Source organism: Myroides guanonis (assembly GCF_900114085.1).
Taxonomy (GTDB): domain Bacteria; phylum Bacteroidota; class Bacteroidia; order Flavobacteriales; family Flavobacteriaceae; genus Flavobacterium; species Flavobacterium guanonis.
The window spans coordinates 359,220-416,890 of the sequence record NZ_FORU01000001.1 but is presented as its reverse complement, the minus strand read 5'-3'; the positions used below and the strand labels follow the sequence as shown (position 1 = coordinate 416,890).

49 protein-coding genes (1 of these 49 only partly in view) are annotated in these 57,671 nt (G+C 31.5%); 22 read left to right on the top strand and 27 right to left on the bottom strand.

Annotation, left to right across the window (positions count from 1 at the left end; all coding sequences use genetic code 11):
- Positions 1–44 precede the first annotated feature (44 nt).
- The 3 genes from BM024_RS01825 to BM024_RS01815 form a co-directional block, all read right to left on the bottom strand.
- Positions 45–3,056, bottom strand: coding sequence for a sensor histidine kinase (locus BM024_RS01825; protein ID WP_090677735.1), 3,012 nt, complete (start codon positions 3,054–3,056; stop codon positions 45–47).
- Positions 3,053–3,772: a LytR/AlgR family response regulator transcription factor gene (locus BM024_RS01820; RefSeq protein ID WP_090677734.1), complete on the bottom strand. Its 720-nt coding sequence runs from the start codon at positions 3,770–3,772 to the stop codon at positions 3,053–3,055. The genes BM024_RS01825 and BM024_RS01820 overlap by 4 nt, the downstream gene beginning before the upstream one ends.
- 966 nt (positions 3,773–4,738) lie before the next feature.
- The gene (locus tag BM024_RS01815) at positions 4,739–5,098 is read right to left on the bottom strand and encodes an SdpI family protein (RefSeq protein ID WP_090677733.1); all 360 of its coding nucleotides are present in this window, start codon (positions 5,096–5,098) and stop codon (positions 4,739–4,741) included.
- A gap of 699 nt (positions 5,099–5,797) precedes the next feature.
- On the opposite strand from BM024_RS01815, the gene BM024_RS01810 reads away from it, so the two are divergent.
- Positions 5,798–6,046, top strand: coding sequence for a type II toxin-antitoxin system ParD family antitoxin (locus BM024_RS01810; RefSeq protein ID WP_090677732.1), 249 nt, complete (start codon positions 5,798–5,800; stop codon positions 6,044–6,046).
- Complete coding sequence (locus tag BM024_RS01805) at positions 6,046–6,345, top strand: type II toxin-antitoxin system RelE/ParE family toxin (protein WP_090677731.1); 300 nt, start codon at positions 6,046–6,048, stop codon at positions 6,343–6,345. The genes BM024_RS01810 and BM024_RS01805 overlap by 1 nt, the downstream gene beginning before the upstream one ends.
- A gap of 289 nt (positions 6,346–6,634) precedes the next feature.
- On the opposite strand, the gene BM024_RS01800 is transcribed toward BM024_RS01805, so the two are convergent.
- The 7 genes from BM024_RS01800 to BM024_RS01770 all read right to left on the bottom strand — a co-directional run bounded on the left by BM024_RS01800 (position 6,635) and on the right by BM024_RS01770 (position 16,027).
- Complete coding sequence (locus BM024_RS01800) at positions 6,635–6,940, bottom strand: PD-(D/E)XK nuclease family transposase (RefSeq protein ID WP_090677730.1); 306 nt, start codon at positions 6,938–6,940, stop codon at positions 6,635–6,637.
- A gap of 431 nt (positions 6,941–7,371) precedes the next feature.
- Positions 7,372–7,824: a HEAT repeat domain-containing protein gene (locus BM024_RS01795; RefSeq protein ID WP_090677729.1), complete on the bottom strand. Its 453-nt coding sequence runs from the start codon at positions 7,822–7,824 to the stop codon at positions 7,372–7,374.
- Positions 7,825–8,076: 252 nt separating this feature from the next.
- Complete coding sequence (locus tag BM024_RS01790) at positions 8,077–10,506, bottom strand: outer membrane beta-barrel family protein (protein ID WP_245753843.1); 2,430 nt, start codon at positions 10,504–10,506, stop codon at positions 8,077–8,079.
- A 246-nt stretch (positions 10,507–10,752) separates the two neighbouring features.
- Positions 10,753–11,529: a GLPGLI family protein gene (locus BM024_RS01785; protein WP_177190140.1), complete on the bottom strand. Its 777-nt coding sequence runs from the start codon at positions 11,527–11,529 to the stop codon at positions 10,753–10,755.
- 1,198 nt (positions 11,530–12,727) lie between these two features.
- Positions 12,728–13,375: a DedA family protein gene (locus BM024_RS01780; RefSeq protein WP_090677726.1), complete on the bottom strand. Its 648-nt coding sequence runs from the start codon at positions 13,373–13,375 to the stop codon at positions 12,728–12,730.
- 482 nt (positions 13,376–13,857) lie between these two features.
- On the bottom strand, positions 13,858–15,351 hold the full coding sequence (locus BM024_RS01775; RefSeq protein WP_143077698.1) for a coiled-coil domain-containing protein: 1,494 nt from the start codon (positions 15,349–15,351) through the stop codon (positions 13,858–13,860).
- 22 nt (positions 15,352–15,373) lie between these two features.
- On the bottom strand, positions 15,374–16,027 hold the full coding sequence (locus BM024_RS01770) for a hypothetical protein (RefSeq protein ID WP_090677724.1): 654 nt from the start codon (positions 16,025–16,027) through the stop codon (positions 15,374–15,376).
- Positions 16,028–16,556: 529 nt separating this feature from the next.
- Between BM024_RS01770 and BM024_RS13880 the strand changes: the two genes are divergently transcribed.
- The 3 genes from BM024_RS13880 (at position 16,557) to BM024_RS01755 (ending at position 18,602) form a co-directional block, all read left to right on the top strand.
- Entirely contained in the window at positions 16,557–16,805 is a 249-nt protein-coding gene (locus BM024_RS13880) for a COG4705 family protein (protein WP_394333261.1), read from the top strand.
- A 143-nt stretch (positions 16,806–16,948) separates the two neighbouring features.
- Complete coding sequence (locus BM024_RS01760) at positions 16,949–17,461, top strand: DinB family protein (protein WP_090677723.1); 513 nt, start codon at positions 16,949–16,951, stop codon at positions 17,459–17,461.
- Between the two features lie 184 nt (positions 17,462–17,645).
- A complete protein-coding gene (locus BM024_RS01755; protein WP_090677722.1) occupies positions 17,646–18,602 on the top strand; it encodes a hypothetical protein in 957 nt (318 codons plus the stop codon).
- 196 nt (positions 18,603–18,798) lie between these two features.
- Here the strand turns inward: BM024_RS01755 and BM024_RS01750 are convergent, their stop codons facing one another.
- From BM024_RS01750 to BM024_RS01740, 3 genes are all read right to left on the bottom strand, one after another.
- Positions 18,799–19,560 carry a hypothetical protein gene (locus tag BM024_RS01750; RefSeq protein ID WP_090677721.1) on the bottom strand — a complete coding sequence of 254 codons (762 nt, stop codon included), beginning with the start codon at positions 19,558–19,560 and terminating at the stop codon, positions 18,799–18,801.
- 148 nt (positions 19,561–19,708) lie between these two features.
- On the bottom strand, positions 19,709–20,107 hold the full coding sequence (locus tag BM024_RS01745) for a VOC family protein (RefSeq protein ID WP_090677783.1): 399 nt from the start codon (positions 20,105–20,107) through the stop codon (positions 19,709–19,711).
- Positions 20,108–20,262: 155 nt separating this feature from the next.
- Positions 20,263–21,078, bottom strand: coding sequence for an AraC family transcriptional regulator (locus BM024_RS01740; protein WP_090677720.1), 816 nt, complete (start codon positions 21,076–21,078; stop codon positions 20,263–20,265).
- Positions 21,079–21,444: 366 nt separating this feature from the next.
- On the opposite strand from BM024_RS01740, the gene BM024_RS01735 reads away from it, so the two are divergent.
- Complete coding sequence (locus BM024_RS01735; RefSeq protein WP_090677719.1) at positions 21,445–22,017, top strand: thioredoxin family protein; 573 nt, start codon at positions 21,445–21,447, stop codon at positions 22,015–22,017.
- 215 nt (positions 22,018–22,232) lie between these two features.
- On the opposite strand, the gene BM024_RS01730 is transcribed toward BM024_RS01735, so the two are convergent.
- Together BM024_RS01730 and BM024_RS01725 are read right to left on the bottom strand one after the other, a co-directional pair.
- Positions 22,233–23,318, bottom strand: a complete 1,086-nt coding sequence (locus BM024_RS01730) for an alpha/beta fold hydrolase (protein WP_090677718.1) — start codon at positions 23,316–23,318, stop codon at positions 22,233–22,235.
- A gap of 183 nt (positions 23,319–23,501) precedes the next feature.
- The gene (locus tag BM024_RS01725) at positions 23,502–24,326 is read right to left on the bottom strand and encodes a DUF5694 domain-containing protein (protein WP_090677717.1); all 825 of its coding nucleotides are present in this window, start codon (positions 24,324–24,326) and stop codon (positions 23,502–23,504) included.
- A 139-nt stretch (positions 24,327–24,465) separates the two neighbouring features.
- Here BM024_RS01725 and BM024_RS01720 point away from each other — a divergent pair, with 139 nt between their 5' ends.
- Positions 24,466–25,506: a sensor histidine kinase gene (locus BM024_RS01720; protein ID WP_090677716.1), complete on the top strand. Its 1,041-nt coding sequence runs from the start codon at positions 24,466–24,468 to the stop codon at positions 25,504–25,506.
- Entirely contained in the window at positions 25,503–26,201 is a 699-nt protein-coding gene (locus tag BM024_RS01715; protein ID WP_090677715.1) for a LytR/AlgR family response regulator transcription factor, read from the top strand. The genes BM024_RS01720 and BM024_RS01715 overlap by 4 nt, the downstream gene beginning before the upstream one ends.
- 451 nt (positions 26,202–26,652) lie before the next feature.
- Here the strand turns inward: BM024_RS01715 and BM024_RS01705 are convergent, their stop codons facing one another.
- Positions 26,653–27,417, bottom strand: coding sequence for a DUF4184 family protein (locus BM024_RS01705; protein WP_090677714.1), 765 nt, complete (start codon positions 27,415–27,417; stop codon positions 26,653–26,655).
- Positions 27,418–27,853: 436 nt separating this feature from the next.
- The gene (locus tag BM024_RS01700; RefSeq protein WP_090677713.1) at positions 27,854–28,330 is read right to left on the bottom strand and encodes a hypothetical protein; all 477 of its coding nucleotides are present in this window, start codon (positions 28,328–28,330) and stop codon (positions 27,854–27,856) included.
- Between the two features lie 168 nt (positions 28,331–28,498).
- On the opposite strand from BM024_RS01700, the gene BM024_RS01695 reads away from it, so the two are divergent.
- The 4 genes from BM024_RS01695 to BM024_RS01680 all read left to right on the top strand — a co-directional run bounded on the left by BM024_RS01695 (position 28,499) and on the right by BM024_RS01680 (position 32,367).
- A complete protein-coding gene (locus BM024_RS01695; RefSeq protein WP_090677712.1) occupies positions 28,499–30,454 on the top strand; it encodes a tetratricopeptide repeat-containing sensor histidine kinase in 1,956 nt (651 codons plus the stop codon).
- Positions 30,447–31,076: a response regulator transcription factor gene (locus BM024_RS01690; RefSeq protein WP_090677711.1), complete on the top strand. Its 630-nt coding sequence runs from the start codon at positions 30,447–30,449 to the stop codon at positions 31,074–31,076. The genes BM024_RS01695 and BM024_RS01690 overlap by 8 nt, the downstream gene beginning before the upstream one ends.
- A 46-nt stretch (positions 31,077–31,122) precedes the next feature.
- Positions 31,123–31,641 (top strand): HEAT repeat domain-containing protein, encoded by a 519-nt coding sequence (locus BM024_RS01685; protein ID WP_090677710.1) that lies wholly within the window; start codon positions 31,123–31,125, stop codon positions 31,639–31,641.
- A gap of 144 nt (positions 31,642–31,785) precedes the next feature.
- Complete coding sequence (locus BM024_RS01680; RefSeq protein WP_090677709.1) at positions 31,786–32,367, top strand: LOG family protein; 582 nt, start codon at positions 31,786–31,788, stop codon at positions 32,365–32,367.
- 66 nt (positions 32,368–32,433) lie between these two features.
- On the opposite strand, the gene BM024_RS01675 is transcribed toward BM024_RS01680, so the two are convergent.
- Positions 32,434–34,554 carry a catalase gene (locus tag BM024_RS01675; protein WP_090677782.1) on the bottom strand — a complete coding sequence of 707 codons (2,121 nt, stop codon included), beginning with the start codon at positions 34,552–34,554 and terminating at the stop codon, positions 32,434–32,436.
- A gap of 317 nt (positions 34,555–34,871) precedes the next feature.
- Between BM024_RS01675 and BM024_RS01670 the strand changes: the two genes are divergently transcribed.
- Positions 34,872–35,549 carry a superoxide dismutase gene (locus tag BM024_RS01670; RefSeq protein ID WP_090677708.1) on the top strand — a complete coding sequence of 226 codons (678 nt, stop codon included), beginning with the start codon at positions 34,872–34,874 and terminating at the stop codon, positions 35,547–35,549.
- A gap of 99 nt (positions 35,550–35,648) precedes the next feature.
- On the opposite strand, the gene BM024_RS01665 is transcribed toward BM024_RS01670, so the two are convergent.
- The 3 genes from BM024_RS01665 to BM024_RS01655 form a co-directional block, all read right to left on the bottom strand.
- Positions 35,649–36,170 carry a hypothetical protein gene (locus BM024_RS01665; RefSeq protein ID WP_090677707.1) on the bottom strand — a complete coding sequence of 174 codons (522 nt, stop codon included), beginning with the start codon at positions 36,168–36,170 and terminating at the stop codon, positions 35,649–35,651.
- A gap of 115 nt (positions 36,171–36,285) precedes the next feature.
- Complete coding sequence (locus BM024_RS01660; RefSeq protein ID WP_090677706.1) at positions 36,286–37,089, bottom strand: DNA alkylation repair protein; 804 nt, start codon at positions 37,087–37,089, stop codon at positions 36,286–36,288.
- Between the two features lie 44 nt (positions 37,090–37,133).
- A complete protein-coding gene (locus tag BM024_RS01655; RefSeq protein WP_090677705.1) occupies positions 37,134–38,393 on the bottom strand; it encodes a hypothetical protein in 1,260 nt (419 codons plus the stop codon).
- Positions 38,394–38,911: 518 nt separating this feature from the next.
- Between BM024_RS01655 and BM024_RS01650 the strand changes: the two genes are divergently transcribed.
- The 3 genes from BM024_RS01650 (at position 38,912) to BM024_RS01640 (ending at position 44,329) form a co-directional block, all read left to right on the top strand.
- A complete protein-coding gene (locus tag BM024_RS01650; protein ID WP_090677704.1) occupies positions 38,912–42,007 on the top strand; it encodes a SusC/RagA family TonB-linked outer membrane protein in 3,096 nt (1,031 codons plus the stop codon).
- A 5-nt stretch (positions 42,008–42,012) separates the two neighbouring features.
- Positions 42,013–43,518 carry a RagB/SusD family nutrient uptake outer membrane protein gene (locus tag BM024_RS01645; RefSeq protein WP_090677703.1) on the top strand — a complete coding sequence of 502 codons (1,506 nt, stop codon included), beginning with the start codon at positions 42,013–42,015 and terminating at the stop codon, positions 43,516–43,518.
- A gap of 163 nt (positions 43,519–43,681) precedes the next feature.
- Positions 43,682–44,329, top strand: coding sequence for a helix-turn-helix transcriptional regulator (locus tag BM024_RS01640; RefSeq protein WP_090677702.1), 648 nt, complete (start codon positions 43,682–43,684; stop codon positions 44,327–44,329).
- 2 nt (positions 44,330–44,331) lie between these two features.
- On the opposite strand, the gene cysK is transcribed toward BM024_RS01640, so the two are convergent.
- Positions 44,332–45,240, bottom strand: a complete 909-nt coding sequence (cysK, locus tag BM024_RS01635) for a cysteine synthase A (protein ID WP_090677701.1) — start codon at positions 45,238–45,240, stop codon at positions 44,332–44,334.
- Positions 45,241–45,719: 479 nt separating this feature from the next.
- Between cysK and BM024_RS01630 the strand changes: the two genes are divergently transcribed.
- Positions 45,720–46,520, top strand: coding sequence for a DUF3667 domain-containing protein (locus BM024_RS01630; protein WP_090677700.1), 801 nt, complete (start codon positions 45,720–45,722; stop codon positions 46,518–46,520).
- A 245-nt stretch (positions 46,521–46,765) separates the two neighbouring features.
- Entirely contained in the window at positions 46,766–47,611 is an 846-nt protein-coding gene (locus BM024_RS01625; RefSeq protein WP_177190139.1) for an EamA family transporter, read from the top strand.
- A 44-nt stretch (positions 47,612–47,655) separates the two neighbouring features.
- Here BM024_RS01625 and BM024_RS01620 read toward each other — a convergent pair whose 3' ends face one another.
- The gene (locus BM024_RS01620) at positions 47,656–48,288 is read right to left on the bottom strand and encodes a chloramphenicol acetyltransferase (RefSeq protein ID WP_090677780.1); all 633 of its coding nucleotides are present in this window, start codon (positions 48,286–48,288) and stop codon (positions 47,656–47,658) included.
- Between the two features lie 239 nt (positions 48,289–48,527).
- A complete protein-coding gene (dnaK, locus tag BM024_RS01615; protein WP_090677699.1) occupies positions 48,528–50,423 on the bottom strand; it encodes a molecular chaperone DnaK in 1,896 nt (631 codons plus the stop codon).
- Between the two features lie 276 nt (positions 50,424–50,699).
- Between dnaK and BM024_RS01610 the strand changes: the two genes are divergently transcribed.
- From BM024_RS01610 to BM024_RS01595, 4 genes are all read left to right on the top strand, one after another.
- On the top strand, positions 50,700–52,121 hold the full coding sequence (locus BM024_RS01610; RefSeq protein WP_090677698.1) for an L-serine ammonia-lyase: 1,422 nt from the start codon (positions 50,700–50,702) through the stop codon (positions 52,119–52,121).
- Between the two features lie 8 nt (positions 52,122–52,129).
- Positions 52,130–53,317 carry an SH3 domain-containing protein gene (locus BM024_RS01605; RefSeq protein WP_143077697.1) on the top strand — a complete coding sequence of 396 codons (1,188 nt, stop codon included), beginning with the start codon at positions 52,130–52,132 and terminating at the stop codon, positions 53,315–53,317.
- Positions 53,318–53,375: 58 nt separating this feature from the next.
- Positions 53,376–54,194 carry a 3-methyl-2-oxobutanoate hydroxymethyltransferase gene (gene panB / locus BM024_RS01600; protein WP_090677696.1) on the top strand — a complete coding sequence of 273 codons (819 nt, stop codon included), beginning with the start codon at positions 53,376–53,378 and terminating at the stop codon, positions 54,192–54,194.
- Between the two features lie 107 nt (positions 54,195–54,301).
- Positions 54,302–54,991, top strand: a complete 690-nt coding sequence (locus tag BM024_RS01595) for an RluA family pseudouridine synthase (RefSeq protein WP_090677695.1) — start codon at positions 54,302–54,304, stop codon at positions 54,989–54,991.
- A gap of 96 nt (positions 54,992–55,087) precedes the next feature.
- Here the strand turns inward: BM024_RS01595 and guaB are convergent, their stop codons facing one another.
- The 3 genes from guaB to fabG form a co-directional block, all read right to left on the bottom strand.
- Positions 55,088–56,560: an IMP dehydrogenase gene (gene guaB / locus BM024_RS01590; RefSeq protein WP_090677694.1), complete on the bottom strand. Its 1,473-nt coding sequence runs from the start codon at positions 56,558–56,560 to the stop codon at positions 55,088–55,090.
- Between the two features lie 58 nt (positions 56,561–56,618).
- The gene (locus tag BM024_RS01585) at positions 56,619–57,482 is read right to left on the bottom strand and encodes a hydroxymethylglutaryl-CoA lyase (protein WP_090677693.1); all 864 of its coding nucleotides are present in this window, start codon (positions 57,480–57,482) and stop codon (positions 56,619–56,621) included.
- A gap of 182 nt (positions 57,483–57,664) precedes the next feature.
- Positions 57,665–57,671 carry the final stretch of a 3-oxoacyl-[acyl-carrier-protein] reductase gene (fabG, locus tag BM024_RS01580; protein ID WP_090677692.1) on the bottom strand. It continues 740 nt past the right edge of the window, so only the last 7 of its 747 coding nucleotides appear in the window; its start codon lies beyond the right edge, outside the window — the gene reads right to left on this strand; its stop codon occupies positions 57,665–57,667.

The window sequence follows — 57,671 nt, the reverse complement described above, 5'->3', positions numbered from 1 at the left end:
AGTAAAAGGTGCGACTGCCAAAAGCAGTCACTCGAAAAAAAGCTTTACGAAATTGTGGTGCTTAAGTAAATATGTACAGATGTACCCACATTAGAACTGTTGACTTCTATTTCTCTATTCAAATTATTCTGAATTATAGAAATGCGTTCTTTCACCAAATCTATTCCCTTTGGTTTATGCCAATTCACGCGTTCTTTGGTGTTGTCTATTCCAACACCATTATCTCGAATCACCACCTCAATACAATCGGAAAGTTGATAGATTTGAATTTGAATTTTGGGTTGTGTGATTCTTGGAGGAAAAGCATATAGTATACTGTTCTCTACAAAGGGTTGTAGCAGCATTGGGGTAATGCTTGTAAAATCTAGACAGATTTCATCTTTGTTTTCTATAATGAACAAAATATCACGGTCTGAACGAAGTTTTTCAATAGCTACATAACGTTCCAAATAGGTTAATTCTTCTTGAAGACTAACTGCTTTTTTTGAGCTAAACTCTAATGTAAAACGAATGAATTTCGCAAATCGGTCTAAGTGGTTTAAAGCCTCTTTCTTGTGATCTCCCATGATGTGGTATTGCAAGCTGGTGAGTATATTAAAAATAAAATGAGAATCCATCTGGCTTTGCAAAGCTTGGAGGCGCATTTCAGCATAACGACGGTCAAAAATCAATTGCTTTCTTTCCTCCTTCATCTTTAACTGCTCAAATTCTCTATCGCGTTGTTGTCTAATCTTTAAAAGATGAATACGTCGTTTGAAAATAGTAAAAATGATAAAAAACAACATAATTACCATCCCTATTATAAAAGGTATGCTCATATAGAAAGGTGGTTTGACAATGAGCGTAGCCATTAAATAAGTGTTGTTTTGAGAAGCGTATAAATCAACTATTTTCAACTCCACTGAATAATTCCCTGGTTGTAAATACTGAAGATCTAGGCGTCCTGTTTCTGGTAAATTTATCCAAGCTTCATCAGATTTTAATCGATAATAATATTCTAATTTATTTGGATACTTAACACGTAAAACATCGAAATACAATTGTAGATTATTCTCGCTGTAGCTCAGTTCTATTGGCAATGTTGGTTTTGAAAAGACTTTAAGTACTTCTTCTGTTTCCCAAGGTATAGTATTTACTTTGAAGCCATAAACAAAAGGTTTTAACTTCATTTCCTTCTTTTCAAAAATGCTTAAATCTATTTTAAAAAACCCTTCCAAAGCACTTAAATACAACTCATTTGAATGAAATGAACCATCGTGAATCACTGAGTAATCCAACCCCTGTTCTTGATTTATAAAATAGTATTCTTGTTCTCCAAAAACGTTCACTCCCCAATTAGTAGCGACATAGAGTTTGCCTTCATATATCTTGAAAAAATCTATACTTGTACCCTTTATTTTTTTGTGTGGAATAGCTAAGTCTACATTTGCTTTTGATTCACTAAAAGTCAGTCGATAGATATCATTAAAATCAGTGGCCACCAAAACTGTACTTGAATTGGCAATCACCACTTTTTGAAGTTTAGCTTCGTTGAAATCACCTGAACTTAAAAATGATTTAAAGTTCCCATTCTTGTATTGATAAAGCCCATCTAAAGCACTTGCAAAATATACCGATTCTGCATCTTGATCTATAGACACAACATCTCGAGGAATGTCAACGCTAGAGGTTTCCGAAAAATAACGATATTTCATGCGTTCAATATCATCATAAATACGAACACCGCCATAAGGGTTTGTTTCTATCAGTTTCCCTTGAAAGAACGTAAATTGGTATGTATGGATTGGAAAATAGGATTCTAATTCCCCTTCTGATTCCATTTTAAAGATTCCAACATTCGAAGCTAACCAGATTTTATTCTTTTCTACAACTGCTTTATAGAAAACAATTTTTGATGCTTCTGTGGTATATTCTATTTCATAAAAATGATTAGATCTGGTTGGAATATCTTTAAACAGACTTTGTTTTTTAACTTGGAATTTTTTGAAAGTTTCTAGAGGTACACTAGTTATCAGTTCCTCTCCTTTTAAAATACTCAACCCCTTTTCACTAACTATAAAATTCTTTCCATGTAGTACGAATGAAGTATAGACCTTTCCAAAATTTCTATACTTCTTTATTTTGGAATTCCATTCAACTTGTAACAGTCCGTTACTTTTTGTTCCCAAGTACAATAAATCTCTATCATCATCATAAACTAGAGAGCTTAAATCATTAAAACTAATTTGTACTTCTTTTGAAACTACTAATTTGTTTTCATTCCCTTTTAACGAATATAACCCACCCTCATTACTATATAATCCAGAACTTACAGAAAGTATTTCATCTCTTGCAATAGTTCCTTCCCAAACATATGGAATTAGATAACTACCTAAAACACTATCTTTTAACACATCGAATTGTAATAATTTCTCTTCTGTACCTAAATAAAGTGCGTCTTGAGTTTTAAATGCAGATAAAATACGTTTAACATCGGATACTTGTACTAACTCTGAGATCGTTACTTCATAAACACCATTGTTTATAGTAGTTGCATATACCTTATCTTGATATTCAAAGAAATCGGTTACCTCAAAAGGATAGTCAGCAGACTTTTTAAATTTAGGATTCTTAATCGTTTTGTCCAATAAAGAAATTATTGAAACTCCATTATTCGTAGCTACATATACACAGTCCTTAAATATCTTAATCTTTCGCGCCCGATTAGACACTAAGCCATTCGATATGGTAAATAATTTGGATTCTTTTTTGTTTCTATACAAAACACCCTGCCCATAACTAGCTATCCATAAATTTGTGTCAGCATCTTCTGTGATAGAAGTTATATTATTAAACTTATAGCGTATGGAAATACTGTCTTGCCTAAATTCATTTGAAATTTGAACAGCTAACCCAGCTTTTGATCCAATCCATAGTCTCCCTTTTGTATCTACGTGAAGTGCGGAAACATCATTTGACAATAATCCGTTTTTAGTAGTAAAACTTCTAGTGGCCCTTTCTTGCGCATTAAGATGGATGCATACTAATAAAACAAAAAGTAATGAGACTATTCTCATAGAAAATACTCCTTAATTGTGTCTAAGTATGTTTCTCCAATAGGTATTTCAGATATAAATCCATCTAACTGATTATTACATACTCCTTTGAATAATAAGCTCTTACCTGTATAATGAGAGATATATTTTAGATTAACCCCATAGGATCGATGAACGCGAATAATATGATTATCTTGTCCTTCAAGAATCTCTTTTAAAGTTTTAGCTAGTATGTATTTACGGTCTTTTAAATAGATTTCACAATAGTTACTTGACGCTTTAAACAAAAGTACCTCTTCTAAGTTTAATAATGTTCGTTTACCATTATCTGCGATAAATTTCAAATATTGTGTTTTATTCCTGCTTTGTTCTTCTTTATAACGATTGAAAACAGTGTTTAAATCATCTAATCCTATTGGTTTAAGTAAATAACCTAAACATCCGAATTTATTGATACTCTCGATAGCATATTCCGCATAAGCTGTTGTAAACACAACTTTAGTATGCCTTAAATCTACTTGATTAAACAATTCAAATCCAACTTCATCTGGCATTCTTATATCTAAAAAAACAATATCTGGTAGTTGTTTTTGTATAAGATCCACCCCCTGCTTTACAGAATTGGTTATATGAACTTCTATTCCCTTATTTGGAAAAAGTATTTTCGTAATCAAACCTTTTAGTGCTTCCGCTACTTTCGGTTCATCATCTATTATAACCAATACTAAATTATGCATTGTCAGCAGGTTTAATTATCATTTCTCTATTCTATTATTTTATAATCTTATAAACTTTTGAACTCCGGCTAATTCTACATATCATCAACTTGACTTAAATGTTTGAATACAAAGATTATATTCTGATTAAGTTCATTACCACTATTTTCTATAATTACGCTTCAAGCTAAACCTTTGTTTTTATTTCCCAGAAGTACATTCTCAGTTCGTATTATATATAAAACTAAACCAACAACACATTAAACAAAAAAAACAACTAAATCATAAAAAACACCTAACAATCAAATATTTGAAATTTAAAAAAAATACTGCTATTAAGTTTTATATCCTAAAGAACAAACCTGATATTAACAATAAAAATCAGTTCTTTACTATGCTCTTTTTGTGAATTTTGAACCAAACTTAAATAAAGAAAATATCCTAAACTAATTCAAACATGATAAATAAATATGTCCCGAAAGGAGTTTGGATCCAGGTCTTCATTTTCCCATACTCTCTCTAGGATTCCATATTATTTCAAATAATTATGTCACTTTTCAATAGGAGACTGTAACTTGGAAATTGTAAGTCTTGACAGATTGTGGAGTAGTGAGAATTGAAGGAGATTATCTCACTTTTGGTTAGGAGACTGAAAAGAGTGAACAGTGATGAGCAATTTAGGAGACAGATGTTAGGTGACGGAAAATAGTGAATAGTGATGCGATACGAGCATAGTGAACTGACGAAGTAAAAACGTGATGTGAAAGACGTGAAACGACACGAGTATAGCGAACTGACGAAGTAAAAGCGTGAACAGTAATCTGGAGACCTGTGACTGAAATTGTCTGAACTTTGATTTTTATGATTTAGGGATTTCCTTGACTTTAAACGAAGACCTCTGATAAATTGAGATAATGAGGGTTGTGTTTTGGTAGTTAGCTAGATAATAAACCCATTTTAAAAGAGAATGTCCACACTTAAAACATATCAATTAGTAAAAGCTTTTTTTAATGCTTTTTCAATTTTATAAACAGTATAAAAATAAGGAAATAGCGTTATAATGACTATTAAGAATAAAATATAAGGTGTAAAATAATTTCCATCAGGAAGAAAATAAACTAATACTAAACTAATAAGTATCAATATGCCTGAACGGATTAATTCCAAAGCTGCCTTCTTTTGAGAATAATTCCATTGCTCTATATTTTTCATCGCTTTTTTAGAACGATACCCGTAAAAGTAATTAATTTCCTTTGGCGGATATTTCTTTAAAAATAAGCCTATAGCTATAAAAATAACTGAAATTAAAATAATACTTACACAAAATAAAATTTGATTATTGTTCATGCTTTCTAAGGTTAAATAACAAATATTACTAACGAGAATCAAAAGGATAATTAGGGCATCTTATATATAAAATAACTATAACCGATACCTTTACAAAAAAGATTTCAAGGATTCATTTAATTTACTATACTCCTTCCCCACTCTTAACTAGTTGAGCAATATAAAGAAATTTTGAATACTAGATTTAAAAGTGATTATTTTGATCTTTTCGGACAATTACAGTACTATAAATCAAATACTTCAATTTTTTAAAAACAGCTTTGTTCAAGAACTCTTCGGGCTTTCCTAGTGTTTACAGTGAACGAGCCAGAAAACTAAATATGGAGACTGGAATTAGGAGACAGAGATTTGGAGACAAATTGTCTGAACTGTGATTCCTTTGATTTACGAAATTTATAAAGAACAAATCTAAAGGCTATCGCGGATTTACTTCGTCTCTTGTCTGAACTGTGATATAGAGATTTTCTTGATTTGGGGAGACTAAAATTTTAAAACTTAGACGAGATCTGATTACTTTATTAGCTTTAGAAAATTGGTTTTAAGGGAAGCTTACAATAGGATTTCTCGAAATCCCTGTATCTCAATTTCGAAAAAACAATTTCATGTGTGACTAGTATTGAGTCATTCGTCATAAATTTAACAATTTTGAAACTATACGAGATACCAACATTTGGTACCTTTGATATAAAGATAAAGATTATGGCTAAAAACACATCTATATTACTTGGTGACTATTTCGACAAGTTCATAAATGAGCAAGTTCAATCTGGAAAATTTTCATCTGCTAGTGAAGTAGTGAGAGCTGCTTTGAGAATATTTGAATACGAAGAAACTAAAAAATCAGAACTCATAAAAGAACTTAAAAAAGGTGAAGAATCTGGATTTGTGAAAAATTTCGATAGGGAAGAATTATTGAAATCAATTCACCAAAAATATGTTTCTGAATAATGACTTACAAAATCAGTAACAAAGCTCTATTCGATATTGAAAACATTTGGCTTTATACTTTTGAGACTTGGTCTATGGAGCAAGCCGATAGATATTACAACTTAATTCTTGACGAAATTGAATATTTAAGTCAAAACCCGACTTCTGGAAAAGATTACAGTCATATCAGAAAAGCTTATTACCACTCAAAAGTAAAATCTCATTACATTTTCTACAGAATAAACTCGAAAGAAAATTTAATAGAAATTATTAGAGTTCTGCACGAACAAATGGACATTGAAAACAGATTAAACGACTAATTAGCTAAACATAACATACTGCTCCTCAGCTAGCACAAGCGTCACGCTAGTGCCTTCTTTATTGGCAACTATAGCAATAATACTTAAAAAACTTAGCTATCTAGATATAGAGGGACCTATTTCAGAGCAAATGTTTCAGTTATATGGCGTTTTTGTAAAGGATATGGTCAACTATCCTATCTTCATTGGCAAAAAACAAATTGGTTTTAAAAGATCAAAATCTTCGCATCCCTTATTTAAAGGAAAACTAGAAGGATTTGTACATATCTGCACAAGAGAAAATAGCCATTTAGGTATAGAATACAGTGCGGTCCTTAAAAAAGTCTTGACTGATTTGCTGCATCTCAATGATAAAATGTTCACCATCCTCTCCTGTACAATATAAATCAAATACTGCTTTGCGATCGTGTTCTAACTCTCCGTCTTGCTCTACAGATTGGTAATGCAAATCTTTTATCACTTTTTGTCCTTCAAACAAACCGTTGAAGAAGTTTATCAAGTTTAATTTGTACTCTTCTCTTCCGAAATAATACTTGAATCCCCAATCCGTACTAAAGCTTACATATTTACCTAGATTGTTTTTAGTTTTACTCATAACTACACTTTAAACTATTAAAAATAAGCATTTTAAACACATTTAATTAATATAAATCACAACAAAATGAATAGAAATAATTATGTCACAAAAAGGCTTTAAGACAGACCTTTAATTTCCCCATACCTGTTATGGATCTGCATATTGTTACATATGATTATATCACTTTTGGTTAGGGATCGGAGCGTTAAAAGAATATCTAGTGGACATTTTTAGTGAACGAGCCAAGCGGCCGTAAAGAAGACTGAGATTAGGAGAAAGGAGTCTGAAAAGAGCGAAACCTAAACACTCCCCTTTCTACTCCTACTTAATCAATTGAAACACAAATAGCCAAATTTAAGGGAATCAATTTTTTTAATCTAACTTGATTATTAACAATAAGTTTAAAATGCCTAAAGAAGTAGTAATTGAATATAAAACCAGTTTCGCCTTTATGATAGTTTCTTTAATACTTTCTGTGCCTCCTTTTTTACTAGTGCTTTTGGATGGTTTATAAGTGTTAAAATCTTCTCTATTGATTTCTTTGATTTCATTCGGCATAAGGCCTCTAAAGCTTGTACTACTACTTCATCATCATCAAGTAGTTTAATTAAAACATCTTCTGCTTTTCCTGATGTTGTTTTTCCTAAAGCTGCTACAAACATCTGCCTTGACATTCCATTTTCTTTATCTTGTATGATGTGCAAAATCTGTTCTACATCATCTTCGGTAATAGTGATATAAATTGTGTTTCCGATTGCCCAACGCAACAACATTTTGTCCTTTGATATTTTGCTGTATTCATCGAGTAAAACCAGGCTTGCTTTTCCAATGGCCTCCTTTACAGCTAATGCCCTGATGACACCTTCTTTGATACCTATATGTTCTATTCCTCCCTGTAGCAAATCAAGTAAAATTGGAATTGCAGCTGGATAAGGCTTGTTTGTGTTTACTAAATCATAAATATCATCAACATGAATCCCAGCCTTTGCTAATTCTGCTTTTATTTTATTCGATTCTAATTCTATAACTATTTAGATGGTATTACTTACAGTTAATTTATCCTTTTGGGCCTGTTACCGTATTGCCTACTATCGTAGATTTACTTCGTTTGTTCAGATGTAATCTATGAGAGTTAGTGATACTCTTCTAAAAAATCAAAAACCAAATTCAACAGATAACAAAAGATATCTAGGAACTAAACGGTATGATGTTTCAGATATACTAACATCTGAAATATTATAATTGATTATATTCTTTGTGTTTAAGAGATTGTTACCAGTTAAGGAAAAAGTTAATCTATCTTTTTGACTTGTATAGTTTACTCCAAAATCAAGAAAACTGTAAGTATCTTTTCCTCTATCAGAACCTCCATAATAATAAACTTCAGATTTAATATTAAAATTTAACTTCTTCGACATTATAAAATTTAAGTTTAAAAATGATGTATTCTCACTATAAGAATGCAAAACCTCAGTCTTATATTGATTGAATGTCCATTTCGTACCTACGTTGTAATTGAAAACACCTTTAAAGATAGATCTTAATTCAAAACCATAACCAATATTTAAACTCTTCACTTTTCTTAATTCCGAATCATTCAATATATTTTTATAATCTGATTGTGTTCCGTCAAATAAGAACTTTACATTCGTTTTAATAGATTTTATATAGTAATCTGCATTTCCTGATATTAACCATAACTCCTTATCTTTTAATACAATCGTATTTGATTCTGTATAATTCTGCGTTAACCAAGTTTGGGTACTGAAAAAATCATGATTCTTATTGTACAACAAAAATAAAGTTGCAAAGAAACGATCATTCCAATTTCCAAGATTATAAGAAAAAGAGACCGTTGATTCATTTAATTGTTGAAGTTCACCAGTTCCTTTCATCGCAGTTCTAAAATCTGTTCGGATATACTTATCATAAACATGTTGTAAATCACTATTCGTTACACCATAAGAATAAGAAGCCTGAATTTTATTTCGTGCGTTCAATTCTCGTTGTATGGTTAACTTAGGTATAAATAAAAATGGAGACTGTTCTTTATCTGTTTCAAAATTTTCTAACTTGTTTGACAACTGGTGAAATTCTATGTTAGGAATAATATTGAAATACCCTAGCCTAAATAGATAGTTTGATTTTAAATATAAGTCGTTTGTCGTATAGACCAAGCTATTTTTATACTCAATTGGTTGATCCAGTTTTGTACTTCCTTCGAACAGTTCTAATGTAGTTTCCAATAAATCTTTTCGATATTCGTTTCCTAATTTAATTTCGAACAAACTTCCATTATGACCTTTGCTGAAGAAATGAGTTTCTACACCTGCAAATTCCATTTGATTTACATTTGCTTGCTTTAGATTATCAACTTTTTCAGTAAACCTGTCATCACGTAAAAACCTATTTACCTGATATATTTGAGGCTTTGTTTCTTTTATATATCTTCCTGAAAACAAAAAGACTTTAGTTTCACTAATTTTATGTGTGAAAACCAACTTATTATCCAACAATTCATTATCGGTCTTAAGTCGTTCTTTTAAAGGATCTTTATTAAAAAGTAGATTGCTAACACCCGTAGTCTCAGCTCTATTCAACTTAAGTGTATATTCAAAAGTTTTATTCTTACTTAAATCATAGCTTAGGTCAATTTTACCAAATCCTGAAAACGTACGTTTCCTAAAATTGTAATCCTCTACATTATCAAACACAATTCCTTCTGCGAAATATGATTGAGTAGTAAACCGTGCTAAATCATTCTCATCGGTGTTTAAAAAACCTAGAAGCTTCAGTTTAAGCTTGGGAGTTAGGTTAAATATACTGTTTAAAGAAATTAATTCAGCATTGTTAAAATTGATTCTTTGTTCATTTAAATTTAGAGAGGAACTTTCAATATTCAAAAAAGAATAAATTTGTTGGTCGTCTCCAATTGCTGAAGGTTCTCCGCTACGAATTGGTCGAATTAAATGATTGATATCCCCAGTTGCATTTAAACCGGTATTATTAAGATTTGACAGAAAATAATATTTATTGTTTTTTCCAAAATTCATTGCATTCCCTCGGAGACTGTAACGATCTTCAGAAACAACACCATAGCCTAATTCAAGATTCCCAAACCATTCTCTTTTAGCATCTTCTTTTAAGGTTAAATTCAAGGCTACTTTCTGGCTATTCTCGATACCTTTCAAATGTTTGTTATTCGAATATCGTTGTAATAGTTGTACTTCTTCAACAGGTTTAACAGGCATATTTTTAGTTAAGACTTTATAACCTTTTTCAAAGAAATCATCTCCATCAACCATAACCTTTTCAATTTCTTGATTTCCTATTTTAATAGTCCCATCACTAGTCACATTAAAACCTGGTAATTTCTTAATTAAATCCTCAATAACTTTTTCATCTCCTTGAAGAAAGGAAGCTGATTTAAATGTTATAGTATCCTTTTGTATTTTAATAGGACGTTCAATATCTATTAGAATTTCTTCCAGTATCTTCTCTTCGTCTACCAATAAAATGGTTTCATTAAAGTTTTTCGATTCTTCTTCAAGACTGATAAAAAGGACTTTCTTTTCAAGATTCATATGTTGAATCAAAAGTTGGTAATCACCGAAAGTAAGATTGTTAAATTCAAAAAAACCTTGTTCAGATGTAAAGATGAACTTTACAATTTTATCATTATTGTCTTTTAAAATAACGCGTACATTATTTAAGTGATTCCCTTTAGAATCAACTAAAGTTCCCGATATATTTTGAGCTAAAAAAGAGCTCGTATAACATAGAATAGAAAAAAAGATTATACTCCGAAAAAAGCTTTTAAAATGCACTATCTATTGGTTTTCCCATTCATATTTTCTTTCTAAATCGTATTCTTTAAAGCGAGAATTGTCAGATTCAGAAGAAATGATTTCTATTTCCTTAGGAAGTCTAGCTAAAAAACCATCATTCATATGCTCAAGCTCATATTCAACCCTCTCTGCATATTCTTTTAATGAGATAGCGCCTCTTTTTAAATCGTATCGCAAAGGAAAAGCTTTCAGCATCCCCTTCTTTATCGAAGTCAATGTCCAACTATAATTAGATTGATCTTCCGTAATCTCAAAAGCTAAACCTGGCAAACCATTAAACTTCCATGGACCGATATGAATTGGATATTCTAACGAATACCAAACAGTATAATTTCTACCTCTAAAACTACAAACAGCTTTATGCAGTTCGATTTCCTTGATTACTTTAGTTTCATCAACAAGTTCCCAATTCATCAGAGGTATTTCTTCTTCAACCATATAAACAGACTCTATAGGAGCAATTCTAGAAACTAATTTCTTTTCTTTAAAATTGAAGTAATTAAACTGATCTGCTTTGGTAATACTATTCACAATAATTTCGTTCTCTCTCTTTTCTCTAGGTTTAATACCTTCCCTATTATTAAGAGTACCTTTTTGATAAAATGATTTTTCTTGATTTTTATTAATGTATAAAACATCTTTTGATTCTAATGGCGAATCTAAATCATATTTCATGTAATAACCTATAATAAAATATTCTTCTTGTGCATGAGACATCAATGACATCAACAGTCCCGCTAATAATAAATAAAACCTCATATAAATATTTTTTTTCAACTTTAGTTTTTTACTAATTCCTTTGTACTTACACCCTATATTAAACATTGATATAATAATGATTAAAGTGATTTTCAAACATCAAAAGATTAAGGAGTCATTAAAATAGACTCATCAAATTTCAAAAGATTTTCAACGGAATTAATTTTTAATACCTGACCATTATATTCAATCAAACTGAATATCATTGTACTGTATCATTTGGTTTAGTTCCTCATCTAATATATCAGCAGCTTATTGATACATCATTCCTCAATATAAATTGACCTCTCAGTTTTATTTCTGTTCTTTCCACTTCAATTAATTATAATAATTTCTAAATAACAATGCCCAGTTAACTACACTCTTTCAACAATCTCAACATTAGATTGATTTTCAAAACACAGTAAGGACCATTGCGAAAGCGCCAGAGAATAATTCTTTACATTAAATATTGATAATAAAAGTAACATGTGCTCATATCATAATTTTATTGAAGCAAACTTATTAAATTACGTTAATGGATATTTAAGCAAAGTAAATATTAACTCAAAAGAATAAGTCTCTACTTTATATTGTTAAATAAACACTAATTAAACAACACATCACTCTTTTGTGTGATATAAATTAAATCAGGAGTAGATACAAAACAGACATGGAAGTCATTCTAGTGTAAAAAAACAACTTGAAAAGTCACCCAAAAGTGTACTGTTTGTAAAAAAGTTTAAAATATCATAGAAGCTACTTCAAAAACATTTACTCTATTTACAAACAATAGAATTAACACATTTATTTTTAAAAATGATGAATAGACAGGAGACCTTTCCCACTCTCAACAAGCCGAGTAATATAAAGAAATAGAAATGCTAGATTTAAAAGTGACTATTATGATCAACCATTTTATAAGAAGCGAAATGAAATTGAAAGAACAAATACTTCGATAGACAGTTTTAGGTCTTTGTTAAGTAGATCTTACACCACCATAGCAAGTTGGCTAGGTGTTAATTAGTTGGTTTTCATGATAATTACTATAAATAAATTTAAGAAAACAAAAGCTTAAACGACTTCCTTATATTAAACAGCAAAAACATGAACAAGTAATTTAAAAAACACATTCATTCCTCCTACAAGATTTATAACTCTGTGATACTCTTTTTTTTTTTACCTTTAGTTGGGGCAAATAGATTCCCATTTCTAAAAACTACACAGCCTTTTTAGTCATTTTTTCTTTTACTACAGAATATACGATTGGTAATACCGATAAGAGGATAATTATTAAAACTACTTTAGAGAAATTATTCTTGATAATAGGGATATTACCTAAAAAGTACCCACAAATGGTGATACCAAAAACCCATATAAAACCACCTAAAAAATTATAGGTTAAAAAAGTGCTGTAATTCATACGTCCTATTCCTGCAACAAACGGTGCCAATGTTCGAACAATAGGTACAAAACGTGCAATAACAATAGTTTTGCTACCGTACTTTTCATAGAACTGGTGTGTTTTATCGATATGTTCTATTTTCACAGGTTGGATGTTAAATATTTTAAACCTAACGATGCGCATACCTGTTTGTTTTCCAATAGAATAATTCAGTGAATCACCGGCAACAGCCGCGATAAAAAGTAAAATCATTACCAGCCAAATATTAAGACTCTCGTGAAACTGTGCCGCCAGCATTCCAGTGGCAAATAAAAGCGAATCGCCAGGTAAAAAAGGCATAACTACTACCCCTGTTTCTACGAAAATGATTAAAAATAAAATAGCATAAACCCAAACGCCGTAGTCCTGAAGAAACACTTCTAAATACTGGTCTATATGCAGTATAAAATCTATTAATTCCATGTATATTAATTATTGTCCATTATGAGTTCTTCTTTACTTTTTTGAAAAGAATAAAGAGTTTCGGAAATTTTTGTTGTAATACATATAAAACCACAGCCCCCTGAATTACTGAGCAAATATATGATAGAATTAGAAATAGTTTCCAATTTGCCACAAACAAAAAGAGGGTTTAAACCCAAAGCCCCACTTCCCAGAAATAAGCGTTAAGAAACAATTCGACAAGATCAAGCGTTAAGGAAATGTCTTCTAGACATTTATAGTGAAGACACCAAATTTCATATGTAATAGTCCAGAGTTATTTTTTTGATATTCAGGGGGATTTAATACCACCATACTATATAAAAAAAGTCCTTGCTGTTGCAAGGACTTTTATTTGATATAATTAAATTACTTTTTAATAACAGATATTTTATTAAAAGACTTATCACAAGAATTAAATATATAAACAGATTTTTTAAACTTATAGATCTTTTGAAATAGTATTATAAAGCTTGTTTCTCTTTGTCACTCAATCCATTGTAAAAAGACCTATATACAGAAGTTCCATTCTGAAAGAAAAGATCACTCGAACAAGAGGAGCTCCCCATAACTTCCTCGGTCATAATTGTATCTGGAAATGCAAACTTATTAACACAAGGAAGCTTTTTATTCCAATTCAATGTTACCTTACCTGATGTTTCATTCCATACTGAACAATTTGTTTTTCTTGATGCTAATAACATTCGATTACTTTCTAACGTTATTTCCTTAGTAAAAGCATCGTTCTTCTGTTTATATTCTTTTAGTTTTTCAGTGTATTCTTCTAAATATTTTTTACCATTTATTTCAGATTCAGACTCTAATTTTTTTAAATCTCCTAATTTCAAAGCAAGCTCTTCATTGAGCTCTTTTGTTTTTTGTATCTGCTCTCTGTTTAAACTTCCTACTAATTGAGTAATCTCTGTATAAAGATTACTATTTTGATCTGATTTTAAAGCGATATTTTGATCTGATTTAGAAACATACTCAACCATTTTCTCTTTTAGTCTCAACACTTCTTTGCTAAGCTCCTCCTTCGTTTCATTTAATTGATTTTTTAATGTTTCGTTAGTTTCCTTAAAGAGTTTATCTTCCAATTCCTTTAATCTCTTATAAAGCTCATCTAATTCCGTTTGAAAAGATTCCGTCTGCTGTATTTGCTCTGCTTTCAGACTTGAAATCTTTATTTCATTTTCAGCTATTTGCTGTTTCTTATCATCTTGGTTTCTTTGATTTTCATTTTTAATTTTTTTTAACTCAACAATGTTTTTTTCAACAAATTCTTGTTCTAACCAATTTTTTTTAGCTTTCAAAAGCCTTTTTTTACTACTCTCAACAAAGGCCTTTGAACCAGAGGACAAAACATCTTCTAACCAAAAATCATGTTTACTCTTCGCATCATTTAAAAGTTTTTGCTCGTAACTTTTACTATGCTTTGTAATTTCATCACACAGCTTTTCGTTATCTTTTATTAGTTTGTCTATTTGCTCATATTGCTTTAGGATAGATTTATCACCTTTTTCAAGATTTTGCAAATGAACTTTTTTAATTGCTATTTTTTCGGAATACGATTTTCTGGTAGTTTCAATTTCTCCTGTAGTAGCAGGAATAGCATACCCCTTCACATCGCCCAAGTGCTTTTCAAAATTCTCTCCTTTTTTTTCAAAATCAGACTTCCATCCACCACATTGACTACAACGAGCTCCTACTTTCATATCGGCGATGAGATTATCGCGTTCCAAATTTAATGCGGCTATCTCCGCACTTAATTTAGCAATATTCTCTTTCCATTGCTTCTCAAGTTCTGGTATTTCATTCCGAAGCTTATTTATTTTATCTACATTACTTTCATATAATGACACTTTACTTTCAACTGCAATTACTTCAGAAATACCAATAGTTTGAGCAGAAAAAACAAAATGAAAAAAAATAAAAAAAACTGATAGTATACTTTTCATTTCCATTATTTATTTAAACTAATCATCCAAATGGATCATCTTCTGCTTTCTCTAAATCAACCAAATACTGTAATGCTTTTAGTAGTTTTTTTCCATCTTCTGCATCTACTTTAGAATAATACAACACAAAATCACCATCATATGTAATATCTCTATCACTATTGGTACACCAATATTTAGTATGTGAATAATCATCAGTGTACTGTGCATTTCCCCAATAATCTGTATATAAGAATACTTTTCTATACACGTCTTCCGAATTTAAACTAAAATCCCTTGCCCACCATTTTACAGCTTTTTCATGAAGAGTGACTCTTATTCGTCCAATACTTTTATTCGCTTTTGCTTCACTAATTTCTTCCATCGACTTTATATGAATGGCTTTAAATTCATTATTAAAGCGGGAACCACTACTTGAAGTTTTATCTGATGTACAGTAATTTTCACCATTACTGTAATAATTGATATAATTGTATTTACCATCACCGAGACTTTCCATTTTATTTTCTAGAATATAAGCTGTGGCATCATTACTCCATGATGTTTTATATCCCTCAACTTCCTTAAGCTTCTTATTAATGTATTTAACGGTTTCTTCTTTTGTTAACCCTGCTCCTTGTGAGTAACTTAAGTTAATGCTCAAAAAAAATAATAGAAGTGTAGTTAATTGCTTCATTGTTTTTAAAAATTTAATTAGTAAAGTGTTCACAGATTTTAAATAGCGCCGTTACAAAATGTCTTATATTAGTTTTTAATAATACCATTTTGAGGATTAAAATTGGGCTATTTATAATTGCAAATCTACTTTTCTAAACATCACTTATCAATACCCACAAATAGGTATTTTACAATGAAAAACACCAAAATATAAACATCGTTACCTCACCCACTCTACCAGATTTAATTTAGGAGACAGAGACTTGGAGACAGAGACAGGAAAGAGCGAAGCGTGAACTGTGACACTATATCTCGCCTAGAAAAGAAGGAAGCCCAAACTTTATGAGTCTATTTACTGAAAAAATATTCCATTGACGGTTCGATGCTGATTGAGTCTGAAATTCATAGACAGAAGCCACCAAGCGATTAGCACAACATAAATTGTTTTTTTATTGGGCAGCAATTCTATTTTCAAATAGTTTGGAGACTTTCTTGGCGATTATTTTGAACTAAGTTATTTACAAGGTGCTTTTGTTACCGGTGGCGTAATTATTATTGTTGTACTTCTGCATTACTCCACAAAAATTAATCATATTGTTTTATTTTGGATTGCTTTTGTATTTACAAGACCTTTTGGAGCTACTTTTGGCGATTTTCTGACAAAACCCCATGAGAAAGGTGGCTTGGAACTTGGAACATTGAACTCATCGCTTATTTCAATCGGATTAATGATTTTACTCATAATACTTGAACATAGACGACACAAAATAAACACTTTAAATCAACCTGGTATTTAAATATACAAACGACTAAGCTTTTGCTCAAATTAGGTTAGAATTAATACATTTCGCATCAATTTCAAACCTAATATTACAATGCAAATAATACTAGTAATAACAACTAACGAGTAAACGTAAAGACAATCTGAAAGAATATAATTATGGAGTATTCATCAACAATCACCGAAGCAATTTGGACCCAATTTGGAGCAAGTCTTGATATGCTTGAAAATGCAATCAATATGTGTCCAGATGAACATTGGGATACACCATTAGATTTTTGGTATCTATCTTTCCATTGTATTTTCTGGACAGACTATTATTTAACCACAGAACCAAATAGCTTTGCACCACCTAAACCATTTACTTTATCAGAATTTGACCCTACAGGTGAGAAACCAGAAAGAACATATACAAAGTTAGAAGTCCTTAGTTACTTGGATCATTGTAGAAAAAAAGCTAACCGCCTTATTGGAGGTCTATCGCCAAATAGAATGAATGACCGCTGGATTAATGAATACAGAAACTTCTCTTTACTTGAAATTCTATTGTATAATATGAGGCATATTCAACATCATTCTGCACAACTGAACTTATTCCTTAGACAAACTATTAACAACGCACCGAATTGGGTGGGGCAAGCAAAGAAATTTGCATTGACTTCTAAAGACTAAAAACAATAATCCATAGAAGCTCGTTATAACTTACTGAAATTCACTATTTAAAACACTCTATATGAGTTTACACTACTTATGTTCTTATGCTAATTGTGATTAATCAATATGAACAAACAAGTATTTATATTGTGGAAGATTCATCTTTTAAAAATTTTCATGTAAATTGGACAAATAATATTTTATGAGAGTAAATTTTGCTAAAGAACCTAAAGAGTTAAGCTATACTATTGAAACTTCTGAATCTAATCATGGGATACCACTAAGTATTACGGCCATACCAAGGTATGAACCACAATCTTTTTCAATATTAGAAAATGATATCTGCCTAATTGAAATTGGTTCTGGTATGGATCACAAACAATTTTTCTCTTTAGACATAATTCATATTAATAACTCTCTTGCCAATAAAGACAGTACTCTCACAGTCCCTCAAAAAACAAATGGCTACTATAGGTTCTATATATCAGAAATTAAACCTCATGAAAAAATAGTACGACTAGATTACAATGACGATATAGTAAAAATAGTTTTCAGTGATGCTAAGACAAGCTATTTAAACGTAACAGATAACTTATTTATGGGCATCGATAGTGATGACAATCTTACTTCTATTATTATTAATAACGTAAATATAGAATCAATCTTTAATTTTAAAGAAATGCAAAGCACTAAGTTTTTTAAAGAAAAAACCAGATTGCCGAAATTTATTTTAGGGCTCTTCCTATTCCAATTCTTTCTAGTAGTTTTTCTAAGTGATTGGAAAAGTAATGAAATTGTTTATTTTACATTATTCAATATACTAATATGTATTTTTATTTTCATCAGTCCCTTTTCAGTCTACATCGACAAATCAACCGTTTCATATTCATTCTTGTTTATCAATAAAAAGATAAGCTGGAACGAAATAGAATCCATTGAAATAAAAGATAAAATTATGGATGATTTTCCTTTAGGTTTTGGAATAAGATATTCAAAAAAATTAGGTTGGGCTTATGTTTTTGGTTCAAAAACAGGATTATACATCAATCTAAAAAACGGTAAAAAAAGAGTCTTAAATGTAAATAATAAAATAGAATTACTCAATTTTTTAAATGATAACGACTTAGAATATCAATTGCTTTTAAAAGAGCTACAATAGTAATTTTTATTCTAATTTATCTTCAACAATTTCTCTGTTAATCAACACGATTAGATCTAAGTGAATAAATTTTACTTGTTCGAAGTTAATTCTATTTCAATATATTAAAAGCTTAAAAACGAGTTCTTACTTGCTTACATTAAAAAAGGGGTTAGATTCCTTATTGGAATCTAACCCCTTTTTTAAAAACAAAAGACTAATAATATTCATATGTAGTAATTACATCATTATTTTTATCTATACTCTTGATTGGATATCCTTTAGCATTATATTCATATTGAATCTCATTATCATTGACTCGTACAACATTATTTTTGGAAATATATTTTATCCTTCTATATGCTACCGAATAAGCTTCATTATAAGGATTGTGTTTATTATCATACTCATAGTTCAAAATTTGAGTAGGTATAGGATGTCTTGTATTAAGAATCAATTTATTTACATTTTCATTTGTATATTCAAATTCAAATGTTGCTTCCCATTCTTCCTCATTATGAAATATTTCTCTTTTGATTAAATTCTTAAATGAATCATAAGAATAATATTCACGTACTGATTTTCCTCTAGAATAATAATTTGAAGTCGTTATTAATTCATCTACATAATAGAATTTTTCTACCACATCATTTCTATAACTAGGTTCTAAATATGTTTTATTGATTAAATAATTTCCATCATAACCAAAAGTGGTATGAGCAAACGATTCTCCATATTTATCAATTCTTGTGGTTTTAGTTTCACTCACAAAACCATTAGTCCCGTATAAAAAATCTGTTGTTTCTATATATGAATATAATTTCTCATCAACAACTGAGGAATTAACAATTACCTTTGTACTCTTTAATTTACCGTCATGTTTTATCACTAATTTATCTTTATCGTTTATAGTGTTGTCTTCATTTGAACAAGACGTCATTAGTGTAATTGTCAATAGAAATAGCAGACTTTTTTTCATCCTCATAGATTTTATTAAATGTGAATTTTAAAATTTATAAAAAACACTTCTAGTAGATTTTTTTACAAATTTTCACAAAACTAGGAATTCGCTCTTTCTTAAACAAATCAGAACACAATGAAATATTTTAATTATTGGTACACAAATCCTATGGTCGTTCTAATTCCTCAATTTTTGGAGGTGAATATGTAACTATATCTATTCCCACTCCATTTGGGTCCATAATTGCAAAATGACGATCTCCCCATGGTTCATCTCGTATTTCAATTTCTATTGTTACTCCTTTTTCTATCAACCTACTATATACTTCATCTACATTGTCAACTTCAAGAGTTAGATAGACTCCATTTCCCTGAAATGGTTTTTGAAAAAGAGACTGCTGACTTGGATGATTAGGTAGTAGAAAACTAATTTCCGATTCTCCGTTTGGAGTATGCAACAAAATATAAAAATCGTTTTCAAATGTTACACCAAAACCTAATTGGTTTGTATAAAACTCCTTTGTTTCTAATAATTTTTCGGTTACAATTCCTGAATTTAATTTCATGTTTATTTGTTTTTCTTGTTTAGTGTCGACTTGTGAAAATGCAGCTTTAATTGTCATCATACAAATCATTAGAGTCATAATGTTCTTCATACTTTCTTTATATAGAACAAAGTTCATTTTTCTTTTAATAAAAAAATAGTAAAAAACGGACAACCTTACTCATTGAATATAACACTAGGTGTTTCACCGTAAAAACATTTAAATTCTTTGATAAAATGAGACTGATCAAAATAGCCTGAATCATAAAGTAAATCGGTGTATTTTGACTCTTGCTTCAAACAATTAGCTTTTAAGATATTTTGAAACCGAACTACCTTACTAAACGTTTTGGCAGAATCGCCAATATAGAACTCAAATAGTCTTCTTAATTGTCGACTGCTAATCCCCGCATCTATATCTTTTTCTATATGCAACATTCCTTTCTTCTTCAAAATGATTTCTAGTGCAGTATTGAAACGACTGTCACTCATGATAGTATTTTGATAAACAACTTTTAAAAAGTAGCAATCTAAAATCTGAACTAATTCTTCTGCAACTAATTTATCATGAAAACTTTGTTCAATAAATTTTGAAAGGCTGGGAACTATAAAATGTAAATTCTCGCATTGACTATTTAACTCTTCTGCATTAATTTTGAAAATCTGGGTAAATACTGCCGGTAGAAAACGAATACCTATGTAATTAAATTTGTCTTCTAAAGGAAATTCTACAAACGTTTTGCTGAACCCCATCACAAAGTTTTCTTGTGGATTCTCTAATTCAAAGAAAACATCAATACAACCATCTGAGTCTACACGATATTTATATTCGTCAATAAGTTTATCTCTTGTTTCAAGTTGCCAATAACAATAGATAAATTTTTGAAGTCTTACATCTGGAAAAAACTCATTATAATTGACATTGCCTCCTATTTTTCTAGCTGCTGGTTGTATAGGAGTATAAAACTGTCTTATGTTAACAATGCTTTTCATTCTTATGTTTTGAATTACGTCTGTTTACCAATTATAAAACACCACAATATACTTATTATATAAGACCTCTTAGATTTTATTTTAAAAATAGTAATCTCTCACAACATCCAAGAATAACAGTTATCTCTAGAAAAAAGTGATTAATAATTACCCTGAAAGTAATAAAATTAAAAAGAAGATACAGATATAGGTATTATCCTAACAGTAGGCAATTAATATTTAAAATAAGCTTGTAAATAATTAATTCATACAGTATACATAAAACACTTTTTAGATGTCGTAAAGGGTTAAAAAAGCCTTATTTTTGTGTTTTCTAAAAACCTTTTTTAAGATTGAAATTTACATATAATTTCTAAATACAAAAACATGCAAAAAACACTTATATCCTCGTTAATTATAGCGTCCCTATTCACATTAACTAGTTGTAAAAAAGAAATTCCAACACCCGAAGCTATAACTAATGATGCTGTAGAGTCTTCTGTACAAGTAGATACTGTTGCTGCAAAAAAAGCTATTGAGGTTGAAAAAGAAAAATTATCAAAACCCTACAACGAACAAGAAGACGCTCAGGCTAAAATAAATGAACTAATAGCCAAAGCAAAATTGGAAGGTAAAAACGTATTTGTACAAGCTGGTGGTAACTGGTGCATTTGGTGTTTGCGTTTTAATGATTTTGTACAAAACAATCAAGAGCTCAAAACTATAGTCGATGCAAATTACTTGTATTACCACTTAAATTATTCTACAAAAAACAAAAATAAAGAAGTGTTTGAAAAATATGCTCCTAATGCTAAAAGCTTAGGTTATCCTTTCTTTTTTGTCATTAATGGTGAAGGTGAAGTGACTAATGTTTTCGGATCTGGTGATTTGGAAGCAGACAAAAGTTATGATGTAGAAAAAGTTAAACAAATGTTTTTAGACAATTCCCCGAAGAAATAATCCTTTTTAATCTTCTTGAAAATATCAATAAAGCAAAACCCGATAGCTATACATTACAGTTATCGGGTTTCTTTTTATTCTATTTGAACTTAGAGATGTTTCTGAAAAAACGTTGCCATTTCCACCTTTTAAGGCTGATATTTTTGATAAGTTTTATTTAATAATTTCCTGTTTTAAAACTGAAAGCACCTATTAATGTTCAAAATTCTTTTTGCTTAATTGTGCTTTTTGAAAAAAGATTTCATCGTATTATAATATATTTCAGGAGCTTCAAACGGTGTATTATGCGAGGCGTTTTTTATGTATACTAACTCTTTATTCTTCTTGGAAACATTTTTAAGCGCATTATAAATTGTTCTACCTTGTTCTACTCCAATTGCATAGTCATATTCTCCTTGAATAACTAATATAGGCTTTTTAATAGCCTCAATTTCATTTACTATATTCAAATTGTTATAGGACTCCATATTCATAAAGACTTCGTTTATATATTCCATTCTTTCGATTGCCTTTTCAAGTTGCTCTGGAGTATATTTTACTCGAACATAAAAATCAGGATCGCTAAGTAACTCAGCTTTCTTTTCTTTTAATTCTGGCTTAGCCCAATAAACATCGAAACCTAAATCTTTTGGAAACTCATATCTAATAACATTCATATACTCAAAAAAATCTTTAAATCCACTTTTCTCAATTTCATCTAATTTCGTTAGAATTTGTTCATATCGAACCTTTTTGACAGAATCTGTTGTGATTTTTAAAAGTTCATTTGCCAATTTGCGCTCGTGATTTATTAGAGCAAAGTTTCTTTGAGGACTATCTATGAATCCTGAACTACTAATAAATGAATTAATCTTATCTTGATGCTTTAGCAAATACAAAAAACCATAAGTCCCTCCCCATGAAGTACCTAAAAGATTGATTTTTTTGTTTGGGTATTTATCTTGTATATAATCCACTACCATGTCTAAATCTTCAACGAATTGATCTGTTGTAAGCATAGTTTTATCTGTGCATTCTTCCGATTTACCTCCTCCCCTTTGGTCAAAATAAACAACTAAGTAATCTTTCTCAAAAACATCTTTATAGAATTCATGATCTACAGAAAAAGCTCCAGGACCACCATGTAATGAAATAATTATAGGTTTTTCAGTGTTACCAATAACACGTGTATAAAGTTTTGATTTCTCTACTGGTATAAAAAACTCTATGTCTATTTGATTATCATAGATTTTATTATGCCCAATACATGGAACTATACTTACAAGCAAAAATGCTATAATACAAAGTAATTTACTTTTCATTGTTCTCTGGTTTGAAAATTGTAATCTTAGTTTATACTTAAATTAAGATTATTTATATTCAAAAATAGTTGTTTTAAGTTCTATCTCAATTATCTAATCAAGTAAAATGAAAACTTTATAATTACTAACAGTATAATTCTACTTGAGTTACAACTATCGGGTATTTTATTTTAAGTTCTTCTATTATTTAAACTGCTCCAAATAATCTAATGTATGAACCAATTGATATTTAGGACTTCTTTCTAGCCACATATTGAAAAATGCAGTGTGCGTTGCGCCCATTAAAATAAAAACGCGATCATCTTTTGTTAAAGGCAATTGATTCAGGTTTGAATACATCAATAAATTTCGGTGATAAAACTTTGCTGCTTCATCTGCGCCTTCTGCTTTTCCTTCTGAAGAAACATGGGTTAACATATCTGCATTAAGGTTGATCATTGCATCTAAAAACTCTTTTGTATTTGTATTGTATAACATTTGCTTAACGTCTCTAGATTTCTTTTCCTTATTATCAAAAATGGTTATAACTGCTGTCATATAATCTTCAAACAAGTCTTTATCGTTGTAATTAGGAATACTCTTATTGATCATATAATTATATCCTTCACTATAATCTATTCCATAAAATTGCTTTGCTCCTGCTAACCTACCTACCTCAAAGGCTAATAAATTAATTTCATTTGGATTCTCCATTTTTAAATCTGGATTCTTTAAATATGATTGATACAATTCATTTAAGCCTTCATCGTATTGTGGTAATTGTTCAACGATAATTACAGTAGGTTTAAACTTTGCTATCGCTTCTGCTACTTCGTGAACCATTGCTTTGTTAGTTGAATTATGCTCATCAAATTCTGTACTATTCGCATCAGATGTAAATCCCATGTGAAATGTTCCAAAATTCAATACCTCAATCGGATCTGTCGATTTAAAGCTTTTGTTTATTTGTGCATGAGTCACCTGCGCAAATAAATACACCATTACTAAATAAATAATTTTAATATACATCTGTCTGTTTTTGATTTTAATGCAAATATGATTCATCGCTTAAGATATATTTTCTATTTTTCGACCAACGAGCTGTTTTTTGCGACCAACTCTCTTTATTGAGAGCTGTAGTTTTAATAGCTTTACAAAAACATAAATAATGAAGCAAATAGAGTATTTATCGAAGAAAAAAGAAGTCCAAATACACATGGTTCTTTTTCTTTTTTTACTATATCTGCGCTATGTTCATCTAAACATAAATGCTCCATACTTTATTGACTTTACAGAGTTTTCTCTATTTGGTATTACTTTTAATATTGTTTTCTTAAGTGTTTTTTATTTTCATTATTTCTTGATAATGCCTCGCTGGGTAAAAAGCTTTAATTGGAAAACAGCTCTTATTGGTTGGGCTTCTTCTTATCTCTTATTTGTATTCCTGAGAGCTCTTCTAGAACAGTGGCTTACTAGATTACTATGGGACACTGTTAACTACCATGTTGGAACAGGAATTCCGTTCTATTTCTTTGATAATTTTTACTTTAGTATCATACCGATTTTTACAGCTACTGTTACTTACATTGTTATCCATTTTATTAGAAGTATCCAACTTAACCAACTAATAGAAAGTAAACAAAAAGAAACTGAACTGCGTTTTCTAAAGTCTCAAATAAATCCACATTTTATTTTTAACACGTTAAACAACATCTATTATTTAGTTTATCGAAAATCAGAACTAGCATTACCGGCAATTGATAAGCTAAGTCATTTAATGCGATACATGACTTATGAAACAGAACAAAACAGTGTAGAACTACAAAAAGAACTTAATTATATTCAAGATTTTATTGACTTGGAAAAAATGAGAATTGCGGGTAACGCTCAGCTTGAGTTGATTATTAATGTTAAGAACCCAGATATTCATATACCTCCATTGTTACTATTGCCTTTTGTAGAAAATGGCTTTAAACATGGTGTATTAACCGATAAGGAACGACCTTTTATCATTCAAATTACACAAAAAGACAATATCCTAAGATTGCATACTCAAAACAAAATCAACAAACACTTCAAAGACAGCATTAGTGGAATTGGACTATCTAATATTCGCAAAAGATTAGAGCTACAATTTCCAGACAAACACAACTTGACGGTTACAGAAGAAGCGAATATCTTTACTTGCGAACTAACTATAGAACTATGAATTTGATACAATGCTATATTCTTGATGATGAACCGATGGCGGTAGCTTTGCTAAACGAATATGTTCAGAAATCCCCTCATTTACAATTAATAGGAAGCTCTACATCTGCTATTCAAGCATTGACAGAATTGCAACACTTGAAAGTAGATTTGTGTTTTATAGATATACAGATGCCAGAATTAACTGGTCTACAAATCATGAATTTGCTTGGAAACAAATCGTATTTCATCATCACTTCAGCATACAATCAATACGCTCTTCAAGGCTATGAACACAATGTACTAGACTATTTATTAAAACCGATTACTTATGAGCGCTTTTTAAAAAGTATCCTAAAGGTTACACCTATAATAGAACAGCATACAACCGATAAAACTCATCATAAGCAAGATTACTTGTTTGTAAAAACAGATGGTAAACATATAAAAGTATTTTTTAACGAATTAAAATATGTCGAAGGGTTGAAGGACTACTTAATTTTACATCTGAGTAACGAGCGTCTGATTACTCTTAGTACCCTTAAAGATATGGAGGACAAATTACCATCAGATCTATTTGTAAGAATTCACAAGTCCTATATTATCAATAAACAGCATATAGAAGCTATTGAACGCAATAGGTTGTATATAGAAAAAGCAATAATACCAATAGGTGAAACATATAAAAAAACTGTACTAACACAATTAATCAAATAAAAAACATGACCGAAAAAATTAAAACTTTACGAACAATTCATTTAGGCCTGTGTGCCGGAGTAGTTATGGCATATTTCGTTTTAGGTAACCTTTCTTTAGAAACTTTAAAACTGCCTAGCCTAACATCATCTTCTTTAGTGTAATTTGCTATCCCAATAGCAGCCTTTTTTATCAGTAATTTCTTTTTTAAGTCGACATTAAAAAAAGCTGATCAACAAAAGAAATGGGAAGATAACTTAGCTATATTCCAAACTGCATCTATCATTAGATGGGCTATTTTAGAAGGAGCTGCTTTTCTTATTTTAATTCTAAAACCAGAACTGATGTTGCTCGGTCTCCTGGTGATTTTATATATAATTTACCTACATCCAACGGAAGACAGAATCAAACAAGATTTACAACTTAATAAGTAAGTATAAAACCCGATAACTCCAATGATTCAGTTATCGGGTTATTTTTTAGTGTAAGTATGATTAGTCTTTTTAAGATAAATAAGATTTGCTTTTATAATACAAGAAGTCAGAATTAATGAGGTTAATCCTGCTGAAATTGCTGTCACTATAACATGTCCATATAACCTATAATCTAATCCACTTAGAAGGCGAATTCCTATAATAACTAAAGTCAGTGTTATCAAAATTCCCCAATACTTTTTATGTGGTTGTGTTTTTACGTTTTTGTTGGATGGAATTTTTAATAATGAAAAAATAATGACACCCCCCCCTATTAAAGAACTTGTATGTTGCAATATTTTCAAAATTGGAATTCGTTTTCCAAAGAGTTCTATTGAACTAGCTAATATTGAAATTTCCTGAACGAAAAAACCAGTGTCATGTGTAAAACTATCCCAAAAGATATGTGAACTAGCACCTATCAAAACTGAAATTACAACTACAAACCAATTTTTATTAAAGTAATTATTCCAGTTAAACTCTTTAAACTTTATAAGTCGTGAGCTAAAAATAAAAGGTAAATTATCATACAAGTTATCACGAACAATATTGTGAAATATGAAAGTAAGTAAAATCCCCAAAGGTAAGTCGAACCAAAACAAACCACTTAATGTATGGCTATAATTACTCTCAATTCTCATTCTCAAAAAATACTCAAAATCCGGTGTTAGACTTCCTACTACAAGTCCAGTTAAAGAATACCATTTTCGAGGTAAGAATGTCAATGGTAAAACAATAGCTGGGTGTGTAAAAGTAAATGGCATTTTTTCTTAGTTGTAGTTTCTTTTATTATCAAATATAAACAACAAACTTATTAAATACAATTGTTTTAAACAGGTGTTACTCCATTTGCAATAGCACTCTCTTTTTTCAATAAGCGCTTCTGAATAATCTAATTGTAATAACTTACATAGAATCATTATTAAAACTAAAAAATGGTTTACTATTTGAATTACCACAAATGAATCTATAATGTTCTTAAAAACGAAACAGTACTATAAGCAACACTCTGACAAAAGATTTTAAAACAAAACCTCCTAATCTTTGTTTGCTTTTATCAATACAAAGTCTAGGAGGTTAAAATAAATTGATTTTGAAATAAAGTTTATCCACAAATCAATTCTAACTAATTCTATTCAATAATTTTTGATTGTATTTTTTCAATCAAACTATATATATGTTATATTTTTTTTAACCTTATTAGAATGAATATTGTTTAGTAAAATCAGCTCCATCTCCCGTAAGTGTCAAGTTCTCATTCACTACAGTTTCATTGTTTTTTTCTATCTTCAAACTTAGGGGTAAGCTTTCACCGTAATTGATTATTTGTACTCCACCTGCAAATGCTCTAATAGGAACGGTTGTTTCAATAACATAAGTTTTTGTTGCTCCTATGAAATCATTATCACCCAATCCAATGGCAGATTCACCTGGTTTAACCACTCCATTAACTTTCCAAACATCTGTTTTTCCAGCTAGATTCCCACCAGATACTGCTATTGATACAAAATCATCATCTGAATTGACATTATTAAGTGTTGCTGTGATTTTGTAATGACTTCCTTTTGATAAATCTTCTGATCCGTTATCGTCTTTACTACAACCTGTAGCTAATGTTCCAAGTGCTAACACTGAAAAGACTCCTAAAAGAGCGATTTTGATATTAAGTTTATTCATAACCCTATTTTTTATATTGTTTGTAGAAGACAAATTTCTATAAATAACAAACTCATTACAATCATTGCAAACCATGATTTTATTTCTAATGGTTTACCATGATTTTTATTTTATTGTAAATAAAAAGCACTTTTTATTTTGATATTTGTGGTTTAATCAAAGAAATCAATGTTTAAAAAAATAACCTTATTAATTATATTCTTGTTTTGTAACCATATTTTATGGTCACAACAATTGATACCGTTAGACGAGAAAAAATATTTAAATCAACTTAATAGTAAGATTGAGACAGAAACAAACGACAGCATTCGTCTATATAATTATCTTTTATTATCTGAGTATTGGGCTCAATCTGATAGGCTTAAAAGTTGGCAAGCACTCAATAAAGTATTATCCGCAGAGAATAACTTGCCAGTCGGTATTTTAGAATATTACCAAGGTGTGTTCTACACCTATAACGGTGATAAGACCAAAGCAAAACAGCATTATGAAAATTCCATAAAACTACTTAAGAACAACACGAAACAAAGTGAAATACTCTTAAAAGCTATATACAATTTTGCCTATATTCAAGTTGAAGACAAAGGTTATGATGTTCTGGTCAAAACATTAACTGAACAGTGTATTCCACTAAGTGAAAAAAGTGGAAACGTGGAGTTTTTAGCCTATTCATATACGCAATTAGGACTTACCTTCATGTCTGTTGGTCAATTTGACACGGCAGAAGAGTATCATAAAAAAGCATTAGAGCAATTGAAGAAGATACCAGAGCAAAAGACTGTACATTTAATCACTTATTTTAATCTGGTTAGTAACTATTGTTATAAACCTGACAGCAAATCGGCAAAGATTTATTTAGATAAAGCAAATCATATTATAAATCAATATCCTAATTCACAACACTTAGCCAATTATTATTATCAAGAAGCTATGTATTATACAACTAGGGAGGATTATGATTTGGCTCTACTTAGCTTAAATAAGGGCGCTAAAATAGCCAAGGATAAAAATCAACCCAAACTCTTACACATGCTGTATTTTCGAATGTACAATGTATACTTAATGCAGAAAAACTATCATAAGGCAAAATTACAGTTAGAGACAATTTTGGATGAAAATATTCTCAGTAAAGAATCTGTGAATCGAAAGATTACTTACACACAATTGGCAGCAGTTAATGATGTATTGGGAAATCACAAGCAAGCATATGATTGGATGAAGAAATCGAGTGTTTTAAATGATAGTTTACAGCAACAAAAGTTGCTAGAGAAGATGAATGAACTAGAAATTCTATATGAGACATCAGAAAAACAACAAACAATTGATAGGTTAGAAAGAGAAAAAAAAGAAAATGAATTAATAGCTAAAAACAAAAACCTACGTATTGTCTTCTTGGCAATTGCTCTTGGATTAAGCTCAATTATTGCTTTTTTAATTTACAGAACATATAAGAATCAACAAAAGTTAAATAAGCAAATAAATATTAGTCATCAACAAGATTTACTACATATTGAAAATGAAAGGAAATATGAAGCTACACAAGCTGTTTTACAAGGTGAAGAACAGGAAAGACAACGTATAGCTCAAGACCTTCATGATAGTATGGGTGGTATGTTGGCAAACATTCGAATGTCGCTGTCCTCATTGGGGTATGACAAAACGACTGAGATTCGAGAAAAAATTGATAAATCCATAGTAGAAATGAGACGTATTTCCAGAAACTTAATGCCTGAAACATTGAAAAATTTAGGACTGGAGATTGCCTTAAAAGAGCTTTGTGAGTCTATGAACAACAAACATTTTTCTATTCAGTTTGAAGCCTTCAATATTTCCGAAAATATTCCGTTTCAAACTCAACTAGCGCTGTATCGAATTACTCAAGAAAGTATCAGCAACGTTATAAAATATGCACAGGCTCAAAATGTGATTGTACAAATAAGTCAAAATGAAAAAACAATTAGTTTAACGATTGAGGATGATGGAATAGGTTTTAACAAGTCGGAAATAAATTATGGGCTAGGTATAAAGAACATTGAAAACCGGGTTCGCTTAATAAATGGAACTCTAGATATTATTTCAAAAAAAGGTGAGGGAACAACCATTAATGTAGAATGTAATGTATAAAAATCATTTGAATTTAGCAATTGTAGATGACCACCCTATGATTTTAGAGGGTTTGAAGTCATTGTTACAACAAGAAACGAATTTTCAAATTTTCTCATTTACAAAAGGGTCTGCTGTGTTAGATTTCATCAAAGAAAACCGAATAGATGTTCTTTTGTTAGACATTGTTTTAAGTGATGGAAATGGTTTAGATTTCTGTAAAATTATAAAACAACAATCTCCACAGACTATTGTAATTGGGATAAGTAATCAAGCTGAAAGAAGTATAATTTTTAGATTTTTAGAAAATGGCGGAAACGGTTATATTTTAAAAAACGCAGATGCAGATGAAATTATTCAATGTGTTGAAAATGCAATTAATGGAGGTCTTGCTTTAAGTAAGGAAGTACAAGAGATTATGTTGCGTTCTTCTTTAAATAATTTTGAACTTCCACGTCTAACTAAACGAGAGCATCAAATTCTACAAGCAATCGCTCTTGGAAATACTTCAAATGAAATTGCTGAAAAATTGTTTATTTCAGTGATTACAGTTGAAACACATCGCAGAAATTTACTGCAAAAGTTTAAAGCAAAAAATATGATTGAACTAGTTAAAATAGCAACTGAAAATAAGTTGATTTAAAAACTAGTTTTTTGATGTATTTATATGGTAACATACAAGTTTAAATATGAGAATAAAAGAACTTTTTAATGACAAATCACTAAAACCTAAAGAGAAAACAGAAGTTCTTTTCAAATGGGTTTTAGATGGTTCACTTCCTATTGAAGAATTACTAGCTTTCGCTGAAAATGAAAAGGACTCCACAAAAGCTACTTGTATAGAGGCTATTGAGTATGTTACCAAGCAAAATCCAAAAGTTGCTGATGAAACATTACTGAACTTTGTTACTACTGCCCTCACCTCCAAAGCTCCCAGAGTGAAATGGGAAAGTGCTAAGGTTATTGGAAACATTGCTCCCTTATTTACTTCCAACTTACAACAAGCGATTGATAATTTATTGATAAACACTAATCATGAAGGAACCGTAGTTCGTTGGAGTTCTGCATTTGCATTGGGAGAAATTTTGAAAATGAAAACTACTTATAACGAAACCTTACTTTCAACAATTAAAAGTATTTGTGAGAAAGAGGAAAAAAACAGTATTCGAAAGATATATATAGAAGCAATAAAAAAACTACACAATTAAAAAACAATAGATTACAACAGGATCAGATATCAATAATATATTATTATGTCAAGATATTGTCATATTATTCTATGATAAATTAAATATATTTGTCTCATAAGCGCACAAAATTTGACGTCGTTTTAGAATTCTAAAAGAGATATTATGAAGAGAATTACCGTGTTTTGTGGATCAAGTTATGGTACAGAAAAACTATTCGAGGAACAAGCCTATACAGTAGGAAAAGCATTAGCGAAAGAAAAAATCGAACTTGTGTATGGTGGTGCAAAAGTAGGATTGATGGGAGCTGTTGCCAATGGTGCTTTAGAGAGTGGAGGAATAGCTATTGGGGTATTACCAACTTTTTTAAAAAGAGTAGAAATCGCACATGAGGGTTTAAGCGAACTTATACTAGTAGAAACAATGCATCAACGAAAAACTAAAATGGACGAACTTTCTGATGGTACTATTGCACTTCCTGGTGGTTTTGGTACACTTGAAGAATTTTTTGAAATGCTTACATGGGCTCAATTGGGTTTACATAAAAAACCCGTAGCTCTTCTAAATGTAAACGGTTTTTTCAATGACCTTTTAAGTTTTATTCAAACTATGGTTGACAAAGGTTTCTTAAAGCAAATAAATAGAGATATGTTACTTATAAGTGACAATATAGAAGACTTATTACAACAAATGAAAAATTACAAAGCGCCAACGGTTCAAAAATGGATTAATAAAGAAGAAGTATAATAAAGACCAAGACCTCTTTTTAAAAAGAGGTCTTGGTCTTTTATGACAATACTGTTTCTTAAACAATTATGATGGTACTTTTCGCGCGGCTTCTCTTTCCCAAACACGATGCTGCTTCATCATATTTATAAATACAGATGAATAATCTGAAGAGTCTTTTTCTAAAATCACTCCATTATCTTTCTCTACAAAAGATTTCTGCAACAAAGATTCGGCGTCTTTAGCAAAGGCTAAAACTTTACAGTGTTTATAAGCATCGTGAATGAATTCGAAATAATCAGGATTTCGCTTTAGCAATTCAATAGACTTTCCATTTGGTGTAAATACCGCATCATATAGTACTGATGGATCTGTAAGATAAGTATGAGCTATAGTAACCGTTCCTCCTTCTAAAAAGGTTAATGGTCCAACTTTTTTCCCTATTAAAACTGCTTCTGCTCCTTCTTTCTCCAATGCTTTTTTCATATCTTCGACACTCTTTTTCGATACTCCTTCTTCTACTAAAAAGGCTACTTTTCGAGTTTGAATAGTACCTTCATTCTTTTTCACCTTCATACTTAATGCTTCAGACTTATCTACTTCCGTTTTCACTTTATCTAATGGATAATTCGGATGATTTTGTCGTGCGAACTTCAGAGTCATTTCATCTAATTCTTTGGATGGTGTTATCGATAAATTAGCGCCAACCTTAGTTGCCAAATCAGCATCAATTTGATTCAAGATAGCCACTTGTCTCTCTCTTATTTTTGAGTCCGACACCTTACTTAATTCAAAACTAAAAGCATTCACTATATGATCTTTCTCTGGTTGTGATTGAGAGTTGTAAAACAAACGTGCTTGAGAAAAATGGTCCGCAAATGAATCAGATCGCTGTCTTACTTTTGCACCATCTACGACCTCTTTATGAGATTGATATCCCTCAGTTCCATTTAACATGGCCTGATATGGACAACCTGATGCTTTACTGTTTGGAAAATAACTTACTTCTCCTTTCAATATATCCATTCTTGAAAAACCGTCTTTCTGATTGTTGTGTTTTTGGTTGCTGGATTTATTGATTGGCAATTCATGAAAGTTGGGACCTCCTAAACGATAATTTTGAGTATCCATATAAGAAAAAATTCTACCTTGTAATAAAGGGTCATTACTTACATCTATACCTGGAACTAATCTACCCGGGTCAAAAGCTACTTGTTCTGTTTCAGCAAAGAAGTTTTCCGGATTTCTATTTAATGTCATAGTACCTACGATTTGAACTGGAATGACTTCTTCTGGAATAAATTTTGTAGCATCTAAGATATCAAATGAGTACTTTAATTCGTCTTCTTCTGGTATCAATTGTATTCCCAAATCCCATTGTGGAAAATTTCCCTTTTCAATATTTTCCCATAAATCTTGTCGATGATAATCAGAATTAAATCCTGATAGCTTTTGTGCTTCATTCCATGCTACAGAGTGTACACCCAATTTAGGCTTCCAATGGAATTTTACAAAAGTGCTCTTTCCCGATTTATCTAACAATTTGAATGTATGAATACCAAATCCTTCCATCATGCGTAATGATCTTGGAATTGCTCTATCTGACATCGCCCACATTGCCATATGAGCCGACTCTGGCATAAGAGATATAAAATCCCAAAAAGTATCATGAGCAGAGGCTGCTTGTGGAATTTCATTATTAGGCTCTGGTTTTACAGCATGAATCAAATCTGGAAAATTCATTGCATCTTGAATAAAAAATACAGGAATATTATTACCCACCAAATCATAGTTTCCATCTTCTGTATAAAATTTCACAGAAAAACCTCTCACATCACGAGCCAAATCGGTAGAACCTTTAAATCCTGCTACTGTAGAAAATCGGACAAAAACATCTGTTTTTTTACCCTTTTGTAGAAATTGAGCACAGGTATATTTAGAAATATCCTCTTTCATTTCAAAAGTACCATGAGCTCCACTTCCCCTAGCATGCACAACTCGTTCTGGTATACGTTCCCTATCAAAATGCATCAATTTATCAAAGTAGATGTGGTCTTGTTGCAATGAAGGTCCCCGCTCTCCTGCCTTTAACGTATTGTTGTTATCAAAAATGGGAGAACCATCATTTGTTGTTAATTTTTGATCTGAATTATCAACTAAGTGTTTGTTCATTTGTTCACCTTTAGTAAACGATCTTTTCTTTTCCATAATTAGTAGTTTTTTACTAAAATTACTAATTAAAACAACATAGATCATGTTTAAATCGTTAATTTAAAAAATACAAACCATTGATTTATTGAAGTTTATATTCATAAAAAACATGAAATAACTTTAATTTAAGAGTATAGTTTCATAAGAAAATTCCAACTTTATAAGGAGCAATATTTGCTTGATTTCCTTAATAACCCTAGATTTAACGCTGTTTTATGACTCTTTTAAAGTCCATTATTCCTATATTTATAGTCTCACTTTTCATAGCGAAATCATAATCTAATTTTGAAATTTTTAACTCAAACAACATAACTATGAATTTATTTAAGACGAGCCTTTTAATCACAGCTTTGGTTTCAGCACAATTGGTTTCAGCTCAGTTCAAACAAACACCACTACCTTATTCATACAACGCTTTAGAGAGATCTATTGATACACAAACTATGGAAATTCATTATTCAAAACACGGTGCTGCATATACATCGAATTTGAACAAAGCAATTTCTGGTACACCTATGGAAAAGGAGGATATTAAAACAATTCTTTCAAAAATATCTACTTCTAGCCCAGCAGTACGCAACAACGCAGGTGGTCATTTTAATCACGAATTATTCTGGACTATTTTAACGCCAGAAAAAAACACAAAACCTTCTAGTGCATTAGATAAGGCAATCACTACTTCATTCGGCTCAATGGAATCTTTTAAGGAGCAAATGTCTAAAGCTGGAGCTGATAGATTTGGTTCTGGTTGGGCTTGGCTTTCAGTTGATAAAAATGGTAAGTTATTCGTAAGTTCAACTGCAAATCAAGATAATCCCCTTATGGATGTAGTTGAACAAAAAGGTACTCCTATTCTAGGAATTGATGTTTGGGAACATGCCTATTACTTAAAATATCAAAATAAGAGAGCTGATTATCTTACTGCTATTTGGGATGTATTAAATTGGAAAGAAGTCAGTAAGAGATATGATGATGCTATAAATACTAAATAATAGTCACAAAATTCAATAGAATTAAAAAAGAGTGCTTTTAAACAAGATGTTTAAAAGCACTCTTTTTTTTTATTCGAGATTAATGTTGACTGGAAATCATTAACGATTAATTGCATCTGTTTCAATAATCTTAGATCCCCAAATATTTTCTGAGGCATCGCTTATTTTTGCCAATTCAATATTGCTAAAACTCTCACTATCCGCTCCTTTTACACTTAAATTCAAAAACAGCTTTCCTTCTCTCTGGTCTAATTCAAAATTATAGATGTTTACTCCTGGCATTCCATTATAAACATCATTTGGAATAAAATGTCTTATTAATGTATAGTATTGATTGTCATATATTATTAAAAAATCATTTTCTCCACAAATTGTTTTTAAGATTAATGGTTTATTATTGGAAAAAACAACCTCATCAAGACCCAGTGTAACCAACTTTTTGTCTGACTCATTATTTATTGAATATGACCCATGTTCTATACGAACAAGATCTCTAGAAAGTTTTTTATCGACAGTAACGAATATCTCATTTTTACCTTCCTTAAAAAAAATGAAATACATTAGCAATGAAGTCATACTTACAAGTATTCCAATTCTTATTATGGATTTTTTATTTTTCATTTATCTCTTATAACTTTACTATAAATAAAACACAAAAATATAAAACACAACTACTTAAAAGAAACTACCTAAACATTTTATTCACATTTATTTCTAGTAAAATAAATAATTTATTTTACTTATTAATTGTTCTAAGTGCTTTCTTGATAATGTACTTTGTCTCTTTAGTATCGCTTTCGACTTCCCATCGTTTACATAATTCAATTACAAAACCAGGTTGTGTTTTACTAGCGTCATTTAACCAGTTTCCTACACTCTCTTGTACATATTTAGCAGAATCAGATTTTAGTGGATCTAAAATACTTAATGCGAGTTCTGGTGTTTGTTTTAAAATGGTAATATGTTCACACCAAACACCTCGAGGTCTTATTGCTTCTGAGCTAAATCTTCTAATATTCTCATCTTCATTTAAAGACCAATTTGAAAGAATAGATATAGCTTCATTTAAATTTTCCGTAACCTTTTTTCTAATTGCCATCCAACTAATCTCTCTTACTCCAAAATGCTTATCTGCTGCAAATACTTGTATTTGTTTTAGAGTTTCTTGAATACTTAATTGTTCATTTTTACCTATTATGTAGGTACCCCAACATCTAACAAGATCTGACTTATGATTGAAGATAATTTGTAGAAAAGCTATGTCATCTCTTTTAACTATCTCTTCATAAAGTCCTACTCCAATTGCTTCATTCACTGTATTCACAGTTTGCTTTTTCAGTTGTTCAATACCCTCTATAATAGCTTCATAATAATCTAGACGATTATTCTGTGTGAGTATACTTTGTAGTAAGAGTCTTTGATCAACCGCTAGCCACTCCACAAGATTGGCTGTTTCAATTTCACCTTGATTGAGTTGTTCTAAAATTGTCAAGGGAATTTCCTTGAAACTCCTCGCTCCTTTTCGTTTGATTTCACTCATGTTTTATATAAAATAGATTTTTTATCGCCTACGATGCTAATATCTTAACAATTATAATAGGGTTCTGGTATAATGACTTTTTTTTCCGAAACTGTTTCTATTTTTTCAATATCTTTCTCTAGACTTCCTAACTCTCCATAATAAATTCCTATTGATTCACCCGAAATTGTTTTAATACCAAGCTCAAGATATCCTCCTCCTTTAGCTGGAAGTACATTTTGAATATATATACATTCGACCTCATCTATACTAAATACAACCGATTGCAATCCATCTGTAAAGCCAATGTTATTATTCTGAAGGTCTTTCCACAATACATTATTCTTATTAGCCATTTCTAATATATAATCCGGAGTTCTTTTTACAAATTCATATTTTCGATAGTCAGGTATCAACGAAAATCTTGACTTCAAAACATGTATTTCACTATTTGAAGCATTTATTACAGGTTTTGTTTTATCGAGTATATTTGAATAATCTCGTCGATTATCTATCATTAGCGAAGTACTACCATCATCATAACTAAATTCAGAATCATAAGTATAACATATTGATAGATAAACAGAATCCATATCGAATGAGACATATTTTTGATCTTCCCTTTCAAAGCCAACTTCTTCTATCTTAACAGGAATACTCTTCATCCATAAATCACGAAGTTCACAATAACTTTTATCTGTATTATTCTCATTATACAATGAGGCAAAATAAGATTGTACAGCAATATTCTCTCTCCCAAATTCATAATAAAATTCAAGTCTTTCAACAGTCATAGAACCAATTCGAACTGGATAATCAATTCTAAAATAAGTACTTTCAAACTCATCTATATAGGTGTGTCCTATATTCAGTTTTTTGAATTCTTCATAAGTAGTGTCCCAAGAAACAAATATAGGCGGGTTATAGAGCACTTCGAAACCTTTTCGATAATCTCCATCGAAATTTTCTAATAAGCCATAATTCTGCTCGAAATGCTTTTTAAAGACACATTCTTTTATCTCTTTATCTTGATTGACAACCTTAAAAAAAGTTTCATCATTAAATTCAAACAGTCTAGATATTTCTGAATACACCTCTGAGAAGCCTTTTTGATTTGTAGAAATATATCTTTGTTTATAATCAAACATAAATAAATAAGGAGTGTCTCCTAATATTTGAACATAAGCATATTTTAATTTCTTCAAATCTACACTCTCCTCATAGCCATGATCGTTGTATATTAAAAAATCGTTTTCTATATATACTTGCTGCTCTTTCTTTATCTCTTTTGGAGATTGTTTTTTCTTTGAAAATAAACCAAACATACTTTATTATTTTAACCCTCGTTATCTGTTGCTAAATTATTAAAAAGCGATTGACTATTAAGTAGCTGAAAACAACCATTCTTCTAGTCTTACATTTTACTTTTTAATTAATAAAATCAATCTAAACCCATAATAAAACTATAGAAAATGAAGCTTTTCTATAAATTAAAAAATACCCTATTTATGGTATATTTTGAAGATGAATAGCAATTAATTTTGTCTCGTTATAATACCAGAAGCTGTTTTTATATTAAACTTTTAAGTATTATAATTTTAAAGACCATTCTTATGAAAGCAACTTTAAGCAATTCTCAGCAGCTAATTATTTATACTAGTAAAAGTTTAACTATTACTTTCCTTGTAAATAATAATGGTATGTCTATGTGCTGTTGCTAATGTTTTTTGCTTTTTGGATGTAGTAAATAAACATCTAAATCTCCCTTTTTTTTTGCCCATAGGGCTTTTTTTTAAATTCTTAATTACCTAAAAGGTTTTTAAGATCTCTAATTTATTATTTTATGAATCAATTTTACTTACTATTGTGGGGGTTGTTGTTTTTCAATGTAGCTACAGCTCAATCTATTTTAGTTGAAGGAAAAGTAACCGATGGAGAACTAAGCCTTCCAGGAGTTACAGTTTCACTCACAAAAAATCCAAACATTGCAACCTTAACAGATCTAGACGGTCATTATAGTATTCAGGCTGATGCAGACGATACTCTAATTTTTAGCTATATTAGTTATGAAACACTTTATGTTCCTATTCAAGGAAAAACACTAATAAATGTTGAATTAAAAGTGAATTTTGAATCACTTGAAGAATTGATAATAAGTGTACCTTATGGAACTGCAAAAAAATCAACTTATACAGGTTCCGTAGGATTAGTAACGGCTAAGACAATTGAGAAAGCTCAAGTGAGTAATGTAACTAAAGCATTACAAGGAACTGTCGCAGGTTTACAATCATTCTCTTCAAGTGGACAACCTGGTTCTGACGCAACCATTCGAATTAGAGGTATCGGTTCTGTGAATGCTTCTAGCAATCCTCTCTTTGTTGTTGATGGAGTTCCTTATGATGGTAGTTTATCTTCTATAGCTGCTTCCGATATTGAATCTATAACTGTATTGAAAGATGCTACTTCTGCTACATTATATGGTTCTAGAGCTGCGAATGGTGTAATTATGATTACAACTAAACAGGGGAAAATGGATAGTCCTACTACAATAGAACTAACAACTAAATATGGTTTCTCAAGTCGCGCACGTAGCGATTACAAACAATTAAATACTAATGATTATTTTGAACTTTACTGGGAGGCTTTAAGAAACAATAGAATAGATAACAATTTCACTCCTCAACAAGCGGCTGCATATGCTTCCGAAAACTTAGTGGGAATGATTGGTATTAACCCTTATGGTTTAAACAATCCACAACCCATAGACCAGAATGGTAAGTTAGTTACTGGATTAAAACCATTATGGGATGATAATTGGACAGATGCTCTTTCTCAAAATGCTCATTTTAAAGATGTAAATCTTCGCATTAGTGGAGGGGGCCCTCGTTCTAGATATTACATCTCAGCAGGATTCCTAGATGACCAAGGTGCTGTAATTGAATCTGGATTTAAAAGATATACACTGCGTTCAAATATTACATCAGATGTAAAGGATTGGTTACAAGTGGGGCTTAATGTTTCCGGTACACATTCTATTCAAAATTATCCTAAACAAGACGATGCCGCCATTTCTAATGTTATTGGTTTTGCGAGAGCACTACCCTCTTTTTACCCAGTTTATGAACGAGATTTAACCTCAGGAGCTTATTTGATTGACCCGCTGACTGGAGGACGTATCTTCGATTATGGTAGTTACAGAGCTACTTCATATGCTAAGTATAATTTATTGGGATCGCTACCAAAAGATTTAAATGAAATTAAACGAGATGTCGGATCTGTTAGAACTTATTTTCAAATAGAACCAATAGCAGATTTGAAATTAAAAACTTCTCTTAATCTAGATTATGATAGTCGCTTTAATCACGATTATATAAACCCTACTGTCGGTGAAGGTGCTTTGTCTGGAGGTGGTGTTAGCAAATCAAATGTTAGAACTATTGGGATGACTTTCAACAATGTTTTAACCTATGCTTTTCAATTCGATGATCTTCATCGTTTCAATGCAATGGCTGGCCACGAATATTACCAATATAATACTTCACAGTTTGGTGGTAGCAAGGACAAGATGATTACAGATGGTATGTATGAACCAGATGCAGGTTCTATTTTAAAAGACTTTTATGGAAATAGCGATGAATATAAACTATTGAGTTTCTTTGGTAATTTAGAATACTCATATAATCAAAAATACTTTGCTTCAGCTTCCATTCGTGCTGATGGTTCTTCTCGTTTTGAACCTAGTAAAAAATGGGGTACTTTTTGGTCTTTTGGGGCTTCATGGAGAGCTATTGAAGAGGATTTTTTACAAGAAGCAAAGGATTGGGGATTGTCCAACCTTAGTCTAAGAGCTAGTTATGGTGCTCAAGGAAATGACAATATTGGATATTATGCATACCAAGCTCTATATGCTATTCAAAATAATTTAGGAGAATCTGGTCTTATTGCCTCACGTTTAGCTACTCCAAATTTAACTTGGGAAACAAATCTTAACTTGAACATTGGACTTGATTTTGGTTTTCTAAATAATCGCATTAATGGTTCTGTTGAATTCTTTGAACGCAGATCGAAAGATTTACTCTTTGAAAAAGCCTTAGTTCCTTCTACTGGTTTTAGTTCAACAAGTCAAAATATTGGCGCTATTAAAAATTATGGTTGGGAATTGTCTTTAGATGGTTTTTTAATATCTAATGAAGATTGGAAATGGCATTTAGGTATAAATGCTACTACGTATAAAAACAAAATCGTTTCTCTTCCTAATGACGAGATGTGGAGCGGTAGTAAGAAATGGGTTAAGGGTGGTTCACTCTACGATTTCTATCTAATTGAATGGGCAGGTGTAAATCATCTAAATGGAAATGCTCAATGGTATATTTATGACGACTTAGGTAATCGCCAAATCACAGAAGACTACTCTGCTACTAAAGACAAAGACCGTGTAAAAAGTGGTAGTTCCCTCCCTGACATATCAGGTGGGTTCCAATCGGAACTCTCTTATAAAGGTTTTGAGTTAGCTCTTCAATTTGCTTATAACTTAGGTGGAAAAATTTATAATAGTGACAAATTAAGCTTACAGCATTTAGGTAAAGCTGGTCAGACTTGGAGTGAGGATATGCTTAATAGATGGACTCCTGAAAATATACAAACTGATGTTCCTAGATTAACTACTGAACCTAAAAGTTCTTGGACTAATCAATCAACCCGTTTTCTAGTAGACCGTTCTTATTTAAAACTAAAGACAATGACACTTACTTATAATTTACCTCAAAATTGGTTAAAGAGTGTGCATTTGAATCAGGCTAGTATTTTTGTTCAAGGAGAAAATCTATTCACTATTACTAAAGAACAAGGTTTAGATCCAGAACAGACATTTGACGGAACAACTTATTATCGATATCCTTCTATGAAAACAATTTCATTGGGATTAAATCTAAAACTATAACGACAATGAAAAAGGTATATATACTATTCTTAGTACTATGGAGTTCAACTTTATTAACTTCATGTGATTTAGAGACCAACCCGACCACTTCTGTTGAAGCTAGTCAAGTTTTTGCCACCACTTCTGATGCTGATAAGGTACTCATCGGATCATGGAGCTATTTAATGGAAACGTTTAACTCTTACGCCAATCCTGGTTTTGGGGCTATGTTAAGAGCAAACGATGCTATGGGATCTGACGTTGTATTAAACACTCGTTATGGTTTTAGTTCTCACTACGCATTTACAGCTCTTTATGGTAAAGGAGGAACCAATAGCTTAAGTTGGGTACTGGCATACAAAACAATCAATAATGCAAATGCTGTTATTAGTAATATTGGTTTAGCAAAAGGTACCGAATCAGAAAAAAACAGAATTGCTGGACAGGCTTATGCTCTTAGAGGTTTTATGTATTTGCACTTGGCTTCAAGTTATTCTTTTGCTATTGACAAAGATCCAAACGCACTTTGTGCTCCTATTTACACAGAGCCTTCTACTGCTAACACACTTGGAAAACCAGCAGCGACTGTAAGTCAAGTTTATAATCAGGCAATAGACGACCTAGAAATAGCATTGAAATTAATACCTGAAAACTATCAACGTAATTCTAAATACAAAATAGACACTTCAGTTACTCTTGGGTTGCTTTCACGTGCGAGTTTGTATGCTAGAGATTGGCAACGTGCAAAAAAATATTCAGACCAATTATTAATTCTCAACAATTACTTGATGAGTGAGGTTGAATACAAATCTGGTTTTAATGACGTTTCTAATGGAGAATGGATTTGGGGACATCCACAAACTAACAATCAAAACAATGCTAGTTACCAATTTCATTTTTTAGACACCACTTCGGAACAGAGTTATTATTACAGTTTTAACGTTGACCCATACTTTAGAGATTTGTTTAATGATGGCGATTATAGAAAGAAAATGATTTATTGGGCGACAGACCCTGGTAAAGATCCTCAAAAAGAATCATTTGTATGGATGCGATTTTCTAAATTTAAATTTAAAGCTGGAGATATTGCCGATATTGTTTTGATGCGTACTTCCGAAATTTATCTAATAAATGCAGAAGCAAAAGCCCAACTTCAAGACCCAAACGCCTTGGTAGTTTTAAATGAATTAAAATCTGCTAGAGGAGCGCAAGAAGTTCAAGGTCTTAGCGGGCAAATTCTTATTAACGCTATATGGGAGGAACGTAGAAAAGAATTATTTGGCGAAGGTTTTGCTTTAATTGATATCATTAGAAATCAACAAGCTGTGGTTCGAAAAGATTTTCCACAATATCCTAAGATTAATTATAGCTATACTGACAATCAAGGGCAATTACAATCTGTTTCTTTAACTCCACAAGGACATCGAGTATTTGTATTCCCAGATCAAAGTCCGTTCAAAGCTAATAGTCCGTATTATCTCTACAGAATTCCAAATTCAGAGGAATTAACAAATGACAATTTATATAACTAAAGTTTATATATATCAAAACAGGCTATCTAAGATTAGATAGCCTGTTTTATTTTTAAAATCATCGAATCCATGTGTAATGATCATTTGTAACGTTTAATATATTTGGCTTTAAGCTCCCATATTATTGCTTGAAACAGTATATTTGTTTGAAAGTAAAAATGCTATGAGAGAGCTTATCATTGCAGATAAACAAGACATTACGAGATTGGGAGTTCAACATTTAGCGAAAGATTTATCATCTATCCGTTTCATTGCTTTTGCCAAATCGAAATCTAATTTAAAATCTTTGCTTCTCAAATACCCTCATGGAGTTATTATATTAGATTACTCCAATTTTGACTTTACCAATTTTGATGAATTAATACTCTATACACAAGACTTCCCTTTAACTAACTGGATTTTATTTTCTGATACATGGTCCGATGACTTTTTAAAACAAGTTTTTCAAGATGTAGCATTTTTTAGTGTGGTGCTAAAGAGTAGTACTCTTTTTGAAATCAAGAAAACATTAGAGATGTCTCTAAATGGGAAAGTTCACTTATGCAAAGAAATTGCCACTAAAAAAAGAGGGGTCTCGAGTATGAAGACTAAAGCTGATAGCTTGCTTACTCAGTCGGAAAAAGAAGTTCTTAAAGAAATAGCCTCTGGAAAAACAACTAAAGCTATTGCCTTTGAACGCAATCTTAGTATTCATACCATTATGACTCATCGTAAAAACATCTTTAAAAAACTAGAGATAAACAACGTTCACGATGCTATTCGCTATGCTATCAGGGCAGGAATTATTACCAGAGATGAGTATAGCATTTAAAATTAAAACAAACCTTCTACTGAAAGATAACGATCTCCTGAATCATAATTTATTGTCATTATTTTTGTGCCTTGAGGTACCTTTGAAACTAACTTGTCTATTACTGCTAATACAGCACCTGTAGAAATACCTACAAAGAGTCCTTCTTTAATCGCTACTTTATTTACAAATTCATAAGCTTCCTCATTACTTATTTTCTCCACTCCATCTACTATACTTTTGTTGAGGTTTTTAGGAATAAATCCTGCTCCGATACCTTGAATTGCATGTGGGCCTGAGGTCCCACCGCTGAGTATAGCTGAATCCTCTGGTTCAACAGCAATAATCTTAATTTCTGGAAAATATTCTTTCAACACTTCTCCAATACCACTCACATGTCCACCTGTTCCAACTCCACCTACAAAATAATCAAATCCTTCTGGAAAGTCTTCTACTATTTCTTTAGCTGTGGTTCTTTTGTGAATTTCGGGATTTGATGGGTTTTCAAATTGTTGAGGTATCCATGAACCTTCAATGGAATCTGATAACTCATTCGCTTCAGCAATAGCTCCTTTCATTCCTAAGTCGGACGGAGTTAGTATCAAAGTTGCTCCTAGTGCTCTCATTTGTTTTTGACGTTCCAATGACATAGATTCTGGCATTGTAATAATTAACTTATACCCTTTTAATGCAGCCACCAACGCTAAACCAATGCCCGTGTTTCCAGAAGTGGGTTCTATGATAGTTCCTCCTTCTTTTAATAAACCTTGAAACTCTGCATCTTCCACCATAGCAAGTGCTATACGGTCTTTTAAACTGCCTCCAGGATTATTTTTCTCTAATTTAATCCAAACCTCACAGTTTGGAAATAGATTAGACAAACGTATATGTGGCGTGTTGCCAATGGTTTCTAAAAGGTTATTGTATCTCATGATGATGGTTATAAGTACCTATAACAAAGATACTATATCGATTTAATACTCAAAGTTTATATCTGGTTAATCTTATATACCATTTACTTCAATTTAGTGTAATTTGTATTTAGATCCCATTCCCTACAAGGTTACTCATTTTGTGACTTAAAGTATAAAAAATGACTAAATCCAAAATCATACATTCTCTAACAATTAATAATAGATTAAGCTTATTTCAATAAGATACATCATTGATAAAAAATTAAACTTCCACAGTCTTGGTGTTATAGTAAAGACACTTACAATACCAAGTTAATAATCACACAAAATTCGCTTCATAAATATAAATCTTTACAAGTAAACATTTAATTAACAAAAATAAAACACACAAATAGAGTCTTATATTACAAAATACTTAAAAAAATAAATAAATCTATAAAAACATACTAAAAACATTATTAAATTTAGTACTCCAAATCAATTCAAAGATTAAAAATATGGAAAGTAAATATTGTCTTAATTGTAAAAAAGAGTTAACTGGCAAATACTGTTCTGGCTGTGGACAAAAAGCCGATACTCACCGTATTACCTTTAATAATTTTATTTCTCATGATGTATTACATGGAATATTTCACATCGAAAAAGGTATGTTATTTACAGCAAAACAAGCATTAATACGTCCGGGGACAGCTTCACTAGATTATATTGCAGGAAAGAGAAAACCATACTATAATGTCTTTCTATTTATTTTATTAACCATTGGTTTGATGTTGTTTTTAAAGCATTTTTATAATGACTTACTTATTAATCAAGGTAGACCCTTATCAAATGACTCAATAAATTTAAATCAAGCTAGTAAAACAATAAACAACATTCTCTCTCAAAAGACAAAAATAATTATCTTTCTTTTTGTTCCCTTTGCCGCTTTGAACAGTTTTATTCTATTTAATAGAAAAAAATTGAATCTAAGTGAACATTTTATAATCGCTGGAATGATACTATTAGGTGCCTTAATACTATATACAATTGGAAATATTTTTTTCTATTTAGACTTGATTATTGAGTTTACTAATACTTTTACCAATCGAGTTGGTATATTACTTACTTTTCTAATTTTCTTATATATAGGATATGGATATTATAATGCTTTCGGTTCTGATTATTCTACACTAGGTTTTAGTTATAGAACTCTCTTTTTTTTCATGTTGATTTTTATTGAAATGAGCATTATGCTTTTCATTACGATTGGTATGGTTACAAATTGGGAATTTGGAGAAATTACAATATCCCTTTTTTAATTAAAATTATCGGCTAGTTTATACGATTGCTCTACATTAACAGTCCTCATAGTATCGTCATATATAATGATTAAAAAAAACTCAATATTCCTAATAGACTTTATTTTACCAAGTATATCTTCATAAAAGATTGACATAGTTATAACAGTTAAAAGCCTATTGTGATAAAATATAATTCGGATATTTGCTCTTGAATTAATATCATATTCAATAGTTAAAACTCAAATTATATCTAACAACAGATCATGGAAATTAAAAAGACGAATACCGCTGTTCCAGCTGCCTTATTATCTATGGTTTGTGTTCAAGGAGGAGCTTCAATAGCTAAACAACTATTTCCTTCTATTGGAGCAATAGGAACTAGTACATTAAGAATTGGATTATCTGCTATTCTACTTACCATTATTAATCGTCCTAAGTTTTCCACTTTTACAAAGCAACAATGGTTGTATTGTAGCATATATGGTTTAGGTATAGCTGCTATGAATCTTATTTTTTATATGGCTATTCAACGTATTCCCTTAGGTCTAGGGGTTACTGTGGAATTTATAGGTCCACTATTTTTAGCACTAGCTTTATCTCGAAAATGGATGGATGTTGTATGGGCTCTATTAGCTTGTGCGGGAATTCTTTTTATTGTACCCTGGCAAAACAACGATGTAGATTTACTTGGTCTTTTCCTAGCCTTTCTTGCTGGAGTTTTTTGGGCTGTTTATATTGTTATGGGGGGAAAAGTAGCCGCAATTATGCCTGGCAAAGATGCAGTAACTACAGGAATGTTGTTTGCTACTGCTATTATTATTCCTTTTGCACTATGGGATGGCGCTTTAATGAACCTTACTCCTATTCTCTTTTTAAAAGGCTTAGGTGTTGCTATATTATCTAGTGCACTACCCTTTTCTTTAGATTTAGTTGCTTTGAAACAATTACCTGCAAAAACCTTTAGTATCTTGACTAGTTTACAGCCAGCTTTTGCTGCTTTTTCTGGTCTTATTTTTCTATCAGAGAAACTAACTATTTTACAATGGGTTTCAATTGCCTGCGTAATTACAGCAAGTATGGGAGCTACTATTTTTAGTAAGAAAACATAAAAAGCACCCCAATAAGGGGTGTTTTTGTTTTTATAACTATTGTTTTATTCTTCTATATCAAGTTGCCTTTGGAATTCTTCCAAATATAGAGCCAAATGCAGGCCGTCAGCCAATCCATGATGTGCTTCAATTGAAACTGGAAGCATCATTTTACCTTCTTTAATAGCAAATTTTCCAAAAGTAATTTTAGGGATAGAATCTGTAGAATCAAAATTAGTTGGATGTAACAAACCACTAAACGAATGCCAAGGAAAAGTAGAATGACGTATTAAATCTACATTAAAATCGTCATTACTCAATCTCAATCCACTAGAGTTCTTAACCGCCTTTATTTCTTCTTGTAGAGCTGCATTAAATATACTAAACTCATTATTGAATGGGATATACGTAAATCCGAAAGTTCCATCTTCTCTAGCAATTGTCGACCCTGCATGTATGACATCAAACTCAACTACTGTTTCACCTACAATTCTATATCTTAGCTCTTCCACTGAATTAACAGCAATCATTGATTTATGAAGGTAATTAGCAAAAAACGATTCTCCATTTTTCTTTGAATGATTGTAACAGGTAGTACAATCTACTTCTGCTACCACTCCAAAGAAGGGACTTGCCATCTTTGAGAAAAAATTAAAATGTTCTTTTCTTTTCCAATTCTCAATATCTATTGTTTTCATTTTCTCTTTTACCAACTTTACTTACTTATTCTAAACTTCAGTTTTCAAAAATCGATTTTCTTAACCGTCATAGGCAAAGTTACTATAAACCATTCAAAATCTAAAAGATTCAATCATAGATGTCTTCGACATAAAATTTGTTTACTTTTTAACTTATATGGAATCAATAATAATTTTAGAAAAATAAAAAAAGGGTTATCTATTTAGATAACCCTTTTGAATTAGGTGTTTAGATGAAGTTATTTTACTTCTTCGTAATCAACATCTTGTGTACCATCTGCATCAGCTGGACCTTGATTAGGTTGTGCTCCTTGTGCACCTCCTTGCGTTTCAGCTTCTGCTTTATACATTTCTTCAGATGCTGCTTTCCAAGCTTCGTTGATTTTATCTAAAGCTGGTTGAATTGTAGCCATTTCTTTAGTCTCAAACGCTTTTTTCAACTCATCTAAAGCTGATTGAATGTTAGTTTTGTTCGCGTCTGATAATTTATCACCAAACTCGCTCAATTGTTTTTCTGTTTGGAAAATCATTCCATCAGCTTCATTCAATTTATCAGCAGTTTCTTTTGCTATTTTATCAGCATCAGCATTTGCTTCTGCTTCTTTTTTCATTCTTTGGATTTCTTCTTCAGTCAATCCTGATGAAGCTTCGATTCTAATATCATGTGATTTACCAGTTCCTTTATCAGTCGCTGATACTTTAATGATACCATTAGCATCGATATCGAAAGTCACCTCAATTTGAGGAACTCCTCTTTGTGCTGGTGGAATTCCATCTAAATGGAATCTACCGATTGTTTTATTGTCGTTAGCCATAGGTCTTTCTCCTTGCAATACATGGATTTCAACAGATGGTTGATTATCTGCAGCTGTAGAGAACACCTGAGATTTCTTAGTAGGAATAGTAGTATTAGATTCGATTAATTTCGTCATTACACCACCCATAGTCTCAATTCCTAAAGACAATGGAGTAACATCTAATAACAATACATCCTTAACATCTCCACTTAAAACTCCACCTTGAATAGCAGCTCCAATTGCAACTACTTCATCAGGGTTCACCCCTTTCGAAGGTTTTTTACCAAAGAAAGCTTCAACTTCTTCTTGAATTTTAGGGATACGTGTAGAACCTCCAACTAAAATTACTTCGTCAATATCAGATTTAGATAATCCAGCATCTTTTAAAGCTTTTTCACAAGGCATCATAGATCTTCTAATCAAATCATCTGACAATTGTTCAAATTTAGCTCTAGTCAATGTTTTAACTAAGTGTTTTGGTCCTGAAGCTGTAGCTGTTACATAAGGTAAGTTGATCTCAGTTTGAGTAGCAGAAGATAATTCTACTTTTGCTTTCTCAGCTGCTTCTTTTAAACGTTGAAGAGCCATTGGATCTTTACGTAAATCTACACCTTCTTCACTTTCGAATTCCGAAGCTAACCAGTTAATAATTACTTGGTCAAAATCGTCACCACCTAAATGTGTATCTCCATTAGTAGAAAGTACTTCAAAAACTCCATCTCCTAACTCAAGGATTGAGATATCAAAAGTTCCACCTCCTAAGTCATATACAACGATCTTTTGGTCTTTACCTGCTTTGTCTAAACCATAAGCTAAAGCTGCTGCTGTAGGTTCGTTGATAATACGTCTTACATTTAATCCTGCAATCTCACCAGCTTCTTTAGTAGCTTGACGTTGTGCATCATTAAAGTAAGCAGGCACTGTAATTACAGCATCTGTAACTTCTTGTCCTAAATAATCTTCTGCCGTTTTCTTCATTTTCTGAAGAGTCATTGCAGACAATTCTTGTGGAGTATACAAACGACCATCAATATCAACTCTAGGTGTATCGTTGTCTCCTTTTACCACTTTGTATGGTACTTGCGTTAACTCACTTGTTACTTCACTATACTTATCACCCATAAAACGTTTGATAGATGATATAGTTTTAGTAGGGTTAGTTACAGCTTGTCTTTTTGCAGGATCTCCTACTTTAATTTCTCCACCTTCTACGAAAGCAATTACTGACGGAGTTGTTCTTTTTCCTTCTGCATTAGGAATAACTACTGGCTCATTTCCTTCCATCACGGAAACACATGAATTTGTAGTTCCTAAGTCAATTCCAATTATTTTACTCATAATATTTATAATAGTTAGATTATATACTGATTTTTTAAACTCGCTTTACTATAGTCAATCACTGTGCCAAGCTTCTCAAGGTTCTCTTGTGTCAGATTTTACCCTTCCCCTCTCTTTTTATTATGACATTTTGACATTTTACAACTAAAATATATTCCGGAAAACTGACTAAATATCCGCTTCTTTTGTCAGAATTTTTAACGAACGAACTTAATCTCTTTAGTTGTGCCTTCCGTGTTTTGTAGTATCTTCGTGGTTCTAACCAAATCATTTATTATGGAGTGCATTTCTGTTTTTGATATGTTGAAAATTGGCGTTGGTCCATCAAGCTCCCACACTTTAGGTCCATGGAGGGCTGCAGAATCTTTTCTAAAAGAATTGAATGAGCAACATCTACTTAAGGACACCACTCATGTACGTATCGACCTTTACGGTTCTTTATCGTTGACAGGAGTTGGTCATGCTACAGATTATGCTGTAATGTTAGGCTTAAGTGGTGCCGACCCAGAATATGTTCCTATAGATAATATAGATAGTATTATACGAACAATTAATACTCAAAAAACATTACTTCTAGCTGATCAATATAATATTTCTTTTAATCCAAAAGAAGATATTGTATTTAATCGTCAGTTTTTACCTTTCCATGCAAATGGAATGAAATTTACAGCAACTCACAACCATGGAACTTATGAATCGATTTTTTATTCAATCGGTGGAGGGTTTGTTGTGAAAGAAGAGACTGCTGCTAATCCCGAATACGAAATGATCAAAGCTACTTTTCCTTTTCCAATTGATAAAGGGACAGAGTTATTAGCATTCTGTAAAGCGGAAGGCAAATCTATATCTGAAATCGTATTAGAAAATGAGCGTTCATTACGTTCTGATGAAGAGATTCAAAAAGAATTAATGCGCATTTGGAATACCATGCTAGAATGTATTTACACCGGCTGTCACACAGAAGGTATTCTTCCTGGAGGTTTGAATGTTAGAAGAAGAGCTTATGATTTACATCAAAATCTTAAGGGAGACCTTCCGTATTCAAATCCAAATGAGTGGTTACAAACTATCCGTAAAACAAAAGTTTACTTTAGACAAATTTTAAAATGGGTAAGTTGTTTTGCATTAGCCGTAAATGAAGTTAATGCTGCCTTAGGACGTGTAGTCACCGCACCAACCAACGGTAGTGCTGGTGTTATACCTGCCGTGTTAATGTATTACTTAGTAATTGAAAATCACAAAGCTTCAGACAAGGAAATACAACAATTTTTATTAGTTGCTGGAGAAATAGGTAGTATCTTTAAAAAAGGAGCAACTATTTCAGCTGCTATGGGTGGGTGTCAGGCAGAAATTGGCGTGTCATCTGCAATGGCAGCAGGTGCATTATGTGAGCTAATGGGAGGTTCTCCAGACCAAGTTTTAATCGCTGCTGAAATTGCTATGGAACATCATCTAGGACTAACATGTGACCCTATTGCTGGTTTGGTTCAAATTCCTTGCATTGAAAGAAATACTATGGGAGCTTTAAAGGCAATTAACGCGGCTGAATTAGCACTCGAAACAGATCCTAAAAATGTAAAGGTTCCTTTAGACAAAGTTGTAAACACAATGTGGGAAACCGCAAAAGACATGAATCATAAATATAAAGAAACCTCTGAAGGTGGACTAGCAGTTGCCGTGAGTTTATCTGATTGTTAACAGAGCATATGAAAGTACTTTACACAATTCTAGCCAGCATAGCATTCTCTTTAACCGCTATTGCCCAAGAACATTTTTTTGTAATATCTCCAAAATTAGTTTATGAAAAACCTAATTCTAAAAGCTTAGAAAAAGGGGTTTTACTTAGAGGAGCTAAAGTTGATGTTCTAAATAACCATAAAGACAAATGGTACGAGGTTACTTTAGATAATGGAACCAAAGGATTTATAACCAAAGATTATCTTGGTGATGCTTTATTTGGTCAAGATGAGTATATCTCATCGCCTGCTCCAATAATTGATATAGACGATTATTATGGTTCCCCTCATTTATTTATAACAAAATCAAAAGTTGCTGTCTACAAAGAACCAACTAAAGAATCAACCACCATCGGGAAACTTTTCAATGGAACACCTATTGCTTTAACCTACTACCCTTTTGAGCAAAATGAATGGGTTAATATAGGTTCATTCAAAGATGAAAGTCATGCCTTTGTAGAACAGTATACACTAGGTAAAAGACCTGTGTTTAAAGAGCTGGTGAAGAAATATAATCAGTCAGAATTTTACGAAGACAAGCTAAAATTTTCCAATGAAATGCTTGAATTAAGTTGGCAAAATAGCTTAGAAGACCAAAAAACGGCTTTAGAATATGCTATTAAAACGGCTAAGATTAAAAAGGACATCAACAGTGAAAAATACTATTCTACACTCCTAAAATATGTTGAAGGTGCTCTAAATCCAGTAAAAGTTGAAGACGCAGAATCTTTTTTTAAAGTTGACCAAACAGGGTTCGTTTTAAACGGTGTGCTTGAACCTATCAAGGGTTTTACAAAATCAGATATTGAAATAACTTTAGGAAAGAGAATTAAACTTCTTTCTTTTTATAATGAATGTACTGCTGAAGAAGGTGATATCTATAGATTATACACTTTAGGAACCGTAGGTTTTAACGATTCACAAAGAACAACAAAAATTTATGAATTAGACATAACTGACAAAACTGCCTTTCGCTTTCACAAATACCTATTTACATCCAAAACGTCTATGGAGGGATTTGTGAATGTAACCAAGGGATACCTAAGTTATTACGATTTTGAAAATAACATATTCAAGGTACAAACTGAAATGGGAGGTTATGATTTTTACTTTACCAACAATAAATTGGTAAAAGTTGTATTCTATTATTACTGTTAAAAAAAGTAGAGTTCACAGAATTTAAGTACCTTTACCTTTCATTAAAACTTGAATTATAATGTCAGTTGCAAAGAAAGACTACAAAAAAGTAACCACTAAATCACTCATTGATATGAAGGCAAATGGAGAAAAAATATCCATGCTAACATGTTATGACTATTCTATGGCAAAAGTTTTAGAAGCTGGTGGTGTAGATGTTATGCTAGTAGGAGATTCTGCTAGTAATGTAATGGCTGGTCATGAAACCACACTACCTATTACATTAGATCAGATGATATATCATGCTTCTTCTGTAGTAAGAGGTGTAGAAAGAGCTTTAGTAGTAGTAGATTTACCTTTTGGAACTTATCAATCTGATCCAAAAGAAGCCTTACGATCTGCTATTAGAATTATGAAAGAAAGTGGCGCTCACGCTGTTAAATTAGAGGGAGGCCATGAGGTAAAAGATGGAATTAAAAGGATTTTAGGCGCTGGAATTCCTGTTATGGGACACTTAGGTCTAACACCTCAATCTATATATAAATTCGGAACATATACCGTACGAGCAAAAGGTGACGAAGAAGCTGACCAACTAATACAAGATGCTAAAATGCTTGAAAAAGTAGGATGTTTTGCCTTGGTTCTCGAAAAAATACCGGCTGCTCTTGCTAAAAAAGTAGCAGAAAGTATTTCTATCCCTGTAATCGGTATCGGTGCTGGAAATGGAGTTGACGGACAAGTTCTAGTCGTTCATGATATGATCGGTTTAACCCACGAATTTAACCCCCGCTTTTTAAGACGCTATTTAAATATCTATGACCAGATGAAAGAGGCTGTCTCGCAATACGTTTCAGATGTGAAGTCAGTTGATTTTCCAAATGAGCAAGAACAATACTAAACAAGATTAATTCTTGTAAATATAGGATGCATCCAAAATAGATGCATCCTTTTTAATTTTATCGAACTAATGCTTTCCTTTTTTAAACACATATCGGATTTATAACAATGAAAATTAGAAGTACTCCAAATAACCTACAAGTTCTATATGAAGATAATCACATTATCGTCATCAACAAACGCGTCGGAGATTTAGTTCAAGGAGACCAAACAAAAGACGCTCCTTTAAGTGAAATCATAAAGGAATATCTGAAAGAAAAATACAATAAGCCCGGCGCTGTATATTTAGGAGTAGTACATAGACTTGATCGTCCTACCTCAGGAATTGTTTTATTTGCAAAAACCTCCAAAGCCTTAACTCGTTTAAATGAATCTTTTAAAAATAGGGAAACAAAGAAAACCTATTGGGCTGTTGTAAAAAATACACCAGAAGAAATAAGCGCAACACTAACTCATTATTTGGTAAGAAACCCTAAAAACAACACTTCTAAAGCTCATATTAAAGAAGTACCCCAAAGTAAAAAAGGAGTTCTGAGTTATACGGTTTTAAAACGTCTAAACACATATAGTGTCTTAGAAATAGATTTATTTACCGGTAGACATCATCAAATACGAGCACAACTTACAGCTATTGGTTCTCCAATAAAAGGTGACCTAAAATATGGTTTCGACAGAAGTAACCCAGATGGCGGCATACACCTACATGCTAGAACATTAACATTTACACATCCTGTTACAAAAGAAATTATCAAACTTGTCGCACCTACACCAGATGATGTAATCTGGAATCTTGTCTAATCAACAAAATTCATATAATAAAAAAAAGAGGCTATAAAATTTAAAAATTTTATAGCCTCTTTTTTTTATTATAAATAACTATTCTGATAATAAGGATTAACGTGAATAGTTAGGAGCTTCTTTTGTTATTGTAACATTATGTGGATGACTCTCACCAATTCCCGACGCAGTCAAACGAATAAAACGTGCACTCTCTTGAAGAGTTCTAATGTCTTTTGAACCACAGTACCCCATTCCTGCTCTCAATCCTCCAATAAATTGTTGCATACTTTCATTCAACTCTCCTTTGTAAGGAACTCGACCAACTATTCCTTCTGGCACCAACTTCTTAACATCATCTTCTACATCTTGAAAATAACGATCTTTTGAACCTTGTTTCATAGCCTCAACCGATCCCATTCCACGATATGATTTGAATTTTCTTCCTTCAAATATAATAGTCTCTCCTGGAGATTCTTTTGTACCAGCTAACATTGAACCCAACATTACACAATCCGCACCAGCTGCTAAAGCTTTTGGTATATCCCCAGTATAACGAATACCTCCATCTCCAATAACAGGCACTCCAGTTCCTTGCAATGCAGCAGCTACTTCTAAAATAGCTGAAAACTGAGGAAAACCAACCCCAGCAACTACACGTGTAGTACAAATTGAACCTGGTCCAATACCTACTTTAACAGCATCAGCACCGTGCTCCACCAAATACAAGGCTGCCTCAGGAGTAGCTATATTACCTACTACAACATCTATTTCTGGAAAATTATTTTTAACCTCTTTTAAAACACCTACAACACCTTTTGAATGCCCATGTGCTGTATCAATAATTAATGCATCTACACCTGCTGCAACTAATGCTGCTGCGCGTTCAACTGCATCTGCTGTAACTCCAAGAGCTGCCGCTACACGTAGACGTCCAAATTTGTCTTTATTTGCATTTGGTTTTAAAGTCAATTTAGTAATATCTCTAAATGTAATAAGCCCTACTAATTTGTAAGACGAATTAACAACTGGAAGTTTTTCGATTTTATTCTTTTGAAGTATTTCTTCTGCTTCAGGAAGCGTAGTTCCTTCTACTGCTGTAACTAAATTTTCTTTAGTCATTACTTCTAATATAGATTTAGTATTTACTTTTTCAAAACGCAAATCTCTATTAGTAACAATTCCTTTTAAAACACCATTTTCATCAACGATTGGAATACCTCCAATACCATACTCCTTCATCGCTTGCTTTGCATCACCAACACATGCAGTCAAAGGCAATGTAATAGGATCAATAATCATTCCTGATTCTGCTCTTTTTACCTTTCTAACCTCGATAGCTTGTTCTTCAATGGTCATGTTTTTATGCAAAACACCAATTCCTCCCTCACGAGCCATAGCTATAGCCATTGCACTTTCTGTTACTGTGTCCATAGCAGCAGAAACGATTGGAACATTTAAAGTAATGTTTCTTGAAAATTTTGATTGGATACTTACCTCTCTAGGCAATATCTCTGAGTAGTTAGGTATTAACAATACATCATCATATGTTAACCCTTCTCCTATGATTTTAGCTGAATGTGCTTTCATTGCAATTTGTAGTTGAATTGCACGCAAATTTAGGTTTTTTTATGGACTTTAAAAAGTATTAATGATAAAAATTAAATATTTTTAATGCCTCATTGTATGAGCTTTCAAAAGACATCGCACTTAAATTGGTTTCCACCTTGTTAGCTGTAAAATAACTTAACATCTTTTCTGTTGGCATATTGCCCGTTAAATCATCTTTTGCCATAGGACATCCTCCATAACCTTTTATAGCACCATCAAAACGTAGGCATCCGGCTTTATAAGCAGCATCTATCTTCTCAAACCAAGAATCAGGTGTTGTATGAAGATGAGCCCCAAACTCCATTGTTGGATATGCTTTGATCAAGTTTGAAAATAGGTAATCAATTTTCTCTGGTGTAGAACTGCCAATAGTATCAGATAAAGACAAAATGGTTACTCCCATATTAGAAAGCTTTTCCGTCCAATCACCTACTATATCAACATTCCAAGGATCTCCATAAGGATTCCCGAAGCCCATTGATAAATAAGCTACCACCTCTTTATTATTTTTAGATGCAATCTCTAAAATTTCAGATAATGTTACTAGAGATTCCGCGATAGTCTTATGAGTATTACGCATCTGAAAGTTTTCAGAAATAGAAAAAGGAAAGCCTAAGTATTTTATCTCTTTATGAACAGCAGCTAGCTCAGCTCCTCTTGTATTGGCAATAATAGCAAGAAGTTTACTTTGTGTCTTTGATAGATCCAAAAGTTCTAGAACCTCTACAGTATCTTGCATTTGAGGAATAGCTTTAGCTGAAACAAAACTTCCAAAATCTATTGTATCAAAACCTACACGCAAAAGAGATTGAATATACTGCACTTTTTTCTCAGTAGGTATATACATCTTGATTCCTTGCATCGCATCGCGTGGGCATTCTATTATTTTAACTGGCTTCATAGGAGTCCAAAGATAACGTATAGCTCTAAATTTTCAAAATTATAATAACAACATATTAAACCTTCCTTTTACTGAATATCTTCACAAAGAAAGCGGAAAAGTAAAACATATTCTTTTTCAAAAAAACATTTATTAACAAAAAAAAAGGGCTTTTCAGAAAAGCCCTTTTTATATTATTATTTTTAAGTC

Excerpts from the sequence above, each read along its gene's own strand:
- BM024_RS01700 (WP_090677713.1), bottom strand. The coding sequence starts at position 28,330 with ATGAATAAACTTAATATCAAAATCGCTCTTTTAGGAGTCTTTTCAGTG.
- BM024_RS01780 (WP_090677726.1), bottom strand. The coding sequence starts at position 13,375 with ATGGAATTAATAGATTTTATACTGCATATAGACCAGTATTTAGAAGTG.
- BM024_RS01585 (WP_090677693.1), bottom strand. The coding sequence starts at position 57,482 with ATGAAGCCAGTTAAAATAATAGAATGCCCACGCGATGCGATGCAAGGA.
- BM024_RS01670 (WP_090677708.1), top strand. The coding sequence starts at position 34,872 with ATGAATTTATTTAAGACGAGCCTTTTAATCACAGCTTTGGTTTCAGCA.
- BM024_RS01660 (WP_090677706.1), bottom strand. The coding sequence starts at position 37,089 with ATGAGTGAAATCAAACGAAAAGGAGCGAGGAGTTTCAAGGAAATTCCC.
- BM024_RS01760 (WP_090677723.1), top strand. The coding sequence starts at position 16,949 with ATGGAGTATTCATCAACAATCACCGAAGCAATTTGGACCCAATTTGGA.
- BM024_RS01790 (WP_245753843.1), bottom strand. The coding sequence starts at position 10,506 with ATGAATCTTGAAAAGAAAGTCCTTTTTATCAGTCTTGAAGAAGAATCG.
- BM024_RS01775 (WP_143077698.1), bottom strand. The coding sequence starts at position 15,351 with ATGAAAAGTATACTATCAGTTTTTTTTATTTTTTTTCATTTTGTTTTT.
- BM024_RS01800 (WP_090677730.1), bottom strand. The coding sequence starts at position 6,940 with ATGAGTAAAACTAAAAACAATCTAGGTAAATATGTAAGCTTTAGTACG.
- BM024_RS01715 (WP_090677715.1), top strand. The coding sequence starts at position 25,503 with ATGAATTTGATACAATGCTATATTCTTGATGATGAACCGATGGCGGTA.
- BM024_RS01825 (WP_090677735.1), bottom strand. The coding sequence starts at position 3,056 with ATGAGAATAGTCTCATTACTTTTTGTTTTATTAGTATGCATCCATCTT.
- BM024_RS01805 (WP_090677731.1), top strand. The coding sequence starts at position 6,046 with ATGACTTACAAAATCAGTAACAAAGCTCTATTCGATATTGAAAACATT.
- BM024_RS01820 (WP_090677734.1), bottom strand. The coding sequence starts at position 3,772 with ATGCATAATTTAGTATTGGTTATAATAGATGATGAACCGAAAGTAGCG.
- BM024_RS01810 (WP_090677732.1), top strand. The coding sequence starts at position 5,798 with ATGGCTAAAAACACATCTATATTACTTGGTGACTATTTCGACAAGTTC.
- BM024_RS01740 (WP_090677720.1), bottom strand. The coding sequence starts at position 21,078 with ATGAAAAGCATTGTTAACATAAGACAGTTTTATACTCCTATACAACCA.
- BM024_RS01730 (WP_090677718.1), bottom strand. The coding sequence starts at position 23,318 with ATGAAAAGTAAATTACTTTGTATTATAGCATTTTTGCTTGTAAGTATA.
- BM024_RS01745 (WP_090677783.1), bottom strand. The coding sequence starts at position 20,107 with ATGAAATTAAATTCAGGAATTGTAACCGAAAAATTATTAGAAACAAAG.
- BM024_RS01695 (WP_090677712.1), top strand. The coding sequence starts at position 28,499 with ATGTTTAAAAAAATAACCTTATTAATTATATTCTTGTTTTGTAACCAT.
- BM024_RS01770 (WP_090677724.1), bottom strand. The coding sequence starts at position 16,027 with ATGAAGCAATTAACTACACTTCTATTATTTTTTTTGAGCATTAACTTA.
- BM024_RS01650 (WP_090677704.1), top strand. The coding sequence starts at position 38,912 with ATGAATCAATTTTACTTACTATTGTGGGGGTTGTTGTTTTTCAATGTA.
- BM024_RS01630 (WP_090677700.1), top strand. The coding sequence starts at position 45,720 with ATGGAAAGTAAATATTGTCTTAATTGTAAAAAAGAGTTAACTGGCAAA.
- BM024_RS01625 (WP_177190139.1), top strand. The coding sequence starts at position 46,766 with ATGGAAATTAAAAAGACGAATACCGCTGTTCCAGCTGCCTTATTATCT.
- BM024_RS01645 (WP_090677703.1), top strand. The coding sequence starts at position 42,013 with ATGAAAAAGGTATATATACTATTCTTAGTACTATGGAGTTCAACTTTA.
- BM024_RS01640 (WP_090677702.1), top strand. The coding sequence starts at position 43,682 with ATGAGAGAGCTTATCATTGCAGATAAACAAGACATTACGAGATTGGGA.
- BM024_RS01750 (WP_090677721.1), bottom strand. The coding sequence starts at position 19,560 with ATGAAAAAAAGTCTGCTATTTCTATTGACAATTACACTAATGACGTCT.
- BM024_RS01815 (WP_090677733.1), bottom strand. The coding sequence starts at position 5,098 with ATGAACAATAATCAAATTTTATTTTGTGTAAGTATTATTTTAATTTCA.
- BM024_RS01610 (WP_090677698.1), top strand. The coding sequence starts at position 50,700 with ATGGAGTGCATTTCTGTTTTTGATATGTTGAAAATTGGCGTTGGTCCA.
- BM024_RS01680 (WP_090677709.1), top strand. The coding sequence starts at position 31,786 with ATGAAGAGAATTACCGTGTTTTGTGGATCAAGTTATGGTACAGAAAAA.
- dnaK (WP_090677699.1), bottom strand. The coding sequence starts at position 50,423 with ATGAGTAAAATAATTGGAATTGACTTAGGAACTACAAATTCATGTGTT.
- BM024_RS01785 (WP_177190140.1), bottom strand. The coding sequence starts at position 11,529 with ATGAGGTTTTATTTATTATTAGCGGGACTGTTGATGTCATTGATGTCT.
- BM024_RS01705 (WP_090677714.1), bottom strand. The coding sequence starts at position 27,417 with ATGCCATTTACTTTTACACACCCAGCTATTGTTTTACCATTGACATTC.
- BM024_RS01690 (WP_090677711.1), top strand. The coding sequence starts at position 30,447 with ATGTATAAAAATCATTTGAATTTAGCAATTGTAGATGACCACCCTATG.
- BM024_RS01605 (WP_143077697.1), top strand. The coding sequence starts at position 52,130 with ATGAAAGTACTTTACACAATTCTAGCCAGCATAGCATTCTCTTTAACC.
- BM024_RS01675 (WP_090677782.1), bottom strand. The coding sequence starts at position 34,554 with ATGGAAAAGAAAAGATCGTTTACTAAAGGTGAACAAATGAACAAACAC.
- BM024_RS01755 (WP_090677722.1), top strand. The coding sequence starts at position 17,646 with ATGAGAGTAAATTTTGCTAAAGAACCTAAAGAGTTAAGCTATACTATT.
- BM024_RS01620 (WP_090677780.1), bottom strand. The coding sequence starts at position 48,288 with ATGAAAACAATAGATATTGAGAATTGGAAAAGAAAAGAACATTTTAAT.
- BM024_RS01655 (WP_090677705.1), bottom strand. The coding sequence starts at position 38,393 with ATGTTTGGTTTATTTTCAAAGAAAAAACAATCTCCAAAAGAGATAAAG.
- BM024_RS01725 (WP_090677717.1), bottom strand. The coding sequence starts at position 24,326 with ATGTATATTAAAATTATTTATTTAGTAATGGTGTATTTATTTGCGCAG.
- cysK (WP_090677701.1), bottom strand. The coding sequence starts at position 45,240 with ATGAGATACAATAACCTTTTAGAAACCATTGGCAACACGCCACATATA.
- BM024_RS01720 (WP_090677716.1), top strand. The coding sequence starts at position 24,466 with ATGAAGCAAATAGAGTATTTATCGAAGAAAAAAGAAGTCCAAATACAC.
- BM024_RS01665 (WP_090677707.1), bottom strand. The coding sequence starts at position 36,170 with ATGAAAAATAAAAAATCCATAATAAGAATTGGAATACTTGTAAGTATG.
- guaB (WP_090677694.1), bottom strand. The coding sequence starts at position 56,560 with ATGAAAGCACATTCAGCTAAAATCATAGGAGAAGGGTTAACATATGAT.
- panB (WP_090677696.1), top strand. The coding sequence starts at position 53,376 with ATGTCAGTTGCAAAGAAAGACTACAAAAAAGTAACCACTAAATCACTC.
- BM024_RS01595 (WP_090677695.1), top strand. The coding sequence starts at position 54,302 with ATGAAAATTAGAAGTACTCCAAATAACCTACAAGTTCTATATGAAGAT.
- BM024_RS01685 (WP_090677710.1), top strand. The coding sequence starts at position 31,123 with ATGAGAATAAAAGAACTTTTTAATGACAAATCACTAAAACCTAAAGAG.
- BM024_RS01735 (WP_090677719.1), top strand. The coding sequence starts at position 21,445 with ATGCAAAAAACACTTATATCCTCGTTAATTATAGCGTCCCTATTCACA.